Below are 57,671 nucleotides of genomic sequence, written 5' to 3' on the forward strand. Positions count from 1 at the left end.
GGCGTGGCCGCCGTGGGAGTGGTCCTCGTACCCGAAGACCTTCATGGCGCGCTTGACGGTGACGCCGGGCGTGTCGCGCGGGACCAGGACCATGGACTGCTGGCGGCGCGGGTCGGCGCCGTCCGGGTCCGTCTTGCCCATCACGATGAAGATCCGGCAGTCCGGGTTCATCGCCCCGGAGATGTACCACTTGCGGCCCGTGACGACGTACTCGTCGCCGTCCCGCTCGATGTGCGTGGTGATGTTCGTGGCGTCGGAGGAGGCCACGTCCGGCTCGGTCATCGCGAACGCCGAGCGGATCTCACCGGCGAGGAGCGGCTCCAGCCACTGCTTCTGCTGCCGCTCGTCGCCGAACTGCGCGAGCACCTCCATGTTCCCGGTGTCCGGCGCGGCGCAGTTCAGGGCCGTCGGCGCCAGGTGCGGGGAGCGGCCGGTGATCTCGGCCAGCGGCGCGTACTGCAGGTTCGTCAGGCCGGCGCCGTGCTCGGCGTCGGGCAGGAAGAGGTTCCACAGGCCCTGCCGGCGCGCCTCCGCCTTCAGCTCCTCCACCACGGCCGGGGTGTCCCACGGCGAGGCCAGCAGGGCGCGCTGCTCCTCGGCGACGGCCTCGGCCGGGTAGACGTACTCGTCCATGAAGGCGAGCAGCTTGGCGCGGAGTTCCTCGGTGCGGGCGTCGAACGCGAAGTCCATGCCGGTCAGCCTTCCTGCAGAGTGGTCGTGCCGTGCGCGATGAAGAGGGGGACGAGATCGCCGATGCGGTCGAAGCCGCGCCCGACGGTCTGGCCCAGCGTGTAGCGGTAGTGGATGCCCTCCAGGATCACGGCGAGCTTGAACCAGGCGAACGCCGTGTACCAGGAGACCGCCGAGACGTCCCGCCCGGAACGGACCGCGTAGCGCTCGATCAGCTCGGCCGCCGACGGGTGTCCGACGGCGGTGGCGGTCGTGGAGATCGGGGAGTCCGGCAGTTCCAGCGGCACGCTGTACATCACCAGCAGGCCCAGGTCGGTCAGGGGGTCGCCGAGCGTCGACATCTCCCAGTCGAGGATCGCCTTGATCTTGTCGTCGGCGCCGATCAGGACGTTGTCGAGCCGGTAGTCGCCGTGCACGACCGCCGGGGCGGGGGAGTGCGGCAGCGCGCGGCCGAGCGCCGCGTGCAGCTCGTCGATCCCGGCGAGGTCGCGGCTGCGGGAGGCGTCCAGCTGCTTGCCCCAGCGGCGCAGCTGCCGGTCCAGGAAACCCTCGGGACGGCCGAAGTCGGCCAGGCCCACCCCGGCGGGGTCCACCGCGTGCAGCTCCACCAGCGTGTCCACCAGCGACAGCACCGCGTCCCGGGTGCGCTGCTCGCCGAGCGGGGCGAGGTCCTCGGCCGTGCGGTAGGGGGTGCCCTCGACGAACTCCATCACGTAGAAGGGCGCCCCGAGCACCGCCCCGTTGTCGGGGTTCTCGCACATCAGCACCGGGCGCGGCACCGGGACGCTCGTCGGGTGCAGTGCGCTGATCACCCGGTGCTCGCGCTTCATGTCGTGCGCGGTGGCCAGGACGTGCCCGAGCGGGGGCCGCCGGACGACCCACTTCGCCTCGCCGTCGGAGACCGCGTAGGTGAGGTTCGAGCGCCCGCCCTCGATCAGCCGGCCGGTGAGGGGGCCGTTGACCAGACCGGGGCGCTCGCGTTCCAGCAGGGCGCGCAGCCCGTCGAGGTCGAGTCCGGGCGGGTGATCGGGGCTCATGCGTCGCTCCTACGGACGGGACGGGTGGACAAGGACTCCGCACCATGATGCCGACCGGTCGGTATGCCGTCCAGTGGTCGCGTCCAACGTGATCGGGGCCACGATAGGGCGACGGCTCCCCGGGAAGAATCCGGGGAGCCGTCGGCAGGCGGTTTTCGGCCGCGTCAGCGGTCGCGTCGGTGGCGCGTCAGTGGTCGTCCCAGTGGTCGTCGTGCTCGGCGTGCCGGTGGCCGTCGTGCAGGTAGTCCACGTGGTCGCCGTGGAGCACGCTCGGGTGCCCGCAGTCCGCGCCGTGCCGGTGCTCGTGCCCGTCGTGGGTCACATGCCCGCCGGGCTCGCACTCGTCCCAGTGGCCGCCGTGCTCCCGGTGCAGATGCCCGTCGTGGGCGTAGTCGACATGGTCGCCGTGGCTCACCCGGGTGTGCCCGCAGTCCGGGCCGTGGTTGTGCGGGTGGGCGGGGTGTTCGACGTGCAGGGTGGTCATGCGTGCTCACCTTCGAAGCTGCGGGGGGTGACGACGTCGGACAGGTTGCCACGCGAACTGCCCATAACGGGTCATTCGGCTTGCGTGGCGTCCGGGTACCCCGGAGGGTCGGACCCATGAAGGCCATCAGCTACTCACGCTACGGCGGGCCGGAGACGCTCGCATACGGGGACGTCCGGGACCCCAAGGTCGGTCCCGACTCGGTGCTGGTCAAGGTGCGGGCGGCGGCCGTGAACCCCGTCGACTGGAAGTGCCGCGAGGGATATCTGGACCCGATCCTCGACGCCGTCTTCCCGGTCGTTCCCGGGTGGGACGTCTCGGGGGTCGTCGTCCAGCTCGGGGTGTCCGTCGCGGAGTACGCGGTCGGCGACGAGGTCATCGGCTACGTCCGCGAGGACTTCCTCTCGCGCGGGACCTTCGCCGAGTACGTCGCCGCCCCGGTGCGCACCCTGGCCCGCAAGCCGCGCAACCTCACCTGGGAGGAGGCCGCCGGCCTGCCCCTGGCCGGGCTCACCGCCTACCAGGTGCTGACCAAGGCCGTGCGGGTGAAGCGGGGCGAGACGGTCCTCGTCCACGCGGCGGCGGGCGGCGTCGGCTCCATCGCCGTGCAGCTCGCCGCCCATCTGGGGGCCCGGGTGATCGGTACGGCGAGCGAGGCCAACCACGACTTCGTGCGCTCACTGGGCGGCGAGCCCGTGACCTACGGCGAGGGACTGGCCGAACGGGTGCGCGGACTGGCCCCCGAGGGCGTGGACGCGGCCTTCGACACGGTCGGCGGCGACACCCTGAAGGTCTCCGCCAACCTGCTGGCCCCGGAAGGACGCCTGGTGTCGATCGCCGACGGGGACGTCGTCGGCTACGGCGGCCTGTACCACTGGGTCCGGCCCGACGTCGAGGATCTCACCCGGCTGGCGGAACTCGCCGAACAGGGCGTGGTCTCCGTGCACGTCTCCGACACGTTCCCGCTGGAGCGCGCGGCGGACGCCCACCGGCTGAACCAGGAGGGCCGCACCCGCGGCAAGATCGTGGTGACGGTCGACTGGGCGGACGAGGGCACCGAGTAGTGAATCCCCCGGCCGAGGAGGAAAACCCCGGCCGAGGAGGAAAACCCCGGCCGAGGAGGAATCCCCCGGCCGAGGAGGAAAACCCCGGCCGAGCAGAAGCCTCCAGCCGAGCAGGGAGCCCCTAGATGACGAGGGCCGCGGCGCACACCGCCGTGGCCACCGCGCACAGTGCCGCCGCCGTGGCGTGCCGTGGGGTCAGCGCCGCCGGGCTCGCCGTGGCGGAGAGGGTGCGGATGCGGCCGTGGGCGAGCAGCAGGAAGGCCAGCCACAGGCCGCAGACCAGCGCGCAGGCGACGATCGCGGCCGCCGACGGGCCGCCGTGCAGCGCGGTCTTCAGGCCCAGCACGGCGGCGACGGTGCTCGCCAGCGTCGTCCGTCGCCAGGCGAGCCGGGTCCGCTCGGGCTGCAGACCGGGGTCGCGCTCCGACAGCGCCGCGCCGCTCATCCCTCCCACCCCACCAGCACCACGACGACCATCGCCAGGGCCACCACCGCGACGAGCACGCCCAGCAGCGCCGGGAAGCGGGACGCCGGCAGGTCCTCGCCCCGGCGCATGGCCTGTTCGCAGCGCACCCAGTGGTTCACCGCGCGCAGCGAGCACAGCACGCCCGCCGCGAGCAGCGCGAGCGCGAGCCCGACCCGCCAGCCCCAGCGCAGGTCCGGCAGGAACTGGTCCACCGCGAAGCCCCCGCCGATCAGCGCGAGCGCGGTGCGCAGCCAGGCCAGGAACGTGCGCTCGTTCGCCAGCGAGAACCGGTAGTCGGGCGTGCTGCCTCCCTCCCGCACCTGCGCGGGCGCGAACCACAACCGGACGTTCCGTACCAACTCGATCACCCGCAGGACCCTACCCGTCGCCCCGGGCCCGGAACTCCCGCAGTCGCTCGTACGCGGCCAGCCCGTCCGGCACCCACTCCCAGTCCGGCAGCCGCCGTTCGAGCTCCTCGTCCGGGAGGAAGTCGTGCCAGGCCACCTCCTCCGCCTGGGGGTTCACCGGCAGCTCGCAGCGGACCTCGTAGACGGCCGACCACCAGCTCCCGGCGGGGCCGTCGTAGAGGAACTTGAGGACGAACTCCGGGCGGGGCAGACCGCTCACGCCCAGCTCCTCCTCGGCCTCGCGCAGGGCGGCGTCGTCATAGCTCTCGCCCGCGCCGACCACCCCGCCGACGAACATGTCGTACAGGGAGGGGAAGACCAGCTTGGTCGGGGTGCGGCGGTGGACGAAGATCCGGCCCTCGGCGTCCCTGGCCCGGATGAAGACGCAGCGGTGGCGCAGGCCCTCGGCGTACGCCTGCCCGCGCGGGAGCCGTCCGACCACCCGGTCGTGCTCGTCGACGATGTCGAGGATCTCGTCAGCAGCGCTCATGACCCCATCCAAGCAGGCCGTCCGAGCAGGCCGGTCGGGCAGGCCGGTCGGGCAGGCTGCTACTGGGGCTGGAGGTCCGGCACCTGCTCGCGCGGCGCCGTGCCCCGCGGCATCGCCGGGTGGAGTCCGAGAAGCACGATGCCCGCGACGATCGCCGCCAGCCCCGCCGCCTCCCAGGCCAGCGCGCCGGTGTCGGTGCGCAGCCGGTCGCCGAGGAAGCCGACGCCGCAGATGATCCCGGCGAGGGGCTGGGCGGCGGTCAGCGCGGGCAGCGACATCCGCAGGGGCGCCGTCTCGAAGGCGCTCTGGACCAGCACGAGTCCGGTCACGCCGAGCGCGAGCACCGCGTACGGCTGCCAGCCGGTCAGCATCTCGCCGAGGCCGCCCGCCGAGAACCGCTGCCCGCTGACCCGGGTCAGCGCGTCCTGGACGCCGTAGAGCAGACCGGCCGCCAGGGAGAGCAGGACCGGGCCGGAGCTCAGCCGGGAGCGCTTGGCGTACGTCGTGAGCAGCAGGGCCAGTCCGACCATCACGCCGATGATCAGCCAGTGCCGCAGCGGATCCGTGAGCGCGCTGCCGCCGCGCGGCTCGCCCGCCACGATGAAGGTGGTCACGCCGCCCGCGAGCAGCAGCAGGCCCGCCCAGCCCTGGCGGCCCAGCGGCTGCTTGGTCTGGTGGCGGGAGAGCGCGAGGGCGAACAGCAGGTTCGTCGCCAGGAGTGGCTCCACCAGGGAGATCTCGCCCTGGCCGAGCGCGACCGCGCCGAGCGCCATGCCGGCCACCATGAGGCCGATGCCGCCGAGCCAGCGCGGCACCTTCATGAGGTCGAGGAGCAGACGCGGCGAGAGGAAGTCGCCGAGCGGCGCCTTCTGGGCCGCGTTCTGCTGGAGCACGAACCCGAAGCCCAGGCAGCAGGCGGCGCTCACGGCGAGAACCAGAACCAGAACCGACACGCTGCGTACCTCGCTCATCCGGTCGGACCACGGACGGGGTGCGTGGTGGCCGACTCTAGCGTCCCTCTACGGCCATGGTGTGGGCTCCGGCGAGGCCGCGCCATGGCATACGCCACACCGGTTCTTCGAAGCCGCGGCCGCAGCGGCTCCCACCAGGGCCGGACCGCCGTCAACTTCCTTGTGCCGTAAGCCGGTTGACACCTGTCACGGCTACCCGGGCCTTGACGGTGAGCGTCGGCCGAGGGTTGACTGCGCGTGATCGGCCGATCGCGGGCCGATGCCACAGCCGCCTCCCAGGAGGATGAGGAAGTCCCGCGGTGCCCCCACCCCCGCTCTCCCTCGGCCGCGCTCACGAGCGCGTCCGTCCGACCCTCGCCCCGGTCCCCGCCCCCGCCCCCGACCCGGCGCTGGACGACAGCCAACTCGTCGTCGCGCGCGCCGCGTTGGCCCAGGGCCGACGGCAGCCCGTCCGCGCCCTGCTGGCCCGCACCGGCGACGACTGGGACCGCCGCGCGCACCGGGTCGCCGTCCTCGCGCTCGAGCCGTACGCGGCTGCCTGGGCCCATGAGTGGCTGCTCGCCGAACCCGGCTGCGCCGACGCCGCCGCCCTGCACGCGCTGGCCCGGGTCCGCCGGGCGCTGCGCGGCAAGGAGGACCCGGCCGTGGCCCGGGCGGCCTGCCGGTCGGCCGCCGCGCTCGCGCCCGCCGACCCCACCCCGTGGCTCGGCCTGCTCCAGCTGGAGCAGGCCGCCGGGGCGGCGGCCGTGCGGATCTTCGAGGAGGTCCGGTCCCGGCACCGCGACCACCACCACGCCCACCACCTGATGGTCGCCCGGCTCGCGGAGCGCCGAGCGGACGGCGGCCCGGACCCGCTGCACGAGGTCTACGACTTCGCCGCCTGGGCCGCCGAGCAGGCGCCCGCCGACTCCCCGCTGGCCGTCCTCCCGGTCGTCGCGCACGCCGAGCGCTACCGCGTCCTGGCCGCGCACGGCTTCGCGCCCGCCGACCCCGTCGCCTCCGGGCACTGGCAGGACGGCCGGGCCAGGGACGTGCTGAAGGCCGCCTTCGACTGGTGGCTGGAATGGGAGGAGTGGGAGGGCGACGGTCACCCCCGCCGACTGCTCGACCTGAACTTCCTCGCCCACGCCACGTTCTGCGAGGGCCGGGGCGCCGAGGCCGCCGCCCTCTTCCGGCGCATCGGGCAGCACGCCACCCCCGAGCCCTGGTCCTACCCGGCCCGCGACCCGTACCCGGCCTTCCGCGCGGCCCGAGCCGGTGCGCTGGGCACCGATGCGGAGCCCGTGGTCTGAGAGCGGGGTAAGAACTCCCGACGGAAGTCCGACGGCCGCCCGGGATCCCTGGCCCCGCCGCGCCCCGAGTGTTCGAATGGAAAGGTGAACTCCGAACCATCCGGACCGTCAGAGGCGTCAAAGCCGTCCGAGCCGCCCGACGAGCGCGGCGCACCCGGCGAACGCGGCGCGCCCGTAGGCCGCCGGATCTTCCTCGGCACGCTCGCCCTCGGTGCGCTGGGCGTCGTCGCCGCGCCCCCGCTCCAGCGCGGCATGGAGGCCTTCCTGGCCGGCGCCGCCGACAAGGACCCCACCGGCCTCACCGGTCTGCTGCCCAACGGCGGCGGCTTCCGCTACTACTCGGTGACCTCGTCGGTCCCGCACAAGAACGCCACGAACTACCGCCTCACCGTGGACGGCCTGGTCGACCGCCCCGGCAGCTACACGCTGGCCCAGCTCAGGGCCATGCCCCAGACCCGCATGGTCAAGGACGTCCAGTGCGTCACCGGCTGGCGGGTCCCCGGCACGCCCTTCGAGGGCGTCCGGCTCTCCGCGCTCCTCGACGCGGCCGGCGTCCGGGCCGAGGCCGGCGCGATCCGCTTCACCTGCTTCGACGGCGCCTACACCGAGAGCCTCACCCTCGCCCAGGCGCGCCGCGCCGACGTCCTGGTCGCCCTGCGCATGCAGGACAAGGACCTCGGCCACGACCACGGCGGCCCGGTCCGCCTCTATGTGGCCCCCATGTACTTCTACAAGTCCGCCAAGTGGCTCTCCGGCATCACCGTCACCGAGAAGGTGAAGCCCGGCTACTGGGAGGAGCGCGGCTACGACGTCGACGCCTGGGTCGGCCGTTCGAACGGACGGGACGATGAGCCTACGAGCTGAGGCGCCGCCGGCCGCCACGGGCATCCGCCGGTTCAGTCGCGCCGAACGATGGGTGCACCGCGCCACGGGCGCCCTGATGGGCGTGTGCGTGGTGACCGCGGCCTGTCTGTACATCCCCGAGTTCGCCCAGCTCGTGGGCCGCCGCGAGCTGGTGGTCCGGATCCATGAGTGGGCGGGTCTCGCCCTGCCCGTCCCGGTGCTGGCGGGCCTCGCCTCCCGCGCCTTCCGCGCCGATCTGCGGCACCTGAACCGCTTCGGCCCGCACGACCGCCGCTGGCTGCGGGCCGCCCTGCGGCGCGACAAGCGACGGGAGTCGCGTCCGGCGGCCAAGTTCAACGCCGGGCAGAAGGTCTACGCGGCCTGGATCGCGGGGGCGACCCTGGTGATGCTCGGCACCGGTCTGCTCATGTGGTTCACCCACCTCACCCCGATCATGTGGCGCACCAGCGCGACCTTCGTCCACGACTGGCTGGCGCTGACCATCGGCGTCGTCCTCGCCGGGCACATCGGCATGGCCCTCGGCGACCCGGAGGCCCGCCGCGGCATGCGCACGGGCGTGGTGAGCCGGGAGTGGGCGGAGCGGGAACACCGCCTGTGGCGCCCGTGACGGAGATCCGTCAAGGGCGCCACAGGCGGTGCCCGGGCGACGGCCCATAGGGCCAGGGCGACGGGTTATATGACCAGTGAGAGGAGCAGGACCAGACCGCCGGCGACCACCGAGATGATGGTCTCCATGACCGACCAGGTCTTGATGTTCTGGCCGACGCTGAGGCCGAAGTACTCCTTCACCAGCCAGAACCCGGCGTCGTTGACATGGCTGAAGAAGAGCGAGCCCGCGCCGATGGCCAGGACCAGCAGGGCGGTGTGCGTGGTCGACATGTCGGCCGCGAGCGGCGCGACCAGGCCGGCCGCCGAGATCGTCGCCACGGTCGCCGAACCGGTCGCCAGCCGGATCGCCACCGCGATCAGCCAGGCCAGCAGCAGGGCCGGGATCGACCAGTCCTCGGAGATGTCCAGGACCATCTGCCCCACGCCGCAGTCGATCAGCGTCTGCTTGAAGCCGCCGCCCGCGCCGACGATCAGCAGGATGCCCGCGATGGGCGCGAGACCCTTGTCGACGAGCTGCGAGATCCGCTCCTTGCTGAAGCCCGCGGGCCGGCCCAGCGTGAAGATGCCGACGAGCACGGCGGACAGCAGGGCGATCAGCGGCGAGCCGACGACGTCGAAGACGCGCTGCACGCTGTTCTCCTTGTCGTCCACGACGATGTCGACCAGCGCCTTGGACAGCATCAGCACGACGGGCAGCAGGATGGTGGCGAGCGTGGCGCCGAACCCGGGCCGCTTCTCCAGGTCCTCGGACGGCCGTTGGGGGATCATGCGGTCGGGGGCGGGGACGTCGACCCAGCGGGCGGCGTAGCGCGAGAACAGCGGGCCCGCGATGACGACCGTCGGGACGGCGACGAGCACGCCCAGCGCCAGGGTGACGCCCAGGTTGGCGCCGACGGCGTCGATCGCGACCAGCGGGCCGGGGTGCGGAGGCACCAGCCCGTGCATCACGGACAGACCGGCCAGCGCCGGGATGCCGATCCGCATGAGCGAGTAGTTGCCCCGCTTGGCGACCATCAGCACCACCGGGATCAGCAGCACCACGCCGACCTCGAAGAACAGCGGCAGACCGATCACCGAGGCGATCAGCACCATCGCCCACGGCATCGTGCGCCCGCTCGCCTTGGCGAGGATCGTGTCGACGATCTGGTCGGCGCCGCCGGAGTCCGCGAGCATCTTGCCGAGGATCGCGCCCAGCGCGATCAGCACGCCCACGCCGGCGACCGTGGCGCCGAGCCCGGTGGTGAAGGACGCGATGGCCTTGTCGAGCGGAGCCCCGGCGAACGCGCCGAGCGCGAGCGAGCCGATGGTCAGCGCCAGGAAGGCGTGCAGCTTGAACTTGGTGATGAGCAGGACGATCACGGCGATGCCCGCCAGAACGGCGATGCCCAACTGCGCGTGGCCGGCCGAGGTGATGGGCTCGGCGGCGTCCGCTGCCAGCGCCTCGACACTGAGTCTGGTCACGGGGGAGTCCCTTACAGGTGATGGGGGTTCGGGATGAGGGTGGAGCCGGGGGTGGAGAGGGGGGTGCGGGGGAGCGCGGGGATTACGCGGCGGCGTCGGGAAGAGCGGCGAGCGCGGTCATGGCCCGCCCGGCGATGTCCTCCGGGCTGCCGGACACGTCGACGGCGACGCCCGCCTCGTCCGCCTGGAGGGGCTGGAGCGTGGCGAACTGGGAGTCCAGCAGGGCCGTCGGCATGAAGTGACCCTGCCGGTGCGCCATGCGGTCCTCGATCAGCGCACGGTCGCCCGCCAGGTGCACGAAGACGACACCGGGGGCCGAGGCCCGGAGCCGGTCGCGGTAGGACCGCTTCAGCGCCGAGCAGCTGACCACCCCGCCGAGCCAGGCGCGCCCGTCCGCCCAGGCGCCGATGGCGTCGAGCCAGGGCCACCGGTCGTCGTCGTCGAGCGGCGTGCCGGCCGACATCTTGGCGATGTTGGCCTGCGGGTGGAAGTCGTCGCCCTCGGCGTAGGGGACGCCGAGCCGGGCGGCGAGCAGGGGACCGATGGTGGTCTTGCCCGTGCCGGCGACGCCCATCACCACGACGACGTGGGGGGTACGCATCTCTGCCTCGCTGTCTTCCTCGACACCTGACGTCAACGGACGCCGACGACACTGAAACCGATTAGGTACGACTAATTCAAGAGTCTGTGACATATAAGTCTGACTTTTTGGCTCCGTGATCTACCCCGTACTCTGTGTGCATGACCACTCCGGGCCGGGGTCTGCACGGCCAAGTACTGGACGCCCTGGGCCCCGCGATCACCGCGGGCGAATACCCGCCGGGCAGTGTCCTGCGCACCGACGAACTCGCCCAGCGTTTCGACGTCTCCCGCTCGGTCATGCGCGAGGCGGTCCGCGTCCTCGAGTCCATGCACCTGGTCGAGTCCCGCCGCCGGGTGGGCGTGACGGTGCGGCCCAAGGCGGAGTGGAACGTCTACGACCCGCAGGTCATCCGCTGGCGGCTGGCCGGCGCCGACCGCCCGCACCAGCTGCGCTCGCTCACGGTCCTGCGCTCGGCGATCGAGCCGATCGCGGCGGGCCTGGCGGCGCAGCACGCGACGGCGCAGCAGTGCGCGGAGCTGACGGAGTGCGCGCTCGGCATGGTGGCCAACTCACGCGGCCATCGGCTGGAGGGCTATCTGGACCACGACGTGGCCTTCCACCGGGTGATCCTCACGGCCTCCGGCAACGAGATGTTCGCCCGCCTCGGCGACGTGGTCGCGGAGGTCCTGACCGGCCGCACCCATCACCAGGTCATGTTCGAGGACCCGGCCCCCGCCGCCGTCACCCTGCACGTCCAGGTCGCGGAGGCGGTCCGCGAACGCGACCCGGCCCGGGCCGAGAGCCTCACCCGTGAGATCACGCTCGGCGCGCTGAAGGAACTGGACATCCTGGCGCCCTGAGGCAGGTCAGCCGGGGAACTCCCCGTCCACGTACACCCAGGCCCCGTCCACCCGCTCGAAGCTGCTGCGCTCGTGCAGCGCCCCGCCCCGGTAGGACGCCCGGAACTCCACGACCCCCCTCGGGTGGAACGTGCTCCCGTCGACCGTGGCGAGGATCTCCAGCCCCGTCCACCGCATCCCCGGATCGAGCTCCAGCCGCTCCGGCCGGGTCCGCGGATGCCAGGTCCGCAGCAGATATCCCGCATCGCCCTTCACGAACGCGCAGTAGCGCGAGCGCATCAGGGCCTCGGCGGTGGGGGCGGCGTCACCGCCCGCGTGAAACCGTCCGCAGCAGGCCTCGTAGGCCGCGGGCAGTCCGCAGGGGCAACCGGCCCCGGCGGCGGCGGAGGTGCGCTGGAGCGGGCGAGCGGTACGTCGAGCCATGGGCCCCATTGTGCCCCGTGAGGGGCGCGGGGAACTGCGCGGTCACCGCTGTCACAGCGGAGCGTCACGCCGACTCCGCGCCCGCGCTGCGGACCGGCGTCAGGACCGGCAGCGGAGGCAGGGCCGTGCCGTACACCCAGGCGTCGAACAGGTCGTCCAGCGGTTCCGGGGCGAAGCGGGCCGCGTGGGCGACGAACGTCGACGTCGTCACCGATCCGCCCCGGTGCAGCCCGAGCCAGGCCCGCAGCATACGGAAGAACGCCTCGTCGCCCAGCGCGCAGCGCAGCGCGTGGACGGTGAGGCCGCCACGCTCGTAGAGCCGGTCGTCGAACATCGACTTGCGGCCCGGGTCGGCCAGCCGCAGGTCCTGCGGCCGCGAGGACACCAACCGGTGGGCGACGGCGGCGAGCTGCTGCGCGCTGCGGCCGCCCGACCGCTCCGACCACAGCCACTCCGCGTACTTCGCGAACCCCTCGTTGAGCCAGATGTGCCGCCAGTCGGCGATGGACACGCTGTTGCCGAACCACTGGTGCGCCAGCTCGTGCGCCACGAGCCGCTCCGAACCCCGCGCCCCGTCCACATGGTTGACGCCGAACAGCGACAACCCCTGTGCCTCGACGGGGACATCGAGCTCCTCGTCCGCCACCACCACCGCGTACTCGTCGAACGGGTAGGGCCCGAAGAGCTGTTGGAAGAGATGCATCATCCCCGGCTGCCGTGCGAAGTCCCGGGAGAACTCCGCCAGCAGGTGCCCCGGAATGTGCCCGTGCTGCGGGATGCCGCCGAGCCCCGGATCGCCCAGCAGGACGGTCTGGTACTTGCCGATCGACAGGCCGACCAGATAGCTCGACGTCGGCGCCGACTGCTCGTACACCCAGGTCGTCGTCGAGGCCTTGGTGGTCCGCGTCAGCATCCGGCCGCCGGCCACCACGGAGTACGCCGACGGCACCGTGATCGATATCAGGTACGACGCCTTGTCCGCGGGCCGGTCGTTGCACGGGTACCAGGACGGCGCTCCGACGGGCTGGCTCGCCACCAGCGCCCCGTCGCCCAGCTCCTCCCAGCCGAGACCGCCCCACGGGCTGCTCACCGGCTTCGGGTTGCCCGACCAGTGCACCTCCACGGTGAAGGCGGCCCCGGCGCGGATCGGCTTGGCGGGACGGATCCGCAGCCGCCCGCCGCGGTGGGTGTAGTGCGTCTGCCGGCCGTCCACCCGAACCCGGCCGATCTTGAAGTCGGCCAGGTTCAGCTGGAACTCGCTCAGCGGCGAACGCCCCGCGATCGCGTTGATCCGCGCCGCGCCCGACAGCCGGTTCGGACCGGGCCGGTAGTCCAGCGTGAGCTCGTAGCGGTGCACCCGGTACCGGGAGTCACCGTTGGCCGGGAAGTACGGATCCGGCCCGACCGTCTGCTGAACTGCCACTACCCCGTCCGCTCCCTGACCTGTGCTCGAACCACCCGCCGCCGGGCCCCGCCTGCTGTTCCGCCCGCCGGCTCCCCGCGGCCCGCTCAGGGACGCCATGCCTCGATCGGGTTGCCGAGCCAGCGGGTGTCGTCCGGGACGGACTCCGCGGCCATGACGAGCGACGCGGGGCCCAGGGTCGTACGGGCCCCGATCGTGCTGCCGGGCAGCACGATCCCGCCAGGGCCCAACGTTGCGCCCTCACGGAGGACCACAGTATCCGTCCGCAAGATCCGGTCGTGGAAGAGGTGAGTCTGGAGCACACAGCCCCGGTTGACCGTGGCCCCGTCCCCCAGTGTCACCAGATCCGACTCCGGCAGCCAATAGCTCTCCGCCCACACGCCCACGCCGATCCGCGCGCCGAGCGCCCGCAGCCACGCCGTCATCACCGGCGTGCCCGGCACGGCGCCCGCCAGCCACGGCACCGCGACCACCTCGACGAACGTGTCCGCCAGCTCGTTGCGCCACACGAACCCGCTCCACAGCGGGTGCTCACCGCTGCGGTGCCGGCCCACGAGCAGCCACTTGGCCACGACGGACAGCAGCGCCGCCGCGGCTCCGGCGCCGAGCAGCACCAGCCCGGACAGCAGCGGCGCCCAGGCGCCCAGCGCGCACAGCGCCGCCACCGTCAGCACGGCCAGCCCCGCCGAGCAGAACACCGGCACGATCCGGCACAGCTCCACCAGGGCGCGCGCCCACAGCAGCCGCGCGGGCGGCTCGTACGTCCGGCTCTGGTCGCCGTCGGTCGTGTTCCGCGGCAGCCGGACCGGCGGCAGCCCCAGATACGAGCTGCCCTTCTTCGCCTTCTTCGGCGTCGCCGACAGCACGCCCACCAGGCCGCCGTCCGGCACGCTGCGCCCCGGCGCGGTCATCCCCGAGTTGCCGAGGAAGGCCCGCCGTCCGATCTCCGCGCGCCCGATCCGCACCCAGCCGCCACCGAGCTCGTACGGCGCGGTCAGCGTGTCGTCGGCCAGGAACGCGCCCTCGCCGACCGTGGTCAGGCTGGGCAGCGCGAGGACCGTCGACACCTCGGCGCCCTTGCCGATCCGCATCCCGAGCAGCCGCAGCCACACCGGCGTGACCAGCCCGGCGTACAGCGGGAACAGGGTCTCGCGCGAGCGGTCCATCAGCTGCGTCACGGTCCAGGCCTGCCAGCCGATCCGGCTGTGCGTGGGATGCGTGCCCTCGCGCAGCCCGATGCTCAGCAGCCGTACGGTGATCAGCAGCACCACGGCGTACGCCAGCCCGAAGGCGAGCGTGGCCGGGACCAGGGCGAGCGCGGCGCCCCGAAGGGCCTCGCCGAGCCCGTCGCCGGACGCTACGAACAGGCTCGCCACCAGCAGCGCCGCCCCGGCCGCCAGCACCGGCAGCGAGGTCAGCGCGAAACCGGTCAGGCCGTACATCACCCGCCAGTACGTGCCCCGCGCCGGCCGCTCCTTGGGCCAGTTGCGCTTGGCCTTGCCCAGCTTGACCGCGGGCGCGCCCGCCCACCGCTGACCGGTGGGAATCTGCCCGGTGACCGCCGAACCGGGCGCCACCTCGGCCCGCTTGCCGACCCGCGCGCCCGGGAAGAGCATGCTGCGCGTGCCGACGACCGCGTGCGCGCCGACCTTGACCGGGCCGATCTCCAGCCGGTCGCCGTCCAGCCAGTGGCCGGACAGGTCCACCTCGGACTCGACGGCCGCGCCCCGGCCCAGCTTCAGCATGCCGGTCACCGGCGGCAGCGAGTGCAGGTCCACGTCCGGCCCGACCTTGGCGCCCAGGGCCCGCGCGTACCGCTCCAGCCAGGCTCCGGTCAGCGAGGTCGCCCCGATGAACTCGGCCAGCCGCTCCGCCGTCCACAGCCGCAGATGGACGCTGCCACCGCGCGGGTACCGGCCGGGCTGGACGTCGCGCAGCAGCAGCCGCGCCCCGCCCGCGGCGATCGCGAGCCGGCCGGGCGGGCTGAAGAGCAGCAGGAGCCCGGCCGCGATCAGCCACCAGGGGGCGGTCGGCAGCCAGGCGTATCCGGGCAGCAGGTTCCCGAACAGGGCCAGTGGCACGGTCCAGCGCACCCCGCGCAGCGTGAACAGCGGCAGGAGCAGCAGGAGCTGGATCGCCTTGGCGCGTGTCGGCACCGGGGCGATGACCCGGACCGAACCGTCGCCCTGCGCGGACTCCTCCAGGTGCCGGGCCAGCTTGCGCAGGGTGGGCTGCTGGTAGATGTCGAGGACGGCCGCGCTCGGGTAGCGGGTGCGCAGCCTCGTCGTCAGCTGGGCGGCGGCGAGACTGCTGCCGCCGATCGCGAAGAAGTCGTCGCGTGCACTGCCCACGGGGATGCCGAGGACCTCGGTCCACTGCTCCGCCAGCCACGCCTCGGTGCCGTAGAGCTGCTCGGCGGGGCCGGCCGTCTCCAGGCCCTCCAGGGGCCAGGGCAGCGCGTTGCGGTCGACCTTCCCGGACGTCCGCGTCGGCAGATCCTCGACGGGCGCGAGCAGCGGCACCAGGGCGGCGGGCAGCTCGGCGCGCAGCCGCTCCACGGCCGCCGCCTGGTCCCAGCCGTCCTGAGTGACGACGTACCCGACGAGGAGCTGGTTGCCGCTGCGCGCGGTCCGCACGGCGGCCGCGGCCCCCGCGACGCCCGGCAGCGCCTGCAGCGCCGCGTCCACCTCGCCCAGCTCGATCCGCCGCCCGCCGAGCTTGATCTGCTCGTCGGCCCGCCCGAGGAAGACGAGCCCCTCGGCGTCGGCGCGCACCAGGTCACCGCTGCGGTAGGCCCGCTCCCAGCCCAGCGACTCCAGCGGCGCGTACTTCTCCGCGTCCTTCTCGGCGTCGAGATACCGCGCCAGTCCGACCCCGCCGATCACCAGCTGACCGCTTGCGCCCATCGGCACGGGCTCCCCGGCCTCGTCCACCACGGCCAGCTCCCAGCCCCTGAGCGGCAGCCCGATCCGGATCGGCTCCTCGCCGGACATGAGGGAGGCGCAGGCGACGACGGTGGCCTCGGTCGGCCCGTACGTGTTCCAGACCTCCCGGCCCTCCGTCACCAGCCGCTGCACCAGCTCGGGCGGGCAGGCCTCGCCACCGAAGATCAGCAGCCGGACCTCGTTGAGGGCCTCGGGCTCCCAGAGCGCGGCCAGCGTCGGCACGGTCGAGACGACCGTGATCTCCTGCTCGACCAGCCAGGGCCCGAGGTCGGCGCCGCTCCTGACCTGCGACCGGGGCACGGGCACCAGACAGGCCCCGTACCGCCAGGCCAGCCACATCTCCTCGCAGGAGGCGTCGAAGGCCACCGAGAGACCGGCCATGACCCGGTCGCCGGGTCCGATCGGCTCCTCGGTGAGGAACAGAGCGGCCTCGGCGTCCACGAACGCGGCGGCGCTGCGGTGGCTCACGGCGACGCCCTTGGGCTTGCCGGTGGAGCCGGAGGTGAAGATGATCCAGGCGTCGTGCTCGGTGCCGGGCCGCCCGGCGGCGGCCGCGTCCGCGGAGCTGTCGTGGACGGTGATCTCGTGCCCGGCGCCCACGACGGCCCGTACGTCCGCCTCGCCGAACACCAGCTCGGCCCGCTCGTCGGGGTCCTCGGCGTCCACCGGGACGTAGGCCGCGCCGACGGCGAGGACGGCCAGGATCGCCACGTAGAGGTCGTTGGTGCCGGACGGCACGCGCACGCCCACCCGGTCGCCGAGTCCGACCCCGGCGGCGGCGAGCCGGCGCCGGAGGCGCTCCACCTCGACGGCCAGGGCCCGGTAGGTGAGGGGCGTGCTGCCGTCGTCCAGGGCGAGTTCGTCCGGGAACGATCGCACGGCCGCGTCGAAGATGTCGACGAGGGTGCGGGGAGAGGCGGCGGGGCCACCGGAGAAGCGTGCGGTGTCGCCGAGTTGTACGCGGATTTCTTCGTCGAGCAGGCCGAGAGCACTGCTCTCGTGAATGGCTGCCATCGGTCCTCGCGTCTCGATCCCGGAAGCCTCCGGGGCGCCGGCGGGCCCGCAGGTCTGCCTGGGGTTGTCCGGTCCAACGCCGTAACAAGCCGGAAATTTTAGTACGACGCTAGGCTCGCCCGCTCGGCCCGGCCACTCGGGTGGGCCGTCCGGGTGCCCGGACTTGATCATCGGCAACGCTCTGACCTGGGTGGTTCGCGAGCCCGCGAGACTTGCCCCACATCGATGGGAACAGCGTCCCAGTCGTCCAGATGTCCGTTTTGGCGTGCCCCCATCAGCCTACCTCGACCAGTGATCTCACGGCTCCTCGCTCCTGCCGCGGGGGAGCGAGCCCGGTCGGCAGGTCGTCTCTCTCGGGGGGGGGCGTGACGTGGTGAAAAAGGGATGACTTCGTGCGCCTGGGGCGCGCACTTCGCGGCATGCTCCCGCTCGAGCATCGCAATGTGTAAACGGCTACATCCAGCCCCTCCGGATTCCGGAATGCTGATGCCCATTCACGCAGGACGGGGGGCGATGCGGGTGGCGGGCAGTGCTATCTACAAGTTCTTGATGAGTGTGGACGTCCGGGGATCGGGGGGTCTGCCCGATGGCGCGAAACTGCGCATGCGCCGGGACGTCTACGAACTGACCGACAACGCCTTCCACGCCGTGGGGGTCGGCCCGGCGCTGATCCACCGGGAGGACCGGGGCGACGGCTTCATCGCCGCCCTCGACGCGAGGGTGCCGCCGGCCCGGCTGATCGGGTCCTGGCTGGCCGAGGTCCACCAGGGGCTGAGACCCCTGAACGAGGAGCGGAGCCGGCCGCTGGCCCTGCGGGTCGCCATGCACGTCGGCCCCGTGGCACAGGACGACAACGGCCTCGCCGGCGAGGCGATGGACCTGGTCTGCCGACTCGCCGACGCCGAGGCCACCCGCGCGGTGCTGGAGCGCTCCGGGCGGGACCTGGTCTGCGTGGTCACCGAGCGGCTGTACCAGGACGTGGTCAGGCACGGCGGCCGCTTCATCGAGCCCCCCGCCTACCGCGCGGCGCCCGTCACCCTCAAGGAGGGCCCGACGACCGCCTGGTTCCACATCCCGGGCGAGCCGCGCCCCGCGGTGCCGGGCGACGAGGGGTTCACGGGGAAGGGCGCCGAGGCCGACGCCGAAGCCGCGCCGTCCCGGGCGAGCAGGGCGCCGGAGCCCGACCGCACGGAGGGCGCGGGAGGTGCCGGAGGTGGTGTCGGAGGCGCGGGAGGCCGGTTCGACATCGACGTCGAGGGCGACAGCTATGTCGTCACCGACTCCGTACTGCACGGGCCGACGCACTTCGGGGGACGCGGAACCGGCGACGGAGCGGCCGGGTGAGCCCGGAGGGCCTCGCCGGGGCGCCGCCCGCGGACGTCGGCGCCGCGCAGCCGCCGCAGCCACCACCGCAGCCTGTCGACCGGAATCGGGACCGGAACCGGGGCGAGCGCGACCGGGGCGAGCGCGACCGGGTGTCCGGCGACCTCGAGGACAAGGGCGACGCCGAGGCCAAGGCCAAGGACAGAGCCGACGTCAAGGACAAGGCCGACGAGAAGGCCGACGACAAGGACGACGCCGCCGCCCAGCGGGCCCGGGCGGAGTGGGAGGAGAAGCAGCGGCGGGAGGGCGAGCGCTTCAGGGAGGCCATGCAGAGCCCCGTCGCGGCCGACGGCGCCACCGGCGGCTCCCGGGCCGTCAGCCGGTCCCGGTCCGAAGGGCGTGCCCGGTTCACCGTTCGCGGCAACAGCAGCGTGTTCGACCGCACCAGCTTCGGCCACGCCCACTTCGGCAACGTCTACCTGGGCGCGGGCGACGCCGGCTCCGCCGTCCTCGGCGAGGTGCCGGAGGACGAACTCGTCCGACTCAGCCGGAGCTACTGCGCTCCCGACGGTTACCAGGCGCTCAAGGAGGTGCTGCGCGAGCGCAGGGTGCTCGTCGTCGTGGCGCCGCCCGGCACCGGACGCCGGACCACCGCGCTGTGCCTGCTGGAGGAGCTGACCAGGGACGTCCGGCAGCAGGCCCGGAAGAAGCCGGCCGACGACGCCCACGAAGAGGCCGACGCCCCGGGCGAGGACGCCGACCTCGCCCCCGGTCGGGTGACCCGCCTGGACGGCTCGTCGCTGGACCACATCCTCCGCGACCCCGCCACCGTCGCCGCACGCGTGGCCCCCGGCGGCGGGTTCGTCCTCCAGCTGCCCGACACACCGGGCGACTGGACCGCGCCGAGCGAGGCGCATCTCGGCGCCCTGGCAGCGGCCCTGGCCCGGCGGGACGCGTACGCCGTGCTGGTCGCCTCCCCGTCCACCCCGGCCGGCGCCCTGCTGACCGGGCGCCACGCCCTGCGCTGCCCGGCGGCGCCCGCTGCCGAACTGCTCTCCTGGCACCTGCTGCGACGCCTCGCGGCCGTCGAGGCGGAAGCCGGCCCGGACGCCCTCGACAAGGGCGAGCGGATCCTGCGCCACCCGCTGCTGCGCCAGGCGCTAGGGATCGCGCTCGACGATCTCCGTCCCGCCGAGACCGACGCACTGGCGGCGCTGGTCGTACGGCACCTTCGCGGCGCACTGACCAGGGACCGACTCCTGGACCGCTGCGGCGAGGTGGTGCGCGCCCAGGTCCGGTCCTGGTTCGCCGGGGGCAGGGAGGCGGCGGCGACCGAGGAGGCGACCCACGCCCTGCTGCGGCAGGCCGCGTTCCGGGTGGCCCTGGCGGTCCTGGACGGCGAGGCCTTCAGCTCGGTCGCCGACGCGGCCGACCTGCTGGCCCGGGAGCTGCTGACCGCCCGGACGCCCGGCAAGGAGCCCGGACGTCCGGTCTTCGCCGAGGACTGGGACGGCCTCCTCGCCGCCGCCCGCGCCGAGTTCGGGAAGACCGAGGACGAGAGCCTGGCCGGAGTGCCGCTGCCGGTGCGCACCGTCCGCTACCAGGGGGACGCCTTCGCCGGCGCGGTCCTCGCCGAGGTGTGGCAGAGCCACCACGCGGCCCGCGCGCCCGTCGTCCGCTGGCTGCGCGCGCTCGCCGACGACCCCCGGCCGCAGGTCTGGGTCCGCGCCGCCCTGGTGGCCGGCGAACTGTGCACCGCCGACCCCGGGTACGGCTTCGTCGAACTGGTGGCCCCGCTCGCCTCCGCACGCTCCACCCGCAGGCGGTACGCCGCCGCCACCGCCCTGGACCAGGCCGCGCGCCGCGAGCCCTACCGGACGGCGGTCCGGGCCGTCGTCGAGGAGTGGGCGCACGCCGATGAGGCGGGCCTGCGCTGGACGGCCGCCCTGACCCTCGGCCACGGCCGGGTCGAGCCCGACACCCGCACCGCCGTGGAACTGCTCGGCCGCCTCGGCACCAGGGACGAGGGCAGGCACCTCCAGGTCGCCTCCTACGCCCTGGCCCGGCTGGCCGCGGGCAGCAGGGCCGCCGAGGCGCTGACGCTGCTGGGCGAATGGGCCGCCGAAGCCGCCGGAGACCGCCGTGACCTCGCCCTGCTGACCGGGGTACGGCTGTGCACCGCCGTCGGCGACGACTACTGGGAGCCCGAGAGCCCCGACGCGGACGGCGGTGACGGCGAACCCGCCGACCCGGAATCCCGGACAGAGCCCGCCGGTGAGGCCCGGACTCCTCGACGCCCGGGCCGGGTGGGTGCGGCGCCGTCGTCGGGCAGGGCGGCCCCGGCCGTCCGCCTTCCCGGTCTGTGGCGGACGGTCCCGGGCCGCCCGGCCGTGCCCCGGGCGGACGTCGCGGCCGTCGACGCGGAGCTGGGCCGACTGAGCGACTGGCCGCTGGTGCTCGCGATCGCCGTCACGGTGCCGGCGGCGGCCGGTCCGCTGGCCGGACTGCTCTGGCGGGTCTTCGACAGCCATCTCTCGGGCGAGCGCGCCCTCGACGGCCTGTCCTCGTGGCTGCGCGCGGCGGAACAGGACACGGCCCCGACAGCGGCCGCGGCGGCTACGGCGGCTACGGCGGTTGTGGCGGACGGGACGGACGTGGCAGGCGCGACGGACGGCGAACTGCTGCGTGCGCTCGTGTGGTTCCTCCCTCTCCTCGTCCGTGAGGAGCGGGACTGGCAGCGGCTCGGCTGGGTCCTGGAGGCGATGGCCGCCGACCCGGGAGAGCCGATGGACGAACGCTTCGTCGGCCATGTGCTCGACGCGGTGGGGGCAGGCCTGCGCGGCCGAGGAGAGGGACAGCAGTGAGCGACGAACCGCAGCCGGAGCCGGCCGGTCTACCGGACACCGTCACCGGGCCCTATCTGCGTGAACGGGTGTTGCAGGGAGCCAAGTTCCAGCACACGAGTGCCGAGATCGCCTCGATCGTCTACTACGACGGCGGCGGTTGCAGCCTGGTCACCTCGCAGGGCACGGAGCAGCTCGTGCCCCGGCGCTACTGGGCTCGTCCGGTCAGCGTCTGCGAGATAGCCCGCGGACGGCACACCACCGTCTTCACCGTCGACCTGCCGACGGCGAACGGGGCCACCTTCTTCCCGACGAAGGTCACCCTGCGTTGGGAGGTGACGGACTACCAACGGGTCGCCCATGTGCGTCTGGCCGGCATCGAGAGCGACCTGGGCCCGGAGATCGTCTCCCGGCTGCGGCAGGTCTCCGGCCTGTTCGCGGTGGAGGACGTGCAGCGGGCCAACCAGGCCATCCTGGCGGAGACCGAGACCGACCGCTGGGCCGACTTCGGGGCCGATGTGGGCCTGCACACCCGGCTGTTCGTCGAGGTGGACACCGACGAGATGCGCAAGCGCCAGGTCGCCGAGGCGCGTGAGGAGGCCGCGCAGCGGGACGCGGTGGCCCGCCGGCTGGAGGAGTTCGCCCATCTGCCGACGGGTTCGGCGGAGGGCCGGCTCACCTATCTGATGGCCATGGGCGACCGGGAGGACGTGGCCGACGTCATCGCCATGATGCGGGAGGACGAGGCCCAAGGCCGGCGCGAGACACAGGAGTTCTTCCTCCGCATGCTGGAACAGGGCCGGATCACCAGCCCCGAGCTGGAGGCGTTCCTGCGGACCAGGGTGCTCGCCTCACTGACCCAGGGCGGCTTCGCACCCCCCGCCGTGCCCGGCCCCGCGGTTCCCGGCCCCTTCGTGCCGCCGTCGAGGGAACTCCCGATGCCGCAGCCCCCGCCCGGCGCCCGCCGCGAGCCGGAGCCCGAGGACGCCCCGCCGTGGCCGAGGTCCGACCTGCCGGAGTTCCACGCCCCGGACCCGCACGAACCGCCGACGTACCGGCCGGAGCCTTACCACCCGGAGCCGCACCGCCCGGAGCCGTACCGTCCGGAGCCGCACCGGCCCGAGGCGTACGCCCCGGAGCCGTCCCCGCCGGACGGCGCCCGGCGGCGGCGACGCGACGACGACTACTGGAACGCCGCTGCGGAAGGGCCGGACGGCGATGGCCGGTGAGGGCGAGGCGCAGTTCGTGGCGGCGCGGCTGCTGGCGGTGATCCGGGAGGACGCGGGACGCGCCGACGCCAAGGCGTCCTTCCTGCTCACGCTGGTGATCGCGCTGCCCACACTGCTCGTGGGCATCACCGGGCTGCCGCACTGGCGTACGAACACCGCGCCGGTGCTGTTCGCCCTCGCGGTCGCCGGATGGCTGACCGGCGTCGGCGCGCTGGTCCACGCGGTCCTGCCGCGCAGCGGCACCCGGCGCAGCGGCCCGGGGCTCACCTACTACGCCGACGTCCTGGCCCTCCACCGGGACGACGGCATCGACGGGATCCGGGCGGAGGCGGCCCGGGCGGGCCGGGATCCGGTGGTCTGGCTGCTGACCCAGGCGGTCGACGTCAGCGCCATCCTCGCCGCGAAGTACCGGTGGATCCGGTGGGGGATCCTCTCGGCGCTCACCGGGCTGGTGTGCGCCACGGTCGGGTTGCTGGTCGGTTGATCAACCGGTCCGGGACAGGGTCCGGGACCGAGTCGGAAGGCGAAGTGGGGAACGTGGGGAACGTGGGGAACGTGGGGAACGTGGGGAATCCATCCAGCGGTGATGTCCGGTATGTGGGCAAATGTTCGAGGTCTTTTCGTGTAGGTCGCTCCACCGCACGTGCGCGTGCCCGGGCGGCGGCCGCGCTGATCACGGCGGCGCTGCTGATCGGCGCCGCCGGTCCGGCGCCCGGCTCCGCCGACGGGCGCCGGGCCGCCGCTCCGGCCGCGCCGGACCCGATCAACCTGGCCGTGGCGGTCGACGAGTCGAACAGCCTGAGCGCCGACGACGTGGAACGCGAACGGGACGCCGCGCAGCGCATCGCACTCGGCGAGATATCCACCGGCTCGCGGCTGACCGTGCTCGGCTTCGCCAGCGCCGACAACGACGCACAGCAGGCCGTCGACGAGGTGTGCCCGACCACCGCCCTGACCGAGGTGGCCCGCGAGAAGATCGCCGCCTGTGTCGGAAAGCTCGACCGGCGCGGCAAGGGCGAGGGCACCGGCACCGACTTCCCGGCCGCCGTCCGGCAGGGCATCGCCCGTCTCTCCGAGGGGTCGGTCACCGGCCCACGGATCCTCTTCCTGCTCACCGACGGCGTCCTGGACGTCTCGGACAGCCCCGCCTACGGCGCGGACGAGGAGAGCAGGAAGGCCAACGGCGAGCGGGAGCTCCAGCAGGCCCTCGCCGAGGCCAGGCAGGCCAGGGTGCAGATCTGGCCGCTCGGCTTCGGCTCGCCCGACCCGGACGCCCTGCGCGCCATGGCGGCCGGCGGCTACCAGGGCGCCTGCGTCGACCTGCCGCAGGCGAAGCCCGCCTCCCGGGTCGTCGAGGACTCCGCCGCGCTGGGCACGGCCGTCCAGAAGGCGTTCGCCAGCGCACGCTGTCTCATCTCCGATCCCACCCACGAGGACACTCCGCCGGCCACCTTCAAGCTGCGGATCTCACCGCTGGCCACCCTGGCCACCATCGTGGTGTCCAAGGGCGACCCGGCGGTCGAGGTGCGCATCCTGACCCCGGACGGCGAGGAGATCGACGGCACCCGCGACGACGGCGTGTCCTCCTACCGGCTCACCGGCGCCGACCAGGAAGTGGAGTCGCTGCGCATCGTCGCCCCGCGCCCCGGCACCTGGACGGTGGACCTGAGCGCGCCGGAGGGCCATCGCGACCAGCTGGCCAGCGTGGGCGTGCAGTGGCGCGGCGCGCTGCGCTCGTCGATCGTCATGACGCCCGCCTCCCCGCGCCCCGGCGAGCAGGCCACCGTCGGCCTCCAGCTCCAGACGTGGAACGACCGGCCGGTCAGCGACCCGGCCGACCTCGCGGCGCTGAAGGTCTCGGCCACCCTCGACGGCACCGGCTTCACCCCCCAGGGCGTGCCGCTCGCCGACGACGGGCGCGGCGAGGACGCACGCGCGGGCGACGGCCGGTTCACCGGCACGGTCACCGTCCCGCGGACGGCGAAGGACCGCCTGAAGGTGACCGGCGTGCTCACCGCCGTCGGACTCACCGCCGACCACCGGCCGTTCGTCACCGGAGTGGCCGGAGTCAACGCGCAGGTGCAGGCCCATCTCGGCGTCTCCGACGCCACCCTGCACCCGGGCGACAGCGTGCCGCTGACCCTCAAGGCGTCCGACGACTCCGCCACGGCACGCGTCCTGCACCTGATCCTGGAGGACAGTTCGCGCGGCGACCTCACCGTCACCCCGGCCCGCGTACGCCTCGAGCCGGGGCAGACCCGGACGGTGCGGGCCGAGGTGCGCGTCGGGACCGACGTAGGTCCCGGCCGGCTCTCGGCCAAGATCGTGGTGTACGACACCGGGCAGCCCGCACGGGTCCTGGACGCCCGGCTGCTGACCCTGCGGGTGACTCCGCCGCCGAGCTGGCCGCAGGAGCACCGGGTCCTGCTGCTGGCCCTCGGCCTGCTGCTGGCCGCCGCGACCGCCGCCACCGGCTGGCAGCTGCTCGAACGCAAACGCGTCCACAACGTGCGCGGACTGGTCCTCACCCTCCTCGTCCCGGACGAGGACGGACAGGGCGAACGGCCCGTCAGCACCATCCAGGTGCGGACGGACGGCCCCGAGTACCGCTTCGGCGTGGTCGCCGGCAGCGGCACCGACCCCCGGCTGGTGCCGGACCGGCAGGGCCGGTTCGCCGTACGGCGGGACGCCCAGCGCATGGCCCGGCTGCGGACCCCCGAGACCGCCGGCATCGCGGTCGCCTACGGCAGGACGGCGCCCCTCACCGGCGGGCTGCGGTTGAAGGTCGACTCGGCCCGCGGCCGCGTCCGGCGACCCACGCTCGGCGCCGGCCTGCGCCTGCCCCGCCCGGTGCTCCCGGGGCTCACCCGCGCCGACCGGCCCACCCGGCCCGGCCGCCCGGGCCGTACGACGCCGGGGCCACGCCAGGACGCGTCCGGGCAGGCCGGCGCGCGCACCGTCCACGACGACACCACCCGGGTGCCCGCCGCCGGAGCCGACGCCTACGACCCCGATCTGTGACCGGACGGCGGGGCCCGGACACCACCGCGGCCCCGCCGTCGCCCACACCTCCCTCACACCACCGGCCCGCCCCAGAGGGCCGGGCCACACGGACACGCTGCCGGGCCGCAAGCCGCCGCCCGGGCAGAGGGGATCGCACCGATGAAGATTTTCCAGCCGATGCTGTTCGTCGGCCTGGGCGGCACGGGCGGCCTGGTAGGGGCCGAGCTCGAACGCCGTCTGCGCGCCGAACTGTGCGGGCCCGACGGCACCGCCCTCACCGGCGACGGCCGCCGGCTCCCGCACCAACTGCCCGACTGCGTCCAGTTCGTGTACGCCGACTACAGCGAGGCCGAACTCGCCAAACTGCCCCACCTCAGCGCCGACCCGGCGGTGCGGCAGGCCTACTCCCGCACCGCGCGCGCCACCCACGACCTGCTGCCCGCCGAGTTCGACAGCTCGCCCGAGGTCACCCAGATGCTCCGGGCCGTGCTCCGCACCGAGGTGGCCGGCTGGCTGCCGCCGGTGGACGACGAACCCAAGGTCACCCCGCTGCGCAGCGGCGCGGGACAGCTGCCCACGGTGGGCCGCGCCGCGCTGTTCGCCACCCTGCGCGACGGCCCGGCGCCGGTGCTCGACCCGCTGCGCCGGGCGATCGACGCGATCGGCCTGTCCGGCGGCGAACTCAGCGAGCTGGGCGGCGGACCCCTCAACGGCTGCGACGTCTTCGTCGCGTTCTCCGTGGCGGGCGGCACCGGCGCCGGCATCTTCCTGGACTACCTGTATCTGATCGGGCAGGTCTTCAAGGAGAAGCGGCTGTCCGCCCGGGTGTACCCGCTGGTCGTCATGCCCAAGGCGTTCCCGCCGGGCAAGGGCGGCGGCCGCCGGGCCGAACTCAACGCCGCCCGGGCCGTGGTGGACCTGTCCCGGCTGGTGGACGAGCAGAACGTGCCGGACCCCAAGGCCAACCTGGGGGACACCGGCCGACCCGACCCGACGGCCATGCGCTACCCGCAGATGCACCCGGTGCGGCTGCGCACCGGCACCGTCCCGACGGCGTTCCTGTTCAGCCCCACCGCGGGCATCCGCCCCGACGACCTGCGCCGTTCCATGGTCTCCCTGGTGATGTCGCTGATCGGCACCGACCTGGGCGACTCGGCCAGAGGTACCGACCACGACGACCAGACGTTCTCCTCCAACTTCATCAACGCCGAGGTGGACCGCCGCACCCGCTCCGCCACCGGCATCGGCCACCGGGGCATCTCCACCAGCCTGGTCGCCGCCATGACCTCCCCGCTCGACGAACTCGCCGAACTGGTCGCGGCCCGGATGCTCGCCCTGGCCGTCCGCCGGCTCACCGACACCGCGTCCCACACCACCCTGGACGTCCGCGCCCTGGTGCAGGAGATGTTCACCGCCGCCGGCATCGCGCCCGTGTGGCGGCGGGAGGCGCTGCCCGTGCCCGACCCGGACCCGGTGCCCAAGGGGACCTCGGAGATCCAGCAGGCGCTGCGCGACCGGCTGGAGGAGATGCAGCGGCTCCTCGGCGACCTGGAGACCCGCCTCAAGCGGCAGGCGCCCGCGCTGGCGGACGCCTTCGTGCCGCGGGTGGCCGCCGAGCAACTGCTGCGCAAGGTCGACCTGTTGAGCCTGGAGGCGGTCGTCAAGGGCGTGCCCGGCCAGACCGGCGCCGTCGGCCTCGGCTTCCTCGGGATGCTGGAGAACCGCCGTCAGGAACCGGCCTGTCCGCCCGGCGTCGAGGTGCAGCCGCCGTCCGTGCCCCGCATCCACCGCCGGGCCGGCGGCCTGTCGCGGGCCCGCTGGGGCGACGAGGAGGTCCGCGCCGCCCTCGACGAGCAGGACCGCTGGTACGAGTGGCGGGCCAAGGACATCTGGCACCGCGCCTGGGACGAACAGGAACCGCGCTGGCGCCGCTCGGCGGAGGACCTCCGGCACGACATCGGCCAGCTCGCCGAGGCCTTCGGCAAACACCTGGAGGAGGAACCGCGGGCCTGGGCCGCCGGTCTGAAGGAGCTGTACGGCGACCGGGCCGGCGTCTCCTATCTGCTGCCCCCGCAGAACAGCCTGCGCGACTTCTACGAGGACCTGATCGACCGCCTCGTGGAGAGCGCCCAGGTCGGCCGCGGCGGCGACGAGGCCGACCTGCTGACCAATCTGGTCTCGGCCGACCGCTGGGAGGCCGCCTTCACCGCCGGCCGCCGCAACCCGGCCGCCGCCGTCTCGGAGGTCAAGACCGTCCTGCAGAAGCGGGTCGAGCAGCTGTTCGCCGAGCCCGGCGCCCAGCAGCGGGCCCAGCCCCTGCTGCCCAGCATGGGCACGCTCCTGTCCGCGGCCGTGGGCGACGGCCAGGCCGCGCGCAGCGTCAGCAAGCCCGCGCTGGAGCAGTTCACCTACAAACTGGCCGGCCTGCTCCCGGCCGGCTTCACCCCCGAGGGCAACGGCCCCCTGAAGATCCTCATCACCTACCCCAGCGCCCTCGGCGGCCGGACCGCGGTGGAGGACTACCTGGAGAAGGCCCTCCATCTGCCCAAGGGCCGCCGCAGCATCGTCTTCCGGCCCGTGGACACGGACTCGATCACGGTCGTGCTGTTCCGCAGCGAGATGAGCCTCACCGAGGTGCCCGGCGCCCGCGAGGTCATGCGGCAGTGGGCCCGCGCCCAGGAGGACCGCCGCGACGACGACGTCCTGCGCTGGCGCCAACGGCTCGGCTACCAGGACGACTGGCTGGCCTGCACCCCCGACGACCGCCGGCACATCCTCCAGCGGCTGCTGTGCGTCATCTGGAACGGCCGCGTCGACATCCAGGGCGATCCCGCGTCCCCGCAGCGCGTCACCCTGCGGCTGCACGACGAGATGGGCCCCGAGGCCCCCGGCCTCACCCTCCGGCTCGACGACCACCGCGACGGCGTGTCCAGCTGGGCGAGCCTGCTGCGCGCCTACGAGCGCTGGGCGCTGCTGGAGGAGGACGCCATCGTCGAGGACTACTGCCGGGTCCTGATGAACACCCTCCCCAGCAATCTCGGCACCTCCGGCAGCCGCCCGTCGCCCCTCTACCTCAAGCTGGTCCACGAAGTCGCGCCGCGCCAACTCCAGCTGCTGGCCGAGCGGGAGCGGATGTACGGCGGCCGGATCGCCGAATGGCTGCGCCCGCTGCGCGAGTTCTGGTCCCAGTCGCTGCCCGGCGCCCTCGACCTCGCGTTCCCCAACGAGGAGCGCGCCGTCCAGTCGACGCTGCGCGCGCTGGAGGAGTGGACCCGGATCGGCGGACCCCCCGGCGCCCCGCAGCCCCAGCCTCCGACCCCGCCCCGGCGCGAACGCCCCGGAGAGTCGCCGGCCGCCGGCCCGCCCGACCACACGGGTCCGCCGCCCGGCGGCGGGCCCGTGCCCACGCCCCCGGACCCGTGGCACCGCCCCGTCCCCGCCGAGACACCGGGCGGCGCGCCCCCCTGGCCCGGCGCGGCGAACGGCGACCCGTCCCGCCGGCCCGCGGCGGCGGCCGCGGACGGGCCGACGAACGGCGCGCCCTGGTGGCCCGCCGCGGCGGCGGGCCCGGCAGCCCAGGAACCGGGCCCGCTGCCGGGCGGCGCCCCGCACCGCCCCGGCGCCGCGCCCGGCGCCCCGGCCGAGGGAGCCCCGCCGCCCTGGCCCGGCCCCGAAGCCGCCCGCCAGGAGCGGCACGGCGGCCCCCTCGGGCCGACGCAGGTGCCCACTGCGGGCCGTACGGTCCCCGTCTCCGAGCAGCCCGTCGGCTACCCGCCCTACCCGGACCGCGCCCCCGCCGACCCGCCCTGGCCCGGCGCCGACCCCTCGACGCCCTGGGGGATCGCCGACAGCGACGGCCAGGACGAATGGAACGACGCGGGCGAGCACGATCCCTGGAAGGGAGACCCGCGGTGACCGACGTGAGGCCCGGCGACGGCGACGCCGACGGCGTCTGCGTACTCGACCTGCGGCCGCCGCCGGGCCGGCCCGCCGACCCGGCCGCCGCCCAGCGGACCGTGCAGGAACAGCTCGCCCGGGCCGGCCTCGGCGGGCCCGGACCGCTGCGCCTGCTGATCCTGGACACCGCCGTCGGCCTGACCGCCCACACGGCCGCCTACGAACGCGTCATGGGCTACCCGGCCCCGTCGGCGCCGCAGGTGCTGTGCGTCGCAGTCGGCGACGTGCCCCCCGCCGCGGCCGAACCGGGCGGCGCGACCGATACGCCCGGGGCGGGCCGCCGACTGCGGCTGCCCACCGTGCTCGGCACGGCCGGCGCCGCCGTCCTGTGGGTCTCCGACCCGAGCTGCCGAGTGCAGGAGCCGGACCGACGCCCCGTCGCACGCCGGACCGCCGAGAGCGAGGCGGCCGTCGCCCTGCTGGTGGAACTGCTGCGCCCGCCCGAGCTGTTCGACGAGGTGCTGGACAAAGCCCTGCGCTGCCCCTCCGCCACCGCCGCGCTCTCCGCCCACGTCCTCGCCTACGACCTGCCCGCCGAGGCCCGCGACCGGGCCTGGCACGCGGCCCTGGCCCGGTTCGCCGGCGATCCGGCCGCACAGGCCACCGCCGTCGAGGCCGCCCCCGCACCCGAGGACCTGCCCAGGGCCCTCGCCGACCTGCTGCCGGACGGCGCCGCCGCCCCCGTGGAGCGGATGCTGCGCCCCGACGGGCCGGTCGCCGCGGAACGCGACGCCTGCGTCCGGGCCATGGACGCCGCCGACACGGCCTGGTCGGACCTCGCCCGGCCGCTCGCGCTGCTCACCGGCAAGGCCGCCGCGCAGGCCCTGCCCCGGGCCGTCGAGGACGCCTCCCGCGGCCTGCGCTGCTACCGCGACGTCGTCGCCCGCGTCCTGCGCGAGAGCGGGGCGCCCGGCATCCCGCCCGCCGAGTCCGCGGCCCTGCTCGACCGGCTGGGGGTCACCCCGCCGGCCGGCGCGCGCTCCACGGCGCGGCCCGAGCGGGCCGCCGAGGAGGAACTCGGCGCGTTCGCCGTCGGCCTGCTCTCCCGGGGCCTGGCCCTGCACACGGTGGCCGGCCGGCTCACCTCGCTGTCCGAACAGGTCGCCACGGTGCCGGCCGCCGGCCTGGCCGCCCGCCTCGACCGGCGCTGCCCGACCGAGCTGCCCGGCCGGGTCAGCGTCTCCCACCCCTTCGGCTTCGCCTCCGCCGGACTCGGGCGGCTCGCCGGTCTCATGGCGCTCATCGCCCTGGCCGGGCTGGGCCGTTGGCCGGGCATCCTGCTGGCCGTGGCACCGGTCCTGGTGCTGCTGGCGGGCGGCGCGCTGGCCGCCGGCCGCCGCCCCGCCCCGGCCGTGCGCGGCCCGATCCGCCACGCCGCCGGACCCCGCGCACTGGCGGTCGTTCTCGGCGCCGCCGGCGGGTTCCTCCTCGGGCGGCTGCTGGAACCGCCCCTGTGGATCGGGGCGATCGGCGCGGCGGTGGCCGCCTCGGCCTGTCTGCTGATGGTCTGCTCCGACTGGGTGCGGGCCGTGGACGAATGGTGCGAGGGCACCGGCCTCGCCGTGCTGCACCAGGGCCTGCACGGTGTCGACGCCGTCCTGGCCGACGCGATGCGCCGCCAGTGGTGGGCCGCCGACGAACGCACCCGGTGCGCCGACTCCGCCCGCGCCCTCGCGGTCGTCCTGCGCCGCAGCGCCGCCGAAGCGCACGGCAGCCGGACCGCGCACCCCCCGACCGTCCCCGGACAGTCGGCCGCCGACGCGTATCCGCCCCAGGACGGCCCCGCCCACGCGGGCCGGACCGGCGACGGCTGGCCCGCCGACACCTGGTCGGACGAGGACTGGTCCGAGGACCCCTGGAGCGAGCGCCCCGCCGACCAAGGCCCCTGGGACGACGTGCCCCGGCGCAGACACCCCGCCTTCGACATGCCACCGCCCTCGCACCAGCCGCCGGAAGCCGACGCCGACGACTGTCCCACGTCCCCCGACGCACCGCGCTGGCTGGTGCACACCACCGCCGACGGCGGCCCCGAACTGCTGTCGACGCTGGTGGCCGACCTCGCGGACGCCACCGTCGACGCCCTCCGCCGGTTCTGGGGCGCCGCCGGACCGGCCTCGACCGCGCACCGGCCCGCCGACACCCTCGCGGAGGCCGTCCGCGACGGATTCGGCACCGCCCGCCGCCACCTCGAACGCTGCGGGGTGATGGCCGTGCCCCCCTTCGCCCGGCACGGCCGCCGCCGCGGCGACGCCATGGCCCTGCTCGGCAGCGGCCTGCGGCCCCTGCGGGACGCGCTGACCCCCGAGGCCGCCGACCGGCTGCGCTCACTGTGCTCGACGGCCCAACTGCCGCTGCTCAGCCGGGACCCGACGGCCATGCACCTCATCCGCTTCGCACCGCGGGCGGTACGCACCGCGCTGGGCACCGCCCCGGCGCCCGCGCCCGACGACGCCGTCTGGATGTCGTCCGGTCGCTTCGTCGGCGCGATCAGACTGACCGCCCTGCGCCCGGGGGCGGTCGAGACGGTACGGATCCGTGTGCGGGCCGCGGACGACGACAAGGCGGACAGCCGGATGTCGCACGGCGACAGTGGGGGAGCCTCATGGTGAACGACGACAACGCCCGAGCCGGCGGCGAGTTCGAGGAGCTGAGCATGATCTCCCCGCAGGGCGCCCCGCTGCGGGTCAAGGCCCGCTTCGGACCCGACCTGCCGCGCCTGGTCCGCCCGCCCGCCGTCGGCCGCCGAGTGCAGTTCGAGGACGACCGGGCCGGCCTCCAGGTGCGGCTGCCCGAGGCCGAGTCGGGCAACGAGACGGCGCAGACCGCCATCGAGGCGGAGACCGCAGCCGTCCTGACCGTGCACCGCGCCTACTCCGGAACCCGCTACAGCGGCCTCTTCCCGGTACCGATCGGCTACGACATCAACGCCGCCGAACCCTTCATCGTCTACGCGGCCCCCCGCGGCCGCTCGGTCGCCGCCCTCGCCCAGGGCGTCTCCACCAGCCAGCAGCGCGTCATCGAGCGCGATCTCGTCCTCGCCGTACGGCTCATGGAGGCCGTGGGACTGGTCCACCAGGGCCTCGTCCCGGCCGCCGTGCGCTGGGACGACCACGGCATCCAGCTCTGGGACCTCGGCTCCGTCACCCACCTCGGCCGCCCCCGCAGGCCGTACGGCATCCCGCCCTACGCCGCCCCCGAACAGCGGCACGGCGAGGGCCTGACCGACGCCCGCGACGCCCTGTGGAGCGTGGGGCAGATCATGCACCAACTGGTCACCGGACGCCCCGGACATCCCGACGGCCCCTCCGCCGACCTCCCCGCACACCCCTCCCTCGCCCAGACCCTCGCCCCGGTCTTCGCGCCCCGCGCCACCGACCGGCCGCTGCCCGGAACGCTGCTGCAACTCCTCATGCCCGGCGCCGGAGCCGACTTCCCCGCCGCCGCCCAGCCCGACCCGCTCGACCCCTACCGGCGCGACTTCGACGCCGCGATGCGCCGCAAACGCTCCTCCCTGCGCCGCGCCCCGCTCCCACCACCGCCGTCCGCACCGCCCCCGGCGCAGCCCTGGTACGGCGAACCCCGGCCGCCCGCCGACACCGGCGAGGCGACGAGCACCTGGCTCTACGGCGGCAGCACCGTCCACGATCCCGAGACCGCCGGCACCGAGAGGGGTGGCTACCGATGAGCCCGTTCACCGCCGGCGCGACCGGCCCCGACATGCTCTGCCCCTACTGCCTGGAGGTCGTCTCCTACGACGACCGCCATCTGTTCGTCCGCGACGAGCGCCAGCAGTACCAGACCCTCGACCTGAGCGGCCAGACCAGCCCGCTGCGCCGGGCCGACACCCTGCGCTCCGCCTACCAGCGCTGCCGCAACACCGACGGCGTCACCCCGCACTACATCCCCGTCCCCTACCTCACCAACGGCAGCCCGCTCACCGTCGCCATGGTCGGCGACTCCGCGACCGGCAAGACCCACCTCCTCACCCAGATGATCGGCGAGATCACCGACGGCGGCCTGGAGCCCTACGGCATCACCTGGCAGTCCGTGAACCCGCAGGACCACCGCGAGTTCATGGAGGAACAGGTCGACGTGCTGCGCTCGGGCCGGATGCTGGAGCACACCCCGCAGCTGGAGACCTCCGCCACCTTCGAGGAGGCCCTGCTGCTCACCGGCGCCGACGGCAGAACCCGTCCGCTCGCCTTCTTCGACCTCAGCGGCGAGGACCTGCGGCGCACCGACGCCCTGCTGCGCTTCATGCTCGGCGTGGACGCGCTGATCTTCGTCGTCGATCCGCTGCGCGCCCTGCCGCACGCCCAACTCGACCCCCTGCGCGGCGCGTTCCGCTACACCCGCGGCGGCGACCCGGCCTTCCAGACCGTCCTGGACCGGCTGCCCCGCAACGGCACGTATCTCGGGGTCGCCGCGGCCGTGGTGATCAACAAGTGCGATCTGCTGCGCTTCGAACCGCCGGTCGACCGCTGGCTGTCCCGACCGGCCATGCCCCAGGTCTCCGCCGCCGGCTTCCGCGCCGAGAGCTGCGACGCCTACGCGTTCCTGCGGCACTACGCGGGACCCGCCTGGGTCCGGCCGTTCGACACCGTGCTGCGCTGCACCCTGCACTTCGCCTCCGCGACCGGCAGCCAGTACCGCGACGACCGCTTCGTGCACGGGGTCCGTCCGCGCCGGGTCCTCGAACCGCTGGTCTCCGTGCTCTCGATGTGCGGCATGATCGCCGACACCGGCGCCGACGGTCCCGCCGAGGTGGGGATGTGAGCGACGGGATCGGCGTGGTCGACCAGATGGTGTTCCGGTGGGCGGGCAACCGGGGCGCCACGCGCGGCGCCGGCATCACCGCGGTCGCCTACTCCTGCGACGAACGCACCGCACGCGACCTCGTGGAACAGCGCGGCTCGGTGCTGCGGGTGAAGGGCGGCGGCGGGCGCACCAGCGTGGTGCGGCTGATCCACGGCGACCGGGCGGTCCTGCTGCGCAGGATGCCGGACACGGACGGCATCAGCCGCGACAACACCGTGTGCCACGCCCTCATGGCGCCGGCCGCCACCCTGACGGCCCGCCTCTGCCTGGCCCTCGGCTCCGGGCCGTGGAAGGAGGACGGCTGGCTCGACGAGGCCCGGGGCACGATCCCGCGCATGGACCTCAAGGCCGTCCAGGAGCTGGCGGACAAGCGGCAGGGCCCCCTGAAGGACGGCGTCCTGTTCATCCAGGAACCGCTGGTCCGTCTGGTCGCCGAGCTCCTACGGACCCCGGCCGGTCGTGTGTCGGCCCTCGTCGGCGAACTGGAGTCGGCCGCCGAAGCCGCCCGCGGCGAGCGCGCCGACACCGACGAAGCGCCCCCCGACCCCGCGCTGTCGGCCCTGTGGGCCCTGTGCGACATCTTCGGCAACTGGCTGGGCAACGACGGCTGGACGTACGCCACCTACGACACCTCGGACGCCCATCCGCACCGCGTGGTCTTCGTCCCGGACTGGCGCCGCTCCCACACCCAGGACAACGACCTGCGCCGCATCAAGCTCACCGACCCCGGCCGGGACCGCGCGGTCGACCTCGCGGACATGCTGGTCACCCACTACCGCAACTGGCTCACCACCCGCTCCCAGGACGAGTACCGACGCCCCCTGCAACGCGTCCCCGACGCGGCGTCCCTCCCGGAGGAGGACCGCTACGACGTCATCGACGGCGCCCTGACGGGCCGACTCCGCCACCCCCGCCTCCACCCCCGCCCACCGGCCCCGCAGGCGGTTGCCCCCGCCATTGCACCTGCTCCACCCGCCGCACCTGCTCCATTTGCCGCACCTGTTGAACCCGCTGCCCCCCGGCCCGAACCGGAGACCAGGCTCGACTCCCCCCACCGGGAGAACGGCGGCCCGCATGACCCCGAACCGGCCCCGAGACCCGATCCGCGCACGGACGACTGGCCCGCCGTGCCCTCTGCGGCCCTGCCCCCGATCGCCCTGCCCTCGGTCGCCGGGCCCGCTGCGGCCCTGCCTTCGGTCGCCCCGCCCTCGGCCGACGTCGGACCGACGGCGGCCGAGGCCGCACCGGTGCCGCCCGCGCCCGCCATGCCGACGACCGCCCCGCAGCTCCCGGAGGTCCCGCCCAGGCCCGAACGCCCGCCTGTCCTGGGCATCGCGGATCCGTACCGTCAGGAGGCGCTGCGACGCCCGCCGCACGAGCGCGACGCGATCCTGCGGGAGGCCGCGGACACCCCCTTCCTGCACGCCGTCTCGCAGCCGAGGATCCGCAAGCGCCGCAAGCCGGGGCCACCGATGGAGCAACGGGGCCGTGACGAACTCGTCAGAGCGCTGTGCCATCCGCACGGCCCGCACGCCGGTGACCTGCGCAACTCACTGAGGTACCGGCTCCTGAACGAGGCGTCGGTGACCGACCTCGTCCACATCCTGGCCGAGCGACTGAACTGTCAGGCCCAGAACCTCGTCCTCGGCACCCTCGCGGAGCGCGAGTACACCGACGAGGAGATGGGCGAGCTGTGCCGGGGCCTGCTGTACGAGCGGCTGCTGCTGCGGTCCCGGCCCAGGGACGCCGACCCCGACGTCGAGATCCATCTGGAGGCCCGGGCCCTTCACGTGGCCGCCTGGCTGCTGCACTGGCTGGTGGCGCCCAGGGCCCCACGGCATCTGCCCGCGCTGGAGAACTTCCTCGCCCACCTGGCGGCGTCGGAGGAGTTCGTCGACCGCCAGCTCCTGGAGGACATCCTGGTCCGGGAGTGGCCCGCCGGAGTGCCCGACCTGCCCAACACCGCGCTGCGGGTGGCCGTGCGACGGCTGTACGAGCGCCACGATCTGTGGGTCCTCGGCCCCGAGCGGCCGGTCTGAGCGGGTCTGAGAGGGTGTCCGAGGGGTCCACTTCTTCTGCACACCGGGTTCCTACGCTCGGCGTGGCATCGTCCACCCGACACAGGGAGTCTCGTCCGTGACACTCGTCATCGCCGCCGCAGCACCGTTCCACGGCCATGTCCAGCCGGTCCTCACCGTGACCGCCGACCTGGTGCGGCGCGGGCACGAGGTCGTCGTGCTGACCGGGGGCCGGTTCGCCGAGGACGTACGGGCCGTCGGCGCCCTTCATGTGGCGTTGCCGCCCGAGGCGGACTTCGACGACCGCAAGCTGGACCTGTACTTCCCCGAGCGCGCCGCTCTCCCGCCGGGCCCGGCGCAGCTGTCGTACGACCTGAAGCACATCTTCGGCGACCCGACCGCCGCCCAGTACCGCGCGCTCACGACCCTGCTGGCCCGCCGGTTCCCGGCGTCCGTCGTGATCGGCGACCCGTACTTCTGGGGGGCCACGGCGCTCTCCCTGTCCGCCGCGCCCGGGCATCGGCCGGTCACCGTCAGCCTCGGCATCACCCTGCCGACCCTGCTCAGCGAGGACGCGCCCCCCATCGGGTTCGGGCTGCCGCCGCTGGTGGGGGAGGACGCGAAGAAGCGGCACCGAGAGATGAACGACCAGGTCAGGGAGGTCTTCGCCGACACCCAGCGGCATATCGAGGAGAACTTCGGAGAGAGCGGCGTCGAGCTGCCGGGCTTCTTCCTCGACACGTTGGTCACCGCGCCGGACCACTACCTCCAGCTGACCGTCCCGGGCTTCGAGTATCCGCGCGCCGACCTGCCGCGCTCGTTCCGGTTCGTCGGACCGCTGCCCGCCACGCCGCCTCGGCCGCAGCCGCTCCCGGACTGGTGGGGGGAAGTGGAGTCGGCGCGCCGGCCGGTCGTCGTCGTCACCCAGGGGTCGTTCGACAACCGCGACCTCGGGCGGCTGGTGCGGCCCGCGGTCGACGCGCTGGCCGGTGAGGACGTCCTCGTCGTCGCCGCCACGGGACGCGCGGACGGGCCCGCCGAGATCCGTGCGGCGGGGCCCGTGCCGGCGAACGCCCGCATCGGCGGATACGTCCCCCTGGACGCGCTCCTGCCGTATGCCTCGGTGCTGGTCACCAACGGCGGGTACGGCGGTGTGCACGAGGCCCTGCGGCACGGGGTACCGCTCGTCGTCGGCGGGGACGGGGAGGACAAGCCGGAGGTGGCGGCCCGGGTCGAGTGGAGCGGGGCCGGGCGCGATCTGCGGACCGGCCGGCCGTCGCCCGAAGCCGTGCGGGACGCCGTGCGGACCGTGCTGGCCGAGCCTGGACACCGCAGGCGGGCGGCCGAGTTGCAGGGGGAGTTCGAGCGCCATGACGCGCTCGCGGCCATCGCCGAGGTGGTCGAATGGGCGTAGGCGTAGGCGTAGGGCTGGGGGTAGGCGTTGTCGCGCCGCGCCCGGAATGTCCTGCCCCGTGAGAGCCGGCCCCGCCGCTGCCTAGCATGAGCCCCCGCTGGCTGACGGGTGCGGAGGGGTTCATGTCGCCGATGCCGTTGAGGTTCACGGTCCTCGGGGAAGTGCGGGTCTGGCGGGGCGGGGCGGAGGTGGATCCGGGCCCGCCGCTGCGCCGTACGCTTCTGGCGCTGCTGCTGGCCAGGGCCGGTTCCCCGGTTCCGCTGCCGGAGATCGTCGAGGCGCTGTGGGCGGACCCGCCCCCGGCTCGCGCGGTGAACATGGTGCACCGTCATGTCGGGGAACTCCGACGGCTGTTGGAGCCCGGACTGCCCAACCGGGCCGAAGGCAGCCTGCTGTTGCGCGGTGCAGGCGGCTACCGGCTGCTCGCGCCGCCCGACTCCGTGGACCTGCTGATCCTCCGTCAACTGGTGCACACCGCAAGGGAGTCACTGCGGCGCGGTGATCCGGAGCAGGCCGTCGAGGTGCTCGCGGACGCGCTCGCGCTGCGCCGCGGCCCGGCCGCCGGCTGCCCGGCCCAGGCTCCCCCGCATCCCGTCTTCAGGGAACTGGACCGCGAGTACGACGCCGTCGTGCGCGAGGCGGCCGACGCGGCGCTCGGCTGTGGCCGGGCGGACCGCGTCCTGCCCGCGCTGTCCGGGAGCGCGGCTCGGCACCCGCTCGACGAGGGACTTCAGGCCCTGCTCGTCCGCGCCCTCACGGCGACCGGCCGCCGGGCCCGGGCGCTGGAGGTGTTCCGAGCCACGGCCGCCCGGCTCACCGACGAGCTGAGCGTCGACCCCGGGCCCGAGCTGATCGCCGCCGGCCGTCGGGCGGCCGCCCCGGAACCGCAGGCCCAGGGAGCGCAGGCCCAGGGAGCGCAGGGCGACACGGAGCCCGACGCCGTTCCCCCGTACCGGCCCGCCGCCCCGGCCGGTACGGCCGCCCTGCCCTTCCCGCCCGCCCAACTCCCGCCCGGCATCCCGGTCTTCGCCGGCCGGAACGCCGAACTGGAGCGGCTGCGCGCCCTGCTCGCCGACCCCGGCGCACCCGCACCCGCACCCGCCACCGCACCCGTCGGCGTGATCGGCGTCGTCGGCGGACCCGCCGGCGTGGGCAAGACCGCTCTCGCCGTACGCCTGGCCCACGAGGTGGCCGACCGGTTTCCCGACGGACAGCTGTACGTCAACCTGCGCGGCTTCGACCCGACCGCACCGCCCCTGAGCCCACAGACCGCCCTACGGGGCTTCCTGGACGCCCTCGGCGTACCGGCCGCGCGCATACCCGACGGGCTCGACGCCCAGGCCGCCCTGTACCGCGCTCTGCTGGCGGGCCGCAGACTGCTGGTGCTGCTCGACAACGCCCGGGACGCCGCTCAGGTCCGGCCGCTGCTTCCCGGCGCGCCCGGCTGCCCGGTGCTCGTCACCAGCCGCGACCGGCTCACCGGCCTGGTCTCCGCCGACGGCGCCCGTCCGCTCACCCTGGACGTGCTCACACCGGCCGAGGCCCGTTCGGCGCTGGCCCTGCGGCTCGGCGCCGCCCGGGTGTCCGCCGAGCCCCGGGCGGTGCGCGAGATCGTCTCGCTCACCGCGGGGCTGCCCCTCGCCCTGGCCATGGTCGCCGCCCGCGCCGCCACCTTTCCCGCCTTCGCGCTGGAGACCCTGGCCGAGCAGCTGCGGGCCGCGCACGGCGGCCTGGAGGCGTTCCGCGACTCCGACCCCGCGACCGACGTGGAGGCGGTGTTCTCGTGGTCCTACGAGGCGCTCGGGGTCGCCGCGGCCCGGCTCTTCCGGCTGCTCGGACTGCATCCCGGGCCCGAGTTCACCGTGCCCACGGCGGCCGCCCTCGCGGGCGAGCCGGTCGCCGGGGCGCGGGTCCTGCTCGCCGAACTCGCCGACGCCCATCTGCTCGCCGAGCGCTCGCCCGGCCGGTACGCCTGCCACGACCTGCTGCGCGCGTACGCCACCGAGCTCGTCCACGCCACCGAGAGCGCGGGCGAACGACGAGCCGCCGTCCGCCGGCTGCTCGACCACTGTCTGCATACCGCCCACGCCGCCGCGCTCCTCTTCGACGCCCCGACGTCCGTGATCACCCCCGTCGCGCCCGCCGAGCCGGCCCTGCCGTCCGTACGACCGCAGCCGCTCGCCGACGAGAGCGCCGCCCTGGCCTGGCTCACCTCCGAGCGGCCGGTCCTCCTCGGCGCCCTCCGACTGGCCGTGGACCACGGACTCGACGCCCATGTCTGGCAGTTCGCCTGGACCCTGGAGCGCTTCCACGAACGCTGCTGCCACTGGCCGGAGTACCTCGCCCTGCAACGCACCGCCCTGGCGGCCGCCCGGCGCCTCGACGACCCCGTCGCCCTCGCCCAGACCCACCGCGCGCTCGGCCGCGCCTGCATGATGCTGCGGCTCGAGGACGAGGCCCTCGACCATCTGCGGGCCTCGCTCGACGACTCGGCCCGGGACGTCAACCAGCGGGCCCAGTCCCATCTCGCCCTGTGGGCCCTGCGGACCCGCCAGGGCCGGCACGCCGAAGCCCTCGACGAACTCGCGCCCGCCCTCGGCCTGTACGAGGCGTCGGGCCTGCGCAGGGGACAGGCCGACGTCCTCGTCGCGACGGCCTGGGGACAGGCCTGCCTGGGCGACGGCCGACGCGCGCTCACCCTCGCGCACCGCGCTCTCGCCCTGTTCCAGGAACTCGGCATCCGTCTCGCCGAGGGATACACCTGGGACGCCCTCGGCCACGTCCACGGCCAACTCGGCCGGCACCAGCGGTCGGTGACCTGTTACCAGCGCGCACTCGCCCTGTTCCGGGAGGTCGGCGACCTCTACAACGAGGCCTGCGTACTCGACCGGCTCGGCGACGCCCGGCTCGCGGCCGGCCGGCCCGGGGACGCGCTCGGCGCCTGGCAGCGCGCCCGCGACGCCTTCCAGGACTTCGATCCCGTCGCGGCGGCCGAGGTGCGGCGGAAGATCGAGCGCCATCAGCCCCCGCCCCCGTCTGCCGCCCTGGTCACAGCCCCGTTCACAAGCCAGGCACACTTCGTCCACTGCGCCCTGCCTACGCTCCCGCCACCTCCGAGCGGCCAGGAGAGTCCATGAGCCGCCGAGGAGCAAGGAGCACTTTTCAGTGACGTACAACATGATCAACGGCAACCGGCTGTTCCACACCGACGAGGGGCCCGCCGCGGACCGCGCGGGCGAGACGGTGCTGCTCGTGCACGGCGCGACCTGTGACTCGCACGACTGGTCGGCGCAGATCGGGGCGTTCTCCGCGAGGCACCGGGTGATCGCGCCGGACCTGCGCGGCCACGGCCGGTCCTCCGGGCTGACGGGCGGACAGCGCCCCCGCGACTTCGCGTCCGACCTGGCGGAGCTGCTGGACGGCGTCGACGCCGGGCCGGTGGTCGTCGTGGGGCACTCGCTGGGCGCGCTCGTCGCCTCGGTCCTCGCGGTCGAGTATCCGTCCCTCGTGCGGGCCGTGGTCGCGGTGGACCCCGCGTACGGATTCGAGGCGGAGTTCGCGCCGCAGCTCGCCGCCGCCTTCCGGGTCCCGGACCCCGTCGGGACCGCCGCGGCGGTCCTCGGCGGACTGGAGAACACCGCCGAGGCCGGACCCGAGGCGGAGGCCCTGCGGGTCCAGCACCGCAGGCGGGTCCTGGCCATGGACCCGATGACCGTACGGGACGTCTTCCACGGCCTGTTCGACGAGGCGGCCACCCCGCTGACCGTGCGACCGGGCGTCGAGGCGTACCTGTCGCGCCGCACCTGCCCGGTGCTGTCGCTCTCGGCCGCCGACTCCCTCAAGGCCAAGGGGATCGACGGGGACTGGGAGGAGGCCCTCACCCGGCACCCGCACAGCGCGTCCGTGGTGCTCGAAGGGGTCGGCCACTGGCTGTTCCAGGAGCGGCCGGCCGAGTTCAACGCGCTGGTACTGGGCTGGATCGACGGGCTGCCGACCGCCTGAGCGAAGGCGGGCGGCACACGGGGACGACGTACACACAGGGCATACAGGGACAACGGTGACGATGCGGTTCGCGGTCATGGGGCCGGTGCAGGTCTGGCAGGGCGACGGGGAGATACGGCTGGGGGCGGCCCAGCAACGCCTCCTGCTGGCCCTGCTGATGGCGCACGCGGGGCGGCCCGTGCCCATGGAGGAGATGCAGCAGGCACTCTGGGGAGAGGCGCCGCCGGGCTCGCCCACGAACGCCGTGTACCGGCACATCGGAGTGCTGCGCCGGCTGCTGGAGCCGGGGCTGCCGCTGCGGGCCCCCGGCAGGTGGCTCGTCAGGGACGCGGGCGGCTACCGGCTGAACGCGTCGCCCGAGACCCTGGACGTACTGCGTTTCCGGGAGTTGACGCAGCGGGCGAGGGAGGCCGAGCGGGCGCGCGGCGGCCCGGAGGGCTCGGCCGAATCCGCCGTGCCGCTCTACGTCGAGGCACTGAGCCTGCGCACCGGGGCGGTCGCCACCGGCGTCCCGGTGGAGGCGCGGTCCCACCCCGCCTTCAACGCGCTGGAGCGCGAGCACCTCGCGGTGCTGAAGGAGGCAGCCGACGTGCTGCTGGCGGCGGGTTCGGCCGGACGCCTGCTCGCCGCCCTGCACCGCGCCGCCGCCGAACATCCGCTCGACGAACAGCTCCAGGCCCGCCTCGTGCGCGTCCTGGCGGCCACCGGGCAGCGGGCCGAGGCGCTCGACACCTGGCAGCGGATACGAGCCGGGCTCGTGGCCGAACTGGGCGTCGAGCCCGGCGCCGAACTGCGCGCCGCGCAACGGGACGTCCTGCGTGAGGGCACGCCCGCCCCCACGACGTCCGGGCGGCCGAAGCCCGTCGAGCCGTCCCCGCGGGGTCGCACCGCGGGCGCCCGGCTGTTCGTGGTGCCCGACGGGCCGGGGACGACGCAGCCGTCGCGCCGGCGCACGGCGGCCGCGGCGACCGAACCCCCCGATCCCTTCGTACGTCCCGCCCAACTCCCCGCCGACCTGCCCGCCTTCGCGGGCCGACGGGCCGAACTCGCCCGGGTGGCACAGACGTCGACGACCGAGACGCCGGGGATGCGGATCGCCGTGATCAGCGGGATGGGCGGAATCGGCAAGACCACGCTGGCGGTGCGCTGGGCGCACCGGATCGCCCACCGCTTCCCCGACGGACAGCTGTTCCTGAACCTGCGCGGCTTCGACCCGAGCGGCGCCGTGACGGATCCGGGGCAGGCCCTGCGCGGGTTCATCGAGGCCCTCGGAGTGCCCCCGCAGCGCATACCGGCCGAGCCGGACGCCCAGACCGGGCTCTACCGCAGTCTGCTGGCCGGGCGCCGGGTGCTGATCGTGCTCGACAACGCCCGGGACGCCGAACAGGTGCGCCCGCTGCTCCCGGGCAGCCCCGGCTGCCTGGTCGTCGTCACCAGCCGCGACCGCCTCCTCGGCCTGGTCACCGCCGAGGCCGCCCGCCCCCTGACCCTGGACCGGCTGCCGGACGCCGAGGCCCGCGAGTCCCTGACCCGCCGCCTCGGCGCCGACCGCGTCCAGGCCGAACCGGGCGCCGTCGACGAGATCGTCGCCCGGTGCGCCGGGCTCCCGCTGGCCCTGGCCGTCGTCGCCACCCGGGCCGCCGCCCACCCGGACTTCACGCTCGCTGCGATCGCCGACGAACTGCGCACGACCCACGGCAGCCTCGACGCGTTCACCGACGCGGACCCGGCCGGCGACGTACGGGCGGTGTTCTCCTGGTCGTACCGGGCGCTGAGCCCCGGCGCGGCACGGCTGCTGCGCCTGCTGTCCCTGCACCCGGGCCCGGACGCCACGCTGCCGGCCGCGGCGGCCGCCACCGGCGACGACCCGGACGAGGTCCGCCGGCTGCTGGCCGAGCTCACCCGGTCCCATCTGCTCACCGAGCACGCACCCGGCCGGTACGTCTGCCACGACCTGCTGCGCACCTACGCGACCGAACGCGCCGTCGAGCAGGACGGCGCGGACGAGCGGGAAGCCGTCGTGCGCCGTCTCCTCGACCACTACCTGCACTCCGCGCACGCCGCCGGCCACGTCTACTCGCCCTTCTGGCGGCTCGATCCGCTGCCCGCGGCCGCCCCCGGGGCGCGTCCCGAGTCCTTCGCCGACGACGCGCAGGCGCTGCGCTGGTACACGGCCGAGTCGCAGGTGCTGCGCGCCGTCGCCGAGCGGGCGACGGCGCGCGGGGACCACGCCCATGTCTGGGGCCTGGCCTGGGCCCTGGAGCGGTTCATGGACCGGCAGGGCCACTGGCACGACTCCGCCGCACTCCAGTGCGCCGGTCTGGAGGCGGCCGTCCGTGACGGCCACCGCACCGCACAGGCCCATCTGCACCGCGGCCTGGCCCGCGCCTCGGCCCGCCTGGAGCGCCACGACGAGGCCCGGACCCATGTCCGGCACTCCCTCGACCTGTTCGCCGAACTCGGCGACCGGCTCGGCCTCGCCCACGCCCACCGCAGCCACGGCTGGCTGCTCGACCGGCTCGGCGACCACGACGGAGCCCTCGACGCGGCCGGCCGGGCGCTCGACCTCTACCGGGCCCTCGACGAGGGGGTCGCGCAGACCAGCGCGCTGCACGCCCTCGGCCGGACCCACCTGTCGCGGGGCGAACACCGCAGGGCCGCCGCCTACTTCGAGGAGTCCCTGACCGGCCTCGCCGGACTCGACGGCACCCGGTACGCCGAGGCCGGCGCCTGGGACAGCCTCGGCATCGCCCGCCACCGCCTCGGCGAACACCCCCGGGCACTCGCCGCGTACCAGTGCGCGCTACGCCTCTACCGCGAGGTCGGCGACACGTTCAGCGAGGCCGGGACGCTGTGCCGGCTCGGCGACACCTACCTCGCCACCGGCGACTCCGGAGCGGCCCGGACGGTCTGGGAGCGCGCGCTGCGGTTCCTGGCCCGGACCGACCCGACGGCGGCCCGGGAGATCCGCACGAGGCTGGCCGCCCTCGGCGACGAGGTTCCCGCACCGCGGATCGCGGCCGTGTCCGCGGCGGCCGAGGTCTGATCCACCCGTTCCGCCCTTCCCACTGCAAGGAGTTTCCGAGATGCGCATAGGCATCGCCGTACCGCAGTACGGCTTGTTCGCGACGCCCGAGGCGATCGTGGAGGTGGCCCAGGCCGCCGAGGGGCTCGGCTTCGACAGCCTGTGGGCTGCCGACCGCATCCTCACCCCGCACGAGCCGAGCGACCCGTATCCCGGCGGGGACGGGACCATGCCCGAGGAGTACCGCACCTTCCTCGATCCGCTGACCGTCCTCACCCTGGCCGCCGGCGCGACCCGCGGCGTCCGGCTCGGCACCAGCACCCTCAACGCCCTGTGGCACGCTCCGGTCCTCCTCGCCCGGACCCTCACCACGCTCGACGTGATCAGCCACGGGCGACTGGACGTGGGCATCGGACTCGGCTGGCTGCGCGACGAGTACAGGGCCGTCGACGTGCCGTGGGAGAACCGCGGGGGCCGCCTGGAGGAGTGGCTCGACGTGGCGGAGGCCGTCTGGACCGACGAGAGCGTCCGGCACGACGGCGAACGCTGGACGATCCCGGCCTCGCACATCGGTCCCAAGCCGGTGCAGAGTCCGCGCCCGCCGCTCCTCCTGGGCGGTTTCTCCCCCGCCGCCCTGGAACGGATCGGCCGCCGCGCCGACGGCTGGCTCGCGGTGGGGCTGCCGGTCCCCTACCTGACCGCGATGTGGAACACCGTCCGGCAGGCCGCCGAGGCCGCCGGCCGCGACGCGTCAGGGCTGCGCATGGTCCTGCGGGTCAACCCGACGGTGACCGCCGACGAGGCCCCGCCGGAGGAGGTCCCGAACCGGGGAACGGTCGCCCAGATCACCGACTACCTCCTCAGCACGGCCGAAGCGGGCACGGACGAGGTGCTGATCGACCTCCAGCAGACGACGACCACGACCGCCGAACTGCTCGACCTGGCCGAAGCGATGATCAAGAGGCTGCGGCCCTGACATGCGGCCCTGACAACGGTCTCTGGCGACGCAAAAAAGCTTGTGCGGGCCGAGCCTCAGCTCGACCCGCACAAGCGGATGCATTCGGATCTACGATCCAGTGTCCGAGGGGGGACTTGAACCCCCACGCCCGATAAAGGGCACTAGCACCTCAAGCTAGCGCGTCTGCCATTCCGCCACCCGGACAGGGTGTGTGTCGTGCGGGGTTTCCCCCGCGGCGACGTCGTAAACATTACCAGGCTTTCCGGAGTGCCCGATCACGGGTGGCCGTCCGCGGAGCGCGCTCCGCGTTAACTGCGTGTGACGGGCGGGCACCGGTCTTGGGCCTCGGCCCGGGGGAGAGGGAGGATGAGCGAGACCCACCAGCAGTGACAGCGGGAGGAACCTTCAGTGAGCGCGACGGACGACACGGCCAGGGGCGTCACCGGCGAGGACGAGGTCGTGGACCTCTGCCGCGAGCTGATCCGGATCGACACCAGCAACTATGGCGACCACTCGGGACCGGGCGAGCGCAAGGCGGCCGAGTGGGTCGCCGAGAAGCTCGACGAGGTCGGGCTGGAGTCGAAGATCTTCGAGTCGCACCCGGGCCGCGCCTCCACCGTGGCCCGCATCGAGGGCGAGGACCCGTCCAGGCCCGCGCTGCTCATCCACGGCCACCTCGACGTCGTACCGGCCAACGCGGTCGACTGGACCCACCACCCCTTCTCCGGCGAGGTCGCGGACGGCTGCGTGTGGGGCCGCGGCGCGGTCGACATGAAGGACATGGACGCGATGACGCTGGCCGTCGTCCGCGACCGGCTGCGCTCCGGGCGCAAGCCGCCGCGCGACATCGTCCTCGCGTTCCTCGCCGACGAGGAGGCCGGCGGCCTGTACGGCGCCCGGCACCTCGTCGACCACCACCCCGATCTGTTCGAGGGCGTCACCGAGGCGATCAGCGAGGTCGGCGGGTTCTCGTTCACCGTGAGCGAGGAGCGGCGGCTCTACCTCATCCAGGCGGCCGAGAAGGGCATGCACTGGATGAAGCTGACCGTCGCAGGCACCGCCGGGCACGGCTCGATGATCCACCGGGACAACGCGATCACCGAGCTGTCCGAGGCCGTCGCGCGGCTCGGCCGGCACACCTTCCCGGTGCGGGTGACCAAGACGACCCGCGCCTTCCTCGACGAGCTCGGCGACGCCCTCGGCATCGAGCTGGACCCCGAGGACATGCAGTCGACGCTGGCCCGGCTCGGCGGCATCGCCAAGCTGATCGGCGCGACGCTCAGCAACACCGCCAACCCGACCCAGCTGGGCGCCGGCTACAAGGTCAACGTCATCCCGGGCGAGGCCACGGCACACGTCGACGGACGGTTCCTGCCCGGGCACGAGGAGGAGTTCCTCGCCGACCTCGACCGGATCCTCGGCCCGAAGGTGCGCCGCGAGGACGTGCACTCCGACAAGGCGCTGGAGACGTCCTTCGACGGGGCGCTGGTCGAGGCGATGCAGTCCGCGCTGCTCGCCGAGGACCCGACCGCGAAGGCCATCCCCTACATGCTCTCCGGCGGCACCGACGCCAAGTCCTTCGACGACCTCGGCATCCGCGGCTTCGGCTTCGCCCCGCTGAAGCTGCCGCCGGAGCTGGACTTCGCCGGGATGTTCCACGGCGTCGACGAGCGGGTCCCGGTGGACGGGCTCCAGTTCGGGGTGCGCGTGCTCGACCGCTTCATCGACGCGTCCTGAAATCGGCCGCCTGTACGGGCGTGACTGGGAAGAGTGAATGCGCCGATAAGCGCGTAGCCCAACTAATTCCGCCTCGTTACTGGTGATGCGATCCGCTGCTTGGGATCGCTTTGCCAACAAGGAGGAATAATGATCAAGAAGGTCGTCGCTGCTGCGGCTGCCACTGGTGGGCTGGTTCTCGCGGGTGCGGGCCTGGCCGTCGCCGACGCCGGTGCCCAGGGTGCCGCGGTGCACTCCCCGGGTGTCGCGTCCGGCAACGTGATTCAGGTTCCCGTGAACATCCCGGTGAACGTCTGCGGCAACACGATCTCGGTGATCGGGCTGCTGAACCCCGCCTTCGGCAACACCTGCATCAACAAGTGACGTCGACCCGCTGAGGGGTCGTCTTTCGCCGTCGGCCCCGGAGCGCACGCCATGCGCTCCGGGGCCGACCGGTCTTTTTCCCGGAAGAGATTTGAGAGCAGGGATTCAGCAATGCGACAGGTCACCCGCAAAAGCCTCATGACCGTGGCGGCGGCAACGGGGGTGATCGCCGCCGCCGGCGGCTACGCCCACGCCGACTCCGCCGCGAACGGCTCCGCCACCGACTCACCCGGCGTCCTGTCGGGCAACTCGGTGCAGGCGCCGGTCAACGTCCCCGTGAACGTCTGCGGCAACACCCTCGACGTCGTCGGGGCGCTCAACCCGAGCTTCGGCAACTCCTGCGCCAACAAGGGGGGCGGGACGTCGTCGGGCGGATACGGCGACCACAAGGGCGGCGGTGGCGGCCATGCCGGCAACCACGGCGGCAACCACGGCGGCGGTCAGGGCGGCAACCACGGCGGTCACCACGGCGGCGGTCAGGGCGGCGGTCAGGGCGGCTCCGGGGCACACGGGGGCTCCGGGGGCGCGCACGCGGGCGGGCACACCGGCGGATCGCCCGGCGTCGGCTCCGGCAACCACGTCCAGGTCCCCGTCGACGTGCCGGTGAACGTGTGCGGCAACAGCGTCGACGTCGTCGGGATCCTCAACCCGTCGATGGGCAACGACTGCGCGAACGACAGCGGTCCCGGCGTGCACACGCCGCCGTCCCACGGCCACGAGACGCCGGGCGAGCCCGGGAACGAGGGCCCCGGCAAGCCGGGCGAGCACGGCCAGTCCAACCCGTCCAGCCCGTCCGGACCCGAGGGCGTGCCGTCCACCCCGGATCATGTGACGCCGGCCGGCGCCTCCTCCGTCAACGGGTCCCCGGCCCACGCCGCGCAGCTCGCGCAGACCGGAAGCGAACTGCCGATCGGCTTCGCCCTGCCGGCCGGCGCGGGTGCGCTGCTCGCGGGCGCGCTGATCTACCGCAAGGCGCGCGCCTCCGCGTAACTCCACCAGGCGCCGCACACGACGGAGCGGGCCCCGCCTCGGCGGGGCCCGCTCCGTTCTTCTCTTCGTCTCATCTCACCACGTGGCACGCACCTGGCGGATGATGCGCCGGCGCAACCGCACCCTGCGGCTGCCGTCACGCAGCAGACTCAGGCGGTCCAACTCCCAGTGTCCGTACTCGGCATGATCGGTCAGCAGTCGTGTCGCTTCCTTGCGGGAGACCCCGCGCGGTACGTAGACGTCGACAAATTCGTATTCCGGCATCGCATCTATTGTGCGGGCTGGGGCCCGGTACGGATAGCGTCTGCACTATGTCTGATGCTGCGCAGCCCACCGCTGCCGAGGTACGAGCCGCCGCCGAGGCGGTCAAGACCGCGCTCGACCGCCACCTGGCGGCGGTCGAACGCAGGACGGGAGAGGACGACCCGACCGTATACGAGGCGTTCAACGAGCTGGCCGCGGCCGCCGAGGTCTACGACGAACTGCTCTACGACCGCTACGACGAGGTCACGCCCTTCGAGATCCCCGGCGCGGAGGACTCCCTGCCGCCGTACGAGGGCCCCGAGGAGCCGAACGCGCTGAGCGTGCTGATCCGCCGCGACTACGCCGTCGCGGAGCCGCAGCGGCTGATGGCGCAGGCCCAGCGGGTGGAGGCGGCGGACGACGAAGGAGCGGGCGAGGTCGCGGGCACCGTGCACGGTGCGCTGGGCATCCTGTTCGGCGAGTTCGAGGCGGACGAGATCGCCTCCCGGCACAAGGAGTTCGGCCTGGAGGAGGGCGACTCCACCCTGTGGGTGCTGGCCGCCGAGGAGCCGGCCGAACCGGGCGAGTGGCTGGAGACGCCGTTCGACCAGGTCGACCCGGGGCGCGTGGTCTGCCGCTTCGACGTGAGCTCGGTCTTCGACGAGCTCGACGACGACGGCGATGACGGCGACGAGGACCTGGTGGACGACATCGAGGACGAGGAACTGGAGCCACTGGACGCCGACCGTTAGCCGCCCGCCGGTGGCCCGGTAGGCGGTGGCGGGCGGCTTCCGAGACGTCATGACGGCGGCGGCCGCGAAGGGGAGACCCTTCGCGGCCGCCGCCGTTCGCGCTACTCCGAGGCCGGGACCTGGGTGCGCAGCAGCAGCGGCAGCCGGGTCGTGCGGGGCTTCGCCGGGATCTCGGCGACGGCTCTCGGCAGGGCCTGCTCGACGCCGTGCACCACGGAAAGGTGGCGCTCCGCGCGGCCGAACGCCGTGTACACCCAGGGGCGGGAGAGGGCCTGCCCGGCGTCCCCGGGCAGCACCACGACCGCCGCGGGCCACCGGATGCCCACCGCCTGGTGCGCGGTCAGCGCCCATCCGTGCCGTACGGCCTGCTCCACCCGTTCCCTCGGGACGACCACGGAGGCCCCCTCGCACGACAGGTGCAGCCCGTCCGCGTCGGCCGTCACCACCCGGCCCGGCACCGTACGGCCCGGCACGGGGGAGTAGGCGACCCGGTCGCCGGGGTCGAAGCCGCCGAAGCGGCCGGGGCCCGGATTGAGCCGTTCCTTCAGAGCCGCGTTCAGCGCGCGCGTGCCGGCCGCGCCACCGTGCCCCGGGGTGATCGCCACGGCCTCCTCGGGTGTGATCCCGAAGGCCCGCGGCACCGAGTCGGCGACCAGCTGCACGGTCCGGTGCACCGCTTCGCCCGCGTCCCGCACCGGCACGATCACGATCTCCTTGCCGGGCGCCTCGACCTGGTTCAGCTCGCCGATGCCGACGCCGGACACCAACTCGCCGATCGGCCCCGGGTCGGGCGTGCGCGAGGCGACCTGCGGGCACACGCGCGCCGCGAGCAGGTCGGCGAAGACCCGGCCCGGGCCGGCCGACCACAGCACCGCCGGATCCCCGCTGAGCACCAGCCGCGCCCCGTCCGGCAGCGACTCCGCCAGCATCGCGGCGCTCTCCACGTCCAGTTGCGGCGCGTCCAGCAGGATCAGCAGGTCGAGGGCGAAGGCTCCGTCGCCGTCGCGCCCGGGGCCCTCGGCGCCGGAGAGCAGGCCGGGGACGGTCACGACGGCGCCGTCCTCCCCGGTCAGCAGGGCCGCGAACCGGCGTCGTCCGTCCGGGGTGTGGCAGGCCGCGACGGCGCGCAGGCCCAGGGCGTGGGCGGCGGTGAGCAGGGCCGCCGGTTCGGCGCGGGCGGCCTCGCCGCCGGTGTGCAGCACCAGACCGTGCGCGGCGACGGCGCGGATCAGCTCGGCCGCGCTGCCGGACGCGGCCGCGGTGACCGACTCCCAGGGCGCGGAGGCCTCCTTGGCCAGGGAGTTGACCACGCGGGCCAGCGCGTCGGCGAGGCTCTCCTCCGCGAGCGCGTACCGCTCCAGACCGGCCAGGACCCGCACCGGCCGGGCCGCCTCGCCCTCCTCGCCGTCCTCTCCCTGTTCGCCGTCCGCGACCGGCTGTCCGGCCGTCGGCGCGTCCAGGGCGTCCTGGAAGACGAGGGCCTCGCCCTCGGCCAGCGTGCTCTGCACGGCCGCGTCCGGGTCCGGCACGGACTGCCGGCCGAGGGCGGCGGTGAGCGTGGGCAGCTCCAGGGCGGTGTGCCCGGCCAGGGCGGCCTGCTCCAGCAGCCAGACCGTCACCGCGCGCCCGCGCCGCTCGTCGTCGGGGGCGCACTCCGGGCCGAGCAGCGCCCGCGCAAAGCCGTCGGCCTGCTCGGGCCGCACGCCGGGGACGCGCAGCAGGTGCCACGGGTCCTCGCGCAGCAGGTCCTCGGCGCCCTCGCCGAGGGCGGCGGCGGCCTGCGCCGCGAGCGCCTCGGGGGCGCCACCGTCGGCCAGCACGCGCCGGACGCCCTCCACGGTGTCCGCCGCGGGCGCCGCCGCCTGGGCGGCCACCGGCTGCGGACGCGGTGCGGGCTCCGGGGCGGGGCGGCGCGGTGCGGGTTCCGGCTCGCCGAACACGGCGGCCGGGGGCTTCGCACCGCCCTCCACGGCGCGCACGGCGGCCAGCAGGTCGGCGGCCTTCCCGCTGAGCTTGGCCCCGGCGGTGATGGGCGCCGCCTTCTCGGCCTTGCGCCGCTCGATCCGCTCCCGCTCGAGCTTCTGCGCGGCGAGCTCGGCCTGCGCCTCGGAGACCTGCGCGGCGGCCTCCCCATCAACGGTCTTCCCGTCACCGGCCTCCCCGTCACCGGCCTCCCCGTCACCGGCCTCCCCGTCGTCGGCCTCGTCGGTCGTCGGCGCGCTGTCGTCGGTCTCGGCCTCCGGGGCTTCCGCGGTCGTCCCCGGCTCCGCCGTCTGCGTGTTGTCGGGCGTTCCGGGTTCCCCGGGGGCGTCCGGCTCCGCCGGCCCGGCGTGGTCCGTGCTCTCCGGGGGATCCGGCTCCGTGCTCACAGCGTGCTCCAGTCGTGATCGGGATAGCGGTGCTCGGGCGCCGACACATCGTCGAGGGCCCGGCAGATCTCGTCAGGAAGACTAAGCGCCTCCACTGACAACGCCGCCGTGAGCTGCTGCGAGTTGCGCGCGCCGACGATCGGTGCGGCCACGCCCGGCCGGTCGCGGACCCATGCGAGGGCGATCTGCAGCGGGGTCACCGCCAGCCCGTCGGCGGCCGTCGACACGGCGTCCACGATGCGGCTCGCGGTGTCGTCCAGGTAGGGCTCGACGAAGCGCGCGAAGTGCTCCGATGCGCCGCGCGAGTCGGGCGGCAGGGCGTCGCCCCGGTACTTGCCGGTGAGGACGCCGCGGCCCAGCGGGGAGGAGGGCAGCAGACCGATGCCCAGATCCAGGGCGGCCGGCAGCACCTCGCGCTCGATGCCGCGCTGGAGCAGCGAGTACTCCATCTGCGTCGCCGCGAGCCGCGTCCGGGCGCCCGGTGCGGCGAGCTGCCAGGTGGCCGCCTTGGCGAGCTGCCAGCCGCAGAAGTTGGAGACCCCGGCGTACCGGGCCCGACCGCTGGCGACAGCGATGTCGAGAGCCTGGAGCGTCTCTTCCAGCGGGGTGTCCGGGTCGAAGGCGTGCACCTGCCATACGTCGACGTAGTCCGTGCCGAGCCGGGCGAGCGAGGCGTCGAGGGCGGCGAGGAGGTGACCGCGCGAGCCGTCGAAGCGGCGGTCCGGGTCGGGCACGCTGCCGGCCTTCGTCGAGATGATCAGGTCCCGGCGCGGCACCAGGCCCTCTATCAGCCGCCCGAGCAGGTACTCGGCGTCCCCGTCGCCGTACACGTCCGCCGTGTCGACGAGGGTCCCGCCCGCCTCCCAGAACGTCTTCATGACGTCCGCGGCGTCGTGCTCGTCGGTGTCACGGCCCCAGGTCAGGGTGCCGAGCCCGATGCGGGACACACGCAGGCCGGTGCGGCCGAGATGCCTCTGCTCCATGGACGCCGAGATTACTGGCCATAACTGGGCAGTGGGTTGCCTGTGGATAACCGAATCTCCGGAACGGGAAGCCGACTTCCGCAGGCCGCGCCCCTCGGATCCGATCAGCGCGGCCCCCGCCCGCGATCCGCGCGACCCTCGCCACACCGCCCTCCCCGGTCGCCCGCCCCCGCGCTAAGGTCTCCGGAACAGCGTCGTTACTGATCAGTAAGGGGAATGGGCCATGCAGCTCGGTATCAACCTCGGCTACTGGGGTGCCGGAATGGACGGCGACAACCTCGCCGTCGCCCAGGAGGCCGACCGCCTCGGGTATGCCGTCTGCTGGGCCGCCGAGGCCTACGGATCGGACGCGGCCACCGTGCTCACCTGGGTCGCCGCGCAGACCGAGCGCATCGACGTCGGCTCGGCCATCTTCCAGATCCCGGCGCGCCAGCCCGCGATGACCGCGATGACCGCCGCCACCCTCGACTCCCTCTCCGGCGGCCGCTTCCGCCTCGGCCTCGGCGTCTCCGGCCCCCAGGTCTCCGAGGGCTGGTACGGCGTCAAGTTCGACAAGCCGCTGTCCCGCACGCGCGAGTACGTCGAGATCGTCCGCAAGGCGATGACCCGGGAGCGGCTGTCGTACGAGGGCGAGCACTGGACGCTGCCGCTGCCGGGCGGCCCGGGCAAGCCGATCAAGCTGACCGTGCACCCCGAGCGCGAGCACATCCCGCTGTACATCGCCGCGATCGGCCCGAAGAACCTGGAGCAGACCGGCGAGATCGCCGACGGCGCGCTGCTCATCTTCCCGTCCGCCGACCACCTCGAGGACACCGCGATCAAGCACCTGCGGGCCGGACGCGAGAAGGCCGGCAAGACCATGGAGGGCTTCGACGTCTGTCCGACGCTGCCTCTGGCGGTCGGCGACGACAAGGACGTCGAGCGACTCGCCGACACCTTCCGCCCGTACACCGCGCTGTACGTCGGCGGCATGGGCAGCCGCAAGCAGAACTTCTACAACCAGCTCGCCCGGCGCATGGGCTACGAGGCCGCGGCCGACGAGATCCAGGACAAGTACCTGTCCGGCGACAAGCAGGGCGCCGCGGCCGCGATCCCGCACGAGCTGATCGACCGGACCACGCTGCTGGGCTCGGTGGAGCGGATCGCGGACCGGATGAAGGCCTACGCGGCGGCCGGCGTCACCACCCTCACCCTGGCCCCCGCGGGCTTCACCCTGGAGGAGCGTCTCGCCTCGCTGCGCGCGGGCACCCAGGCGCTGGAGCTCGCCGGTCTGGCGTAGCCGGGGAAGAGGGGGATTTCAGCGGCCGTGGTGGGGGCTCGGGGGTCTTCCCCGCCACGGCCGTCACGGTTAACAACGCGCCGCGCGGCGCGTGGTTACGCCTGGGCGTCGACTCCTCGCATCCCTCTTTTGGCGGAGTTGTCCGACACACCTGTTGCAGTGCCTCCCGTGCCGCATTTGACTCGTTCCTTGCGGAATGCTGCGGAATCCTGCGCAATGCGGAGAGGTGGCCCACGGTGCTTTCGGCCAAGAGTCTGTTCCAGGAGATCATCGACGACGACGAGTCCTTCGCGCTCTTCTGCTCCATCGCCGCGGGCGGCGAGTCGCAGGGCGGCTGGGAGAACGCCCGGATCGCCGCACTCGTCCCGCAGAGCGAACGCGCGCTCGCTCCCAAGATCACCCGCCACGGCGCCGACGAGGACAAACACGGCCGGATCTTCAACGCGCTGATGCGCAAACGCGGCCTCGAACCCGTGGCCGTCCCGCCCGACACCGACTACACGATGCTCCTGGAGCGCGGCGGCATCGGCCTCGCGCACGACCGGCTCAGGACCGAGGAGCCGCTGACCGTGCAGGACATCGTCACCTACCTCGCCCACAGCCGGGTCACCGAACAGCGGGCCTCCGAGCAGATGGACCTGCTGCGCAAGCACTTCGCCGACCACCCCGACATCGGCCGCGCGGTGAAGATGATCTCGAACGACGAGGACAACCACCTCGCCTACTGCCACGAGGAACTGCTGCGCTTCGCCCGCGCGGGGCACGGCCGCGCCATCCAACGCACCCTGCGCGCGTGCGCGCTCGCCGAGATCCGGATCTACCGGGACGTCAGCCTCGCCGTGACGGCGAACATGGGCCGCATCCTCGGCTGGCCGAGGCCCAAGTCGGCCGTCCTCGCGGCCGGCATCCACGCCGTGTACGCGTGGGAGCGGGTCGCGGGCTGGCGGCGGATGGTGTCCCTGGAGATGCCCGAGCGCCGCGACGCGCTCGGCGGCCCGGTGACCGCCGCCCCCGAGTTCGCCTGAGGCCGGCTCCCCCGGGACCGGGGCGGGCCGCGGCCTCACAGCCAGCCGCGCCGCTTGAACAGCCGGTACAGCAGGACCTCCAGCACCGCCAGGAGCGCGATCACCGCCGGGTAGGACCACAGCCAGTGCAGCTCCGGCATGTGGTCGAAGTTCATGCCGTAGATCCCCGCGATCATCGTGGGGACCGCGGCCATGGCCGCCCATGCGGAGATCTTGCGCATGTCGTCGTTCTGCCGGACGCTCATCTGCGCGAGATGGGCGGAGAGGATGTCGGAGACCAGCCGGTCCAGCCCCTCCACGGACTCGTTCACGCGCGTGAGGTGGTCGCTGACGTCCCGGAAGAAGGGCCGCGCCTTGTCGTTCACGAAGGGCACGTCCGAGGACCCGAACCCCCCGGTGTCGCCGAGCCGGGTGAGCGGCGGCGCCAGCGGCACGGAGGCCCGGCGGAACTCCAGGAGCTGCCGTTTGAAGCGGTAGATCCGCGAGGCGGTGTGCCGCGAGCCGCCGCCCGTCGGGGAGAACACCTCCGCCTCCAACACCTCCAGGTCGGTCCCGAGCTCGGTGACCACGTCCAGGTAGTGGTCGACGATGGCGTCACCGATGGCGTACACCACCGCCGTGGGCCCCTTGGAGAGCAGCTGCGGCTCGTGCTCCAGCCGCTGCCGCACGACGGCCAGCGGCGATCCCTCGCCGTGCCGGACGGTGACCACGAAGGCGTCGCCGAGGAAGACCATGACCTCGCCGGAGGAGACGGCGTCGCTCTCGGGCTCGTACACCACCGGCTTGAACACCATGAACAGCGAGTCGTGGTAGACCTCCAGCTTGGGCCGCTGGTGGGCGTTGAGGGCGTCCTCCACGGCCAGCGGGTGCAGCCCGAACTCCCGGGTGACGCGGTCGAACTCCTGCTCGGTGGGCTCGTACAGCCCGATCCAGACGAAACCGCCCGACGAGCGCGCCTGCGCCAGCGCGTCGGACAGGTCCTCCGGAGCCTCCGCGCGGTGCCCGGCGCGGTAGATCCCGCAGTCGACGATCACGGAGCGTATTCTCCCCTCGCTCGGCCGCTTGCGCACGCGCGCGTGCGCCTACCCTGGGCCGCATGCCCACCCTGATCCTCGTCCGGCACGGACGTTCGACCGCCAACACCTCCGGAGTGCTCGCTGGCTGGACGCCCGGCGTCGCCCTCGACGAGCGCGGAGTCGCCCAGGCAGCCGGGCTGCCCGGACGGCTCGCCGCGCTGCCGCTCGCCGAGGTCGTCGCGAGTCCCCTGCAACGCTGTCAGGAGACGATCCAGCCCCTCCTGGACGCCCGCCCCGGTCTGCGCGTCCACACCGACGAGCGGATCGGGGAGTGCCACTACGGAGACTGGTCCGGACGCAAGCTCGCCGAACTGATGGACGAGCCCCTGATGGAGGTAGTGCAGGCGCACCCCTCCGCGGCCGCCTTCCCCGGCGGCGAGTCCATGCGGGCCATGCAGACCCGCGCCGCCGAGGCGGTGCGCGAGTGGAACGCGCGCGTGGAGCGCGACCACGGCTCCGACGCCGTCTACCTCATGTGCTCGCACGGCGACATCATCAAGTCGCTCGTCGCCGACGCGCTCGGACTTCATCTCGACCTGTTCCAGCGGATCTCCGTCGAACCCTGTTCCGTCACCGCGATCCGCTACACCAGGATGCGCCCCTTTCTCGTGCGCCTCGGCGACACCGGCGACTTCGCCTCCCTCGCACCGCGCGAGGAGCCCCCGACCGGGGACGCCACGGTCGGGGGTGGTGCGGGCGCACCGTGATCGTCGGCCGCAGTAGGGTGAAGCGGTCCGCGTACGCGCGCGTACCGCACGGACGCTTCCCCAGCCGGCGTTCCCGACCACGATGACCCACGATTCCCATGGAGACAGGACGTGTCCCGTCAGGTGTTCCTCTACGACCCCCCGGACCGCTTCGTGGCCGGTACGGTCGGACTGCCCGGGCGCCGTACCTTCTTCCTCCAGGCCGTCGCCGGCTCCCGAGTGACCAGCGTGGCCCTGGAGAAGACCCAGGTCGCCGCGCTCGCCGAACGCATGGACGAGCTGCTGGACGAGGTCGTCCGGCGGAGCGGCGGCAGCGCCTCCGTGCCCGCCATGTCGCCCGCCGAGAACACCGACACGGCGCCCCTCGACACCCCGATCGAGGAGGAGTTCCGCGTCGGCACGATGGCCCTCGCCTGGGACGGCGAGGAGCAGCGCATGATCGTCGAGGCGCAGGCCCTGGTGGATCTCGACGCG

44 protein-coding genes and 1 tRNA gene (2 of these 45 running past the window's edge) are annotated in these 57,671 nt (G+C 74.1%); 28 read left to right on the top strand and 17 right to left on the bottom strand.

All coding sequences use genetic code 11. The features are described 5' to 3' along the window. The 3 genes from ABZ725_RS33920 to ABZ725_RS33930 all read right to left on the bottom strand — a co-directional run. Positions 1-690, bottom strand: partial view of an acyl-CoA dehydrogenase family protein gene (locus ABZ725_RS33920; RefSeq protein WP_358806311.1) — the 5' portion only. The gene continues 525 nt to the left of window position 1, outside the view; the window shows 690 of its 1,215 coding nt (coding positions 1-690); its start codon is at positions 688-690; its stop codon lies beyond the left edge, outside the window. 5 nt (positions 691-695) lie between these two features. Then, a complete protein-coding gene (locus ABZ725_RS33925) occupies positions 696-1,727 on the bottom strand; it encodes a phosphotransferase family protein (protein ID WP_358806312.1) in 1,032 nt (343 codons plus the stop codon). 187 nt (positions 1,728-1,914) lie between these two features. Continuing rightward, positions 1,915-2,211, bottom strand: a complete 297-nt coding sequence (locus tag ABZ725_RS33930) for a hypothetical protein (RefSeq protein WP_358806313.1) — start codon at positions 2,209-2,211, stop codon at positions 1,915-1,917. Positions 2,212-2,327: 116 nt separating this feature from the next. Between ABZ725_RS33930 and ABZ725_RS33935 the strand changes: the two genes are divergently transcribed. Beyond that, positions 2,328-3,275 carry an NADP-dependent oxidoreductase gene (locus tag ABZ725_RS33935; protein WP_358806314.1) on the top strand — a complete coding sequence of 316 codons (948 nt, stop codon included), beginning with the start codon at positions 2,328-2,330 and terminating at the stop codon, positions 3,273-3,275. A gap of 121 nt (positions 3,276-3,396) precedes the next feature. Here the strand turns inward: ABZ725_RS33935 and ABZ725_RS33940 are convergent, their stop codons facing one another. The 4 genes from ABZ725_RS33940 to ABZ725_RS33955 are packed head-to-tail and all read right to left on the bottom strand — an operon-like array spanning position 3,397 to position 5,591. Continuing rightward, entirely contained in the window at positions 3,397-3,720 is a 324-nt protein-coding gene (locus tag ABZ725_RS33940) for a DUF202 domain-containing protein (protein ID WP_358806315.1), read from the bottom strand. Beyond that, complete coding sequence (locus tag ABZ725_RS33945; RefSeq protein ID WP_358806316.1) at positions 3,717-4,109, bottom strand: DUF202 domain-containing protein; 393 nt, start codon at positions 4,107-4,109, stop codon at positions 3,717-3,719. The genes ABZ725_RS33940 and ABZ725_RS33945 overlap by 4 nt, the downstream gene beginning before the upstream one ends. Positions 4,110-4,119: 10 nt before the next feature. Beyond that, on the bottom strand, positions 4,120-4,638 hold the full coding sequence (locus tag ABZ725_RS33950) for an NUDIX domain-containing protein (RefSeq protein WP_351914219.1): 519 nt from the start codon (positions 4,636-4,638) through the stop codon (positions 4,120-4,122). A 59-nt stretch (positions 4,639-4,697) separates the two neighbouring features. Then, complete coding sequence (locus ABZ725_RS33955) at positions 4,698-5,591, bottom strand: DMT family transporter (protein WP_358806317.1); 894 nt, start codon at positions 5,589-5,591, stop codon at positions 4,698-4,700. Positions 5,592-5,908: 317 nt separating this feature from the next. On the opposite strand from ABZ725_RS33955, the gene ABZ725_RS33960 reads away from it, so the two are divergent. The 3 genes from ABZ725_RS33960 (at position 5,909) to ABZ725_RS33970 (ending at position 8,372) form a co-directional block, all read left to right on the top strand. Next, the gene (locus ABZ725_RS33960; protein WP_358806318.1) at positions 5,909-6,901 is read left to right on the top strand and encodes a hypothetical protein; all 993 of its coding nucleotides are present in this window, start codon (positions 5,909-5,911) and stop codon (positions 6,899-6,901) included. 84 nt (positions 6,902-6,985) lie between these two features. Continuing rightward, a complete protein-coding gene (locus ABZ725_RS33965) occupies positions 6,986-7,765 on the top strand; it encodes a molybdopterin-dependent oxidoreductase (protein ID WP_358806319.1) in 780 nt (259 codons plus the stop codon). Continuing rightward, positions 7,749-8,372, top strand: coding sequence for a cytochrome b/b6 domain-containing protein (locus tag ABZ725_RS33970; protein WP_358806320.1), 624 nt, complete (start codon positions 7,749-7,751; stop codon positions 8,370-8,372). Before ABZ725_RS33965 ends, ABZ725_RS33970 begins: the two co-directional genes overlap by 17 nt. 65 nt (positions 8,373-8,437) lie before the next feature. Here the strand turns inward: ABZ725_RS33970 and ABZ725_RS33975 are convergent, their stop codons facing one another. Both ABZ725_RS33975 and ABZ725_RS33980 read right to left on the bottom strand, forming a co-directional pair. Beyond that, on the bottom strand, positions 8,438-9,835 hold the full coding sequence (locus ABZ725_RS33975; RefSeq protein ID WP_358806321.1) for a gluconate:H+ symporter: 1,398 nt from the start codon (positions 9,833-9,835) through the stop codon (positions 8,438-8,440). An 82-nt stretch (positions 9,836-9,917) separates the two neighbouring features. Next, the gene (locus ABZ725_RS33980) at positions 9,918-10,436 is read right to left on the bottom strand and encodes a gluconokinase (RefSeq protein ID WP_358806322.1); all 519 of its coding nucleotides are present in this window, start codon (positions 10,434-10,436) and stop codon (positions 9,918-9,920) included. Between the two features lie 140 nt (positions 10,437-10,576). Here ABZ725_RS33980 and ABZ725_RS33985 point away from each other — a divergent pair, with 140 nt between their 5' ends. Beyond that, positions 10,577-11,278, top strand: a complete 702-nt coding sequence (locus ABZ725_RS33985) for a FadR/GntR family transcriptional regulator (RefSeq protein WP_358806323.1) — start codon at positions 10,577-10,579, stop codon at positions 11,276-11,278. Positions 11,279-11,284: 6 nt separating this feature from the next. Here ABZ725_RS33985 and ABZ725_RS33990 read toward each other — a convergent pair whose 3' ends face one another. From ABZ725_RS33990 to ABZ725_RS34000, 3 genes are all read right to left on the bottom strand, one after another. Next, positions 11,285-11,701: a YchJ family metal-binding protein gene (locus ABZ725_RS33990; RefSeq protein ID WP_358806324.1), complete on the bottom strand. Its 417-nt coding sequence runs from the start codon at positions 11,699-11,701 to the stop codon at positions 11,285-11,287. A gap of 64 nt (positions 11,702-11,765) precedes the next feature. Continuing rightward, positions 11,766-13,124 carry a M1 family metallopeptidase gene (locus tag ABZ725_RS33995; protein ID WP_358806325.1) on the bottom strand — a complete coding sequence of 453 codons (1,359 nt, stop codon included), beginning with the start codon at positions 13,122-13,124 and terminating at the stop codon, positions 11,766-11,768. A gap of 86 nt (positions 13,125-13,210) precedes the next feature. Beyond that, a complete protein-coding gene (locus tag ABZ725_RS34000; RefSeq protein ID WP_358806326.1) occupies positions 13,211-17,083 on the bottom strand; it encodes a Pls/PosA family non-ribosomal peptide synthetase in 3,873 nt (1,290 codons plus the stop codon). Positions 17,084-17,632: 549 nt separating this feature from the next. Between ABZ725_RS34000 and ABZ725_RS34005 the strand changes: the two genes are divergently transcribed. The 15 genes from ABZ725_RS34005 (at position 17,633) to ABZ725_RS34075 (ending at position 45,691) form a co-directional block, all read left to right on the top strand. Then, complete coding sequence (locus ABZ725_RS34005) at positions 17,633-18,427, top strand: hypothetical protein (protein ID WP_358806327.1); 795 nt, start codon at positions 17,633-17,635, stop codon at positions 18,425-18,427. Beyond that, positions 18,424-21,270: a hypothetical protein gene (locus ABZ725_RS34010; protein WP_358806328.1), complete on the top strand. Its 2,847-nt coding sequence runs from the start codon at positions 18,424-18,426 to the stop codon at positions 21,268-21,270. Before ABZ725_RS34005 ends, ABZ725_RS34010 begins: the two co-directional genes overlap by 4 nt. Continuing rightward, complete coding sequence (locus ABZ725_RS34015; RefSeq protein ID WP_358806329.1) at positions 21,267-22,478, top strand: hypothetical protein; 1,212 nt, start codon at positions 21,267-21,269, stop codon at positions 22,476-22,478. The genes ABZ725_RS34010 and ABZ725_RS34015 overlap by 4 nt, the downstream gene beginning before the upstream one ends. After that, positions 22,468-22,962, top strand: a complete 495-nt coding sequence (locus ABZ725_RS34020) for a Pycsar system effector family protein (RefSeq protein ID WP_358806330.1) — start codon at positions 22,468-22,470, stop codon at positions 22,960-22,962. Before ABZ725_RS34015 ends, ABZ725_RS34020 begins: the two co-directional genes overlap by 11 nt. Before the next feature lie 80 nt (positions 22,963-23,042). Next, positions 23,043-25,499, top strand: a complete 2,457-nt coding sequence (locus ABZ725_RS34025) for a vWA domain-containing protein (RefSeq protein WP_358806331.1) — start codon at positions 23,043-23,045, stop codon at positions 25,497-25,499. A 141-nt stretch (positions 25,500-25,640) separates the two neighbouring features. After that, positions 25,641-29,396: a tubulin-like doman-containing protein gene (locus ABZ725_RS34030; protein ID WP_358806332.1), complete on the top strand. Its 3,756-nt coding sequence runs from the start codon at positions 25,641-25,643 to the stop codon at positions 29,394-29,396. Then, positions 29,393-32,047, top strand: coding sequence for a hypothetical protein (locus ABZ725_RS34035; RefSeq protein WP_358806333.1), 2,655 nt, complete (start codon positions 29,393-29,395; stop codon positions 32,045-32,047). The genes ABZ725_RS34030 and ABZ725_RS34035 overlap by 4 nt, the downstream gene beginning before the upstream one ends. Then, positions 32,041-33,123 carry a hypothetical protein gene (locus ABZ725_RS34040; protein WP_358806334.1) on the top strand — a complete coding sequence of 361 codons (1,083 nt, stop codon included), beginning with the start codon at positions 32,041-32,043 and terminating at the stop codon, positions 33,121-33,123. Before ABZ725_RS34035 ends, ABZ725_RS34040 begins: the two co-directional genes overlap by 7 nt. Next, the gene (locus tag ABZ725_RS34045) at positions 33,120-34,214 is read left to right on the top strand and encodes a hypothetical protein (protein WP_351919842.1); all 1,095 of its coding nucleotides are present in this window, start codon (positions 33,120-33,122) and stop codon (positions 34,212-34,214) included. The genes ABZ725_RS34040 and ABZ725_RS34045 overlap by 4 nt, the downstream gene beginning before the upstream one ends. Further along, positions 34,211-36,295 (top strand): hypothetical protein, encoded by a 2,085-nt coding sequence (locus tag ABZ725_RS34050; protein ID WP_358806335.1) that lies wholly within the window; start codon positions 34,211-34,213, stop codon positions 36,293-36,295. Before ABZ725_RS34045 ends, ABZ725_RS34050 begins: the two co-directional genes overlap by 4 nt. A gap of 97 nt (positions 36,296-36,392) precedes the next feature. Next, a complete protein-coding gene (locus ABZ725_RS34055) occupies positions 36,393-37,688 on the top strand; it encodes a glycosyltransferase (protein WP_358806336.1) in 1,296 nt (431 codons plus the stop codon). An 86-nt stretch (positions 37,689-37,774) separates the two neighbouring features. Beyond that, positions 37,775-40,825 carry a BTAD domain-containing putative transcriptional regulator gene (locus ABZ725_RS34060; RefSeq protein WP_358806337.1) on the top strand — a complete coding sequence of 1,017 codons (3,051 nt, stop codon included), beginning with the start codon at positions 37,775-37,777 and terminating at the stop codon, positions 40,823-40,825. 28 nt (positions 40,826-40,853) lie between these two features. Continuing rightward, on the top strand, positions 40,854-41,690 hold the full coding sequence (locus ABZ725_RS34065; protein WP_358806338.1) for an alpha/beta hydrolase: 837 nt from the start codon (positions 40,854-40,856) through the stop codon (positions 41,688-41,690). Positions 41,691-41,751: 61 nt separating this feature from the next. After that, positions 41,752-44,736, top strand: coding sequence for a BTAD domain-containing putative transcriptional regulator (locus tag ABZ725_RS34070; RefSeq protein ID WP_358806421.1), 2,985 nt, complete (start codon positions 41,752-41,754; stop codon positions 44,734-44,736). Between the two features lie 40 nt (positions 44,737-44,776). Further along, positions 44,777-45,691 carry a TIGR03619 family F420-dependent LLM class oxidoreductase gene (locus tag ABZ725_RS34075; protein ID WP_358806339.1) on the top strand — a complete coding sequence of 305 codons (915 nt, stop codon included), beginning with the start codon at positions 44,777-44,779 and terminating at the stop codon, positions 45,689-45,691. 101 nt (positions 45,692-45,792) lie between these two features. Here the strand turns inward: ABZ725_RS34075 and ABZ725_RS34080 are convergent. Continuing rightward, a tRNA-Leu gene (locus ABZ725_RS34080) sits at positions 45,793-45,877 on the bottom strand. Positions 45,878-46,081: 204 nt separating this feature from the next. On the opposite strand from ABZ725_RS34080, the gene ABZ725_RS34085 reads away from it, so the two are divergent. From ABZ725_RS34085 to ABZ725_RS34095, 3 genes are all read left to right on the top strand, one after another. Then, the gene (locus ABZ725_RS34085) at positions 46,082-47,410 is read left to right on the top strand and encodes a M20/M25/M40 family metallo-hydrolase (RefSeq protein WP_358806340.1); all 1,329 of its coding nucleotides are present in this window, start codon (positions 46,082-46,084) and stop codon (positions 47,408-47,410) included. Positions 47,411-47,539: 129 nt separating this feature from the next. Further along, a complete protein-coding gene (chpH, locus tag ABZ725_RS34090) occupies positions 47,540-47,773 on the top strand; it encodes a chaplin ChpH (protein WP_351919830.1) in 234 nt (77 codons plus the stop codon). A 111-nt stretch (positions 47,774-47,884) separates the two neighbouring features. After that, entirely contained in the window at positions 47,885-48,763 is an 879-nt protein-coding gene (locus ABZ725_RS34095) for a chaplin (protein ID WP_358806341.1), read from the top strand. A gap of 75 nt (positions 48,764-48,838) precedes the next feature. Here the strand turns inward: ABZ725_RS34095 and ABZ725_RS34100 are convergent, their stop codons facing one another. Next, positions 48,839-49,027 (bottom strand): DUF5703 family protein, encoded by a 189-nt coding sequence (locus ABZ725_RS34100; RefSeq protein ID WP_014671721.1) that lies wholly within the window; start codon positions 49,025-49,027, stop codon positions 48,839-48,841. Positions 49,028-49,074: 47 nt separating this feature from the next. On the opposite strand from ABZ725_RS34100, the gene ABZ725_RS34105 reads away from it, so the two are divergent. Then, positions 49,075-49,758 carry a hypothetical protein gene (locus ABZ725_RS34105; protein ID WP_358806342.1) on the top strand — a complete coding sequence of 228 codons (684 nt, stop codon included), beginning with the start codon at positions 49,075-49,077 and terminating at the stop codon, positions 49,756-49,758. Between the two features lie 101 nt (positions 49,759-49,859). On the opposite strand, the gene ABZ725_RS34110 is transcribed toward ABZ725_RS34105, so the two are convergent. Both ABZ725_RS34110 and ABZ725_RS34115 read right to left on the bottom strand, forming a co-directional pair. Beyond that, positions 49,860-52,127, bottom strand: coding sequence for a helix-hairpin-helix domain-containing protein (locus ABZ725_RS34110; protein ID WP_358806343.1), 2,268 nt, complete (start codon positions 52,125-52,127; stop codon positions 49,860-49,862). Then, positions 52,124-53,110 carry an aldo/keto reductase gene (locus ABZ725_RS34115; protein ID WP_351920655.1) on the bottom strand — a complete coding sequence of 329 codons (987 nt, stop codon included), beginning with the start codon at positions 53,108-53,110 and terminating at the stop codon, positions 52,124-52,126. Before ABZ725_RS34115 ends, ABZ725_RS34110 begins: the two co-directional genes overlap by 4 nt. Positions 53,111-53,333: 223 nt before the next feature. On the opposite strand from ABZ725_RS34115, the gene ABZ725_RS34120 reads away from it, so the two are divergent. Together ABZ725_RS34120 and ABZ725_RS34125 are read left to right on the top strand one after the other, a co-directional pair. Then, the gene (locus ABZ725_RS34120) at positions 53,334-54,389 is read left to right on the top strand and encodes an LLM class F420-dependent oxidoreductase (protein ID WP_358806344.1); all 1,056 of its coding nucleotides are present in this window, start codon (positions 53,334-53,336) and stop codon (positions 54,387-54,389) included. Between the two features lie 236 nt (positions 54,390-54,625). Continuing rightward, the gene (locus tag ABZ725_RS34125; RefSeq protein WP_358806345.1) at positions 54,626-55,414 is read left to right on the top strand and encodes a ferritin-like domain-containing protein; all 789 of its coding nucleotides are present in this window, start codon (positions 54,626-54,628) and stop codon (positions 55,412-55,414) included. A 35-nt stretch (positions 55,415-55,449) separates the two neighbouring features. Here ABZ725_RS34125 and corA read toward each other — a convergent pair whose 3' ends face one another. Then, the gene (gene corA, locus ABZ725_RS34130) at positions 55,450-56,448 is read right to left on the bottom strand and encodes a magnesium/cobalt transporter CorA (protein ID WP_358806346.1); all 999 of its coding nucleotides are present in this window, start codon (positions 56,446-56,448) and stop codon (positions 55,450-55,452) included. A gap of 62 nt (positions 56,449-56,510) precedes the next feature. Here corA and ABZ725_RS34135 point away from each other — a divergent pair, with 62 nt between their 5' ends. Continuing rightward, positions 56,511-57,197 (top strand): histidine phosphatase family protein, encoded by a 687-nt coding sequence (locus tag ABZ725_RS34135; RefSeq protein WP_351920662.1) that lies wholly within the window; start codon positions 56,511-56,513, stop codon positions 57,195-57,197. Positions 57,198-57,308: 111 nt separating this feature from the next. Continuing rightward, positions 57,309-57,671, top strand: partial view of a DUF3090 domain-containing protein gene (locus tag ABZ725_RS34140; RefSeq protein WP_351920664.1) — the 5' portion only. It continues 228 nt past the right edge of the window; only the first 363 of its 591 coding nucleotides appear in the window; its start codon is at positions 57,309-57,311; its stop codon lies beyond the right edge, outside the window.

It is taken from the genome of Streptomyces sp. NPDC006872, from assembly GCF_040635845.1.
Classification (GTDB): domain Bacteria; phylum Actinomycetota; class Actinomycetes; order Streptomycetales; family Streptomycetaceae; genus Streptomyces.

Excerpts from the sequence above, each read along its gene's own strand:
- ABZ725_RS33925 (WP_358806312.1), bottom strand. The coding sequence starts at position 1,727 with ATGAGCCCCGATCACCCGCCCGGACTCGACCTCGACGGGCTGCGCGCC.
- ABZ725_RS33930 (WP_358806313.1), bottom strand. The coding sequence starts at position 2,211 with ATGACCACCCTGCACGTCGAACACCCCGCCCACCCGCACAACCACGGC.
- ABZ725_RS33935 (WP_358806314.1), top strand. The coding sequence starts at position 2,328 with ATGAAGGCCATCAGCTACTCACGCTACGGCGGGCCGGAGACGCTCGCA.
- ABZ725_RS33940 (WP_358806315.1), bottom strand. The coding sequence starts at position 3,720 with ATGAGCGGCGCGGCGCTGTCGGAGCGCGACCCCGGTCTGCAGCCCGAG.
- ABZ725_RS33950 (WP_351914219.1), bottom strand. The coding sequence starts at position 4,638 with ATGAGCGCTGCTGACGAGATCCTCGACATCGTCGACGAGCACGACCGG.
- ABZ725_RS33970 (WP_358806320.1), top strand. The coding sequence starts at position 7,749 with ATGAGCCTACGAGCTGAGGCGCCGCCGGCCGCCACGGGCATCCGCCGG.
- ABZ725_RS33980 (WP_358806322.1), bottom strand. The coding sequence starts at position 10,436 with ATGCGTACCCCCCACGTCGTCGTGGTGATGGGCGTCGCCGGCACGGGC.
- ABZ725_RS33985 (WP_358806323.1), top strand. The coding sequence starts at position 10,577 with ATGACCACTCCGGGCCGGGGTCTGCACGGCCAAGTACTGGACGCCCTG.
- ABZ725_RS33990 (WP_358806324.1), bottom strand. The coding sequence starts at position 11,701 with ATGGCTCGACGTACCGCTCGCCCGCTCCAGCGCACCTCCGCCGCCGCC.
- ABZ725_RS34000 (WP_358806326.1), bottom strand. The coding sequence starts at position 17,083 with ATGGCAGCCATTCACGAGAGCAGTGCTCTCGGCCTGCTCGACGAAGAA.
- ABZ725_RS34005 (WP_358806327.1), top strand. The coding sequence starts at position 17,633 with ATGAGTGTGGACGTCCGGGGATCGGGGGGTCTGCCCGATGGCGCGAAA.
- ABZ725_RS34020 (WP_358806330.1), top strand. The coding sequence starts at position 22,468 with ATGGCCGGTGAGGGCGAGGCGCAGTTCGTGGCGGCGCGGCTGCTGGCG.
- ABZ725_RS34030 (WP_358806332.1), top strand. The coding sequence starts at position 25,641 with ATGAAGATTTTCCAGCCGATGCTGTTCGTCGGCCTGGGCGGCACGGGC.
- ABZ725_RS34040 (WP_358806334.1), top strand. The coding sequence starts at position 32,041 with ATGGTGAACGACGACAACGCCCGAGCCGGCGGCGAGTTCGAGGAGCTG.
- ABZ725_RS34045 (WP_351919842.1), top strand. The coding sequence starts at position 33,120 with ATGAGCCCGTTCACCGCCGGCGCGACCGGCCCCGACATGCTCTGCCCC.
- ABZ725_RS34060 (WP_358806337.1), top strand. The coding sequence starts at position 37,775 with ATGAGCCCCCGCTGGCTGACGGGTGCGGAGGGGTTCATGTCGCCGATG.
- ABZ725_RS34070 (WP_358806421.1), top strand. The coding sequence starts at position 41,752 with ATGCGGTTCGCGGTCATGGGGCCGGTGCAGGTCTGGCAGGGCGACGGG.
- ABZ725_RS34075 (WP_358806339.1), top strand. The coding sequence starts at position 44,777 with ATGCGCATAGGCATCGCCGTACCGCAGTACGGCTTGTTCGCGACGCCC.
- chpH (WP_351919830.1), top strand. The coding sequence starts at position 47,540 with ATGATCAAGAAGGTCGTCGCTGCTGCGGCTGCCACTGGTGGGCTGGTT.
- ABZ725_RS34095 (WP_358806341.1), top strand. The coding sequence starts at position 47,885 with ATGCGACAGGTCACCCGCAAAAGCCTCATGACCGTGGCGGCGGCAACG.
- ABZ725_RS34100 (WP_014671721.1), bottom strand. The coding sequence starts at position 49,027 with ATGCCGGAATACGAATTTGTCGACGTCTACGTACCGCGCGGGGTCTCC.
- ABZ725_RS34105 (WP_358806342.1), top strand. The coding sequence starts at position 49,075 with ATGTCTGATGCTGCGCAGCCCACCGCTGCCGAGGTACGAGCCGCCGCC.
- ABZ725_RS34115 (WP_351920655.1), bottom strand. The coding sequence starts at position 53,110 with ATGGAGCAGAGGCATCTCGGCCGCACCGGCCTGCGTGTGTCCCGCATC.
- ABZ725_RS34120 (WP_358806344.1), top strand. The coding sequence starts at position 53,334 with ATGCAGCTCGGTATCAACCTCGGCTACTGGGGTGCCGGAATGGACGGC.
- ABZ725_RS34135 (WP_351920662.1), top strand. The coding sequence starts at position 56,511 with ATGCCCACCCTGATCCTCGTCCGGCACGGACGTTCGACCGCCAACACC.